We start from the raw sequence: 55,667 nt of genomic DNA on the forward strand, positions 1-55,667 counted from the left end.
GAAAACGCGAAGGTGGAAAGGACGATGCTGAACGACGGCGCCCCGGCCGCGCCTAGCGGCGCGAACGGAACCAGTCGAACCGCGACCGCGCCGCGGCGTTGCCGAGATACGCGGGCGCAATGCTTTCGAGACTCGCGGGCGTGATCCCGAGTTCCGGCGCGAGCGGCCCCGACAGCACGTTCGGCACCGACATCGACGCGAGATTGTCGCGCGTGAGTACCGGTTCGCCGGGCAGGCATTCGAACACGCTTGCCTGCAGCCGCGCAAGCGCGTCGGGCAGCCGCACGATGCGTGCCTGCCGGCCGACCAGCGTGCCGCAATAGCGCACCAGTTGCTGGAGCGTATAGACGGTCGGGCCGCCGAGTTCGTAGGTCTTGCCGTGCGCGGCCGCGAGATCGAGCGTGTTGACGAACGCGCGCACGACATCGCCGACGAACACCGGCTGGAAGCGCGCGTCGGGCATCGCGAGCGGCAGCACGGGCACCGTGCGCTGCAGGTTCGCGAACGTATTGAGGAATGAGTCGCCGGGGCCGAACACGACCGACGGGCGGAAGATCGTCAGCTCGAGCGAATCGGTCGCCGCGATCGCATGCAGCGCCGCTTCGCCGTCGCCCTTCGAGCGCTGGTACATGCTCGCGCCGTGCGAATCGGCGCCGAGCGCGCTCATGTGCAGCAGGCGCCGCACGCCGACCTCGGTGCACGCGCTCGCGAGCGCGGCCGGCAGCGCGACGTGCGCGCGCTCGAAACCGGGCCCGTACGGCGTGCCGCGGCCGCCGTGCAGCACGCCGACCAGATTGATCGCCGCGTACGCGCCGGCGACGAAGCGCGCGAGCGTGCGCGTGTCGAGCGCTTCGAGCTCGACGATCTCGACCGGCAGCATCTGCAGATGGCGCGCGTGGTCGCGCCGCCGCGTGCCGATCCGTACCTGCTTGCCGGCGTCGATCAGCGCATTGACGAGCCGGCTGCCGATGAAGCCGGTGCCGCCCAGCAGCGCAACGGTCTGACGATCCATGTTCGACACTCCTGGGCCTGTTCATGCTAATAACGGACTTGCGCTGGCCGCCAGAAGGGTCGAGCGCAAGGACTGCGACGAAGCGAATACTCGACGTATTCGCAAGGAGCATGACGCAGCGATCGGCCCTTCTGGCGGCCAGCCCCATTCATGACTTTTTCCCGGTCAGGGGAACGAGCCTTGCCGGCCGCATTGCGGCGTCGCGCGTCGCTTGTCCGGCTCGGCCAAACGGCGCTCCTTGCTTCTTGCACCGCGGCCGGCAACGCACGTTCGCAAGTCCGTTACTAGCGTGAACAGGCCCTTAAGAACACTGCCGCGTCTCGCGCGGCAGTGTGAAGATTGCGGATCAGGGCGAGATCATGCCTAGACGTTTCTTCAACGACTGCGGCTTGCCCTCGAAGAGCGCCGCGTAGTAGACGGTGTTCGACAGCACGTTCTTCACGTAGTCGCGCGTCTCGTTGAACGGAATCGTCTCTGCGAAGATCGCGCCTTCGACCGGCTGCGTCAACACCTGGCGCCACTGGCGCGGCCGGCCCGGGCCCGCGTTGTAGCCGGCGGTGGCCAGCACCGGCGAGCTGTCGAAGTTGTTGTAGATGTCCGCCAGATACCAGGTGCCGAGCTGGATGTTGGTATCGATGTCGTGCATCTGCGCGCGCGTGATCGTGCCCATGCCGAGCTTCTTCGCGACGAGCTGGGCGGTGGCCGGCATCAGCTGCATCAGGCCGCCCGCGCCCACCGACGAGCGCGCGCTCGTGATGAAGCGCGACTCCTGGCGGATCAGCCCGTACGCCCATTCGATGTCGAGGCCCGTCGACTGCGCATAGCGCTCGACGATGTTGCGATACGGCGACGGGTAGCGCAGCGTGAAGTCGTGCTCGGCCTTCGTGCGGTCGGCCGTGTTGACCGTGCGGTCGAGCAGCTCGACGCGCTTGCCGTACTCGGCGGCCGCGAGCAGCTGGCGATCGGTCATCCCGCGCAGCGGCCAGTTCCATTCGCGGTTGCCTTCGAGGCGCAGGTTCAGCGCGTAGAAGCGCTGCGCGAGCGCGAAGCCCGGAATCTTGCCCATCGCGTCGATCTCGGCGTCGCTCACCTTCGTGCGCGGCGGGACCGTCGTGCGCTGGCCGAGCTCTTCGCCGGCGAGCTGCCCGTAGAAGTTGAACTGGCCCGCGACCTGCTCGAATTCCTGGTTCGCCTGCAGCGTGTCGCCGCTCTGCTTGAGCGCGCGCGCATGCCAGTAGATCCACGCCGGATCGCTGCGCAGCGACGGCGGCATCTGCTCGATCGACCAGCGCACCATCGGCCAGTTGCCGGCGAGCAGCGCGGCGCGCGTGCGCCATTCGTAGCCCGGGTTCGACAGCGGCGCGTTCGCGGATTTCGCGTACCAGACCGACGCGAGCGGCGAGCGCTTGATCGCGCCCTGGTAACCGATCGCGCCCCATGCGATCGCCTGTTCCTGTTTCGTGAGCGAGCCGGCGACCGACGTCAGCATCCCGGCGGCCGCGTCCGGATCGTTGCGCGCCATGCGGCCGAGCGCGATCAGCGCGAGCTGGTGCGACGTCGCGTCGGGGCCGACGCCGCGCGCGAGGTACAGCGGCGGCGCGCTCGTCGCTTGGTCGAAGGCGACCGGGCGCGGGCCGAGCGCGTCGACGATCTTGCCGCCGAGCGTCGTGTAGTTCTGCTCGTACGCGAGGCGCGCCTGCTGCCACACGTCGTCGCTCGTGAACTGCTGGTTGACCGTGAGCGCGGTGATCAGGTCGACGCACGCGTCGCCGTAATTCTTCGGCTCGACGAGCAGCGCGCGCGCCGCATCGGCGACGTTCTCGCCGCGCGCCGCGCGCGATTCGAGCGCGTAGCACCTGACCTGCGTGTCATCGTCGAGCACGAAGCGCTTGTATTGATCGTCGAAGCTGCGCCAGTCGTGGCGCGCGCCGAGCACGAGCAGGTAGTCGTTGCGCAGGCGGTCGGCGATCGCCTGGCCGTCGTAGCGCTGCAGGAACGACTGCACGGGCGCGTCCGGCGCGTCGACGCGCGCGCGGCCCGTCGAATCGAACAGCTGCGGCTTGATCTGAAAATACTCGACGTAGGACGGGGCCGGATAGTTCGGGATCATCGACGCAAGCTGCGCGGCTTTCGCGGCATCGTTGCGGCGTGCGGCTTCGCGAAGCTGCACGAAGATCTGGTCATCCCCGGCGACCGTGTCGTCGCCCGGTGCGGCGCATGCGGCCGTGCCCGCGACGAGCGCGGCCGCCGAAAGCGTCAGCGCGACCGCGCGATATACTCGGAAAAGGCTGTTCGACATCGTTTTGAATGGAGCACGAATTGAGCGAAAGCATAGCACGCAACCCTGTGCCGAACCCGAAGGTTGCACTGCGCAAAACGCTGTCCGGCGCGCGTCGCGACGCCGCATCGCAGCCCGCCGCGAACGCCGCGCTCGACGCGCGGCTGCGCACGCTGCTCGACCGGCTCGCGCCGCGCACGGTCGGGTTCTACTGGCCGCTGCCGGGCGAATTCGATGCGCGCGACGCGGTGCTCGCGTGGTGCGCGGCAGGCGCCGGCCGGCGCGCCGCGCTGCCCGTGATCGGCGAGCGGCACACGCCGCTCGCGTTCCATGCGTGGGACGCGCGCACGCCGATGCGCGAAGGCCATCACCGGATTCCGGAACCGGCGGCGGGAATCGTCGTCGTGCCCGACCTGTTGCTGATTCCCTGCGTGGGATTCGATCCGCAGCGCTATCGGCTCGGCTACGGCGGCGGCTACTACGATCGCACGCTCGCCGCGTGGCCGGGCGACACGCTGCCGGTGACGGTCGGCATCGCGTATGAAGCGTGCCGCGTCGACGCGCTGCCGGCCGAAGCGCACGATCTCGCGCTGCGCTGGATCGTGACCGACGGCGCGCTCTACCCGGCCGCCGGATGACACGGCCGTCGCCGCACGCCCGTCAGCGCAACGTCGCGCGCAACACTTTCCGCAATCGTTTACAGCGACGCCGCCGCGCGCGCGGCCGTGTCGTACAGGCCCGATGCGTGGCGCAGCAACTGCGCCGCGTCGCCGATCTGCGCGTTGGTGAGCCCGCTGTCCTTCAGCGTCTCGATCAGGCAGTGCTCGCGCACCTCGCGATACTTCAGGCACAGGTCGCGGCCCGCGTCGGTCGCGAAGAAGAACACCTCCTTGCCGTTCTTCTCGCTCTTCACGTAACCGCGGGCGATCAGTTTTTTCAGCGCATAGGTCGCGACGTGCGTATCCTCGATATTGAGCACGAAGCAGATGTCGGCGAGCTTCTTCTTGCGTTCGCGATGGCTCACGTGATGCAGCAGCGACACCTCGACCGCCGTCATGTCCTTCGCGCCGGCCGCCGACATGCAGCGCACCATCCAGCGGTTGAACGCGTTGCCGGCCATGATGAGCCCGTATTCGAGCTCCGACAGCTCCGCGCTCGAATCGGAAACGAGGTGTTCGGATGACACGATCTTGGTCGGAGAACGCTTCATGGAAAGGCGGCGCAAGCAGGATGTCAGGGTGTGCCGAGTGTACGTCAGAAGCCCCGGTATACGGGCTAGGCGAAAACGCTTATTGGTAAGTTATCGATATCTTGTTGACAATGTGCGCTAACATTGCCGTCCGAACCGTGCCAGTCCGATGACGCAACCCCGCTTTTATCCGCTCGGCGATGCCGCCCTCGTCTGCGAGGTGCCGCCGCCCGCCACGCTCGATTGCCAGCGCCGCGTCTGGGCCGTTGCCGAGGCCGCGCGCGCGTGGCCCGACGTGATCGACGTCGTGCCGGGCATGAACAACCTGACCATCGTGTTCGACCCGCTCGCCGCGACGGCCGAGTCGCTCACGCCGGCGCTGCGCGACGCGTGGGAGACGGCCGACGTCGAGCACGCGGACGGCCGCGACGTCGAGATCCCGGTCGAGTACGGCGGTGCCGCCGGCCCCGATCTGGCGGCCGTCGCCGCGCACACGGGCCTGTCGGCCGACGAGGTCGTCGCGCGCCACGCGGCCGGCGAATACGTCGTGTTCTTCATCGGCTTCCAGCCGGGTTTCGCGTATCTCGGCGGCCTCGACGCATCGCTGCAAACGCCGCGCCGCGCGGCGCCGCGCCTCGAGGTGCCGGCCGGCTCGGTCGGCATCGGCGGCGCACAGACGGGCATCTACCCGGCCACGTCGCCCGGCGGCTGGCAGTTGATCGGCCGCACGTCGCACGTGCTGTTCGATCCGGCGCGGCCGCAGCCGACGCTGCTGCTGCCCGGCGACCGCGTACGCTTCACCATCGCAGGAGTCGACGCACGATGACCCAGAGCAACGCACCGGGCACCATCGAGGTGGTGCGGGCCGGCCCGCTGTCGACCGTGCAGGATCTCGGGCGCCGCGGCGCGCGCCATCTCGGTGTCGCGCAGGGCGGCGCGCTCGACGGCCTCGCGATCGAGGTCGGCAACCGGCTCGTCGGCAACCGCCCCGACGCGGCGGCCGTCGAGATCACGATCGGCCCGACTGCATTCCGCTTCACGCGCGCCACCCGCATCGCGATCACCGGCACCGAGTTCGGCGCGACGCTCGACGGCCGGCGCGTGCATTCGTGGTGGAGCCTGCCGGTCGCAGCCGGGCAGATGCTCGTGCTGCCGGCCGCGAAACGCGGGATGCGCGGCTACCTGTGCATCGCGGGCGGCATCGACGTGCTGCCGATGCTCGGCTCGCGCAGCACCGATCTCGCGTCGCGCTTCGGCGGCCTCGGCGGCCGCACGCTGCGCGACGGCGATCGGCTCCCGGTCGGCGTGCCGCCGGCCGGCGCGGGCTGCCTCGCGGCCGACGCGCCCGAATTCGGCGTGAAGGCGCCCGCGTGGTGCGCGTTCGCGCGCGTCGACGAGCCGCCGCGCCGCCACCGCCCCGCGCATGCGCATGCGCCGTGGGCGATGCCGGTGCGCGTGCTGCCGGGCCCCGACTACGCGTCGTTCGCGGCCGATTCGCAGCAGGCGTTCTGGGACGACGAATGGCTCGTCACCGCGAACAGCAACCGGATGGGCTATCGCCTCGCCGGCGCCGAGCTCGTGCGCGAGCGGCCGGTCGAGCTGCTGTCGCACGCGGTGCTGCCCGGCACGATCCAGGTGCCGCCGAACGGCCAGCCCATCGTGCTGATGCACGACGCACAGACCACCGGCGGCTACCCGAAGATCGGCACGGTGATCCGCGCCGACCTGTGGAAGCTCGCACAGGCGCGGCTCAACCTGCCGATCCGCTTCGTGCGCACGACACCCGACGCGGCGCGTGCCGCCCTCGCCGCGGAACGCGCGTATCTGCGGCAGATCGACATCGCGATCGACATGCGCGAGGAAGCGCGCCGCCGCGCCCAATCGCGCGCGGCGTGACAATGGCGGAAGCGGCACGGAAGACGCGCCACGCAATCAGTGGACGAGGAACATCATGGAAATCGATCTGAATGCCGATCTCGGCGAAGGATGCGGATCGGACGAGGCGCTGCTCGACCTCGTCACGTCGGCGAACATCGCATGCGGCTGGCACGCGGGCGGCGCCAATGCGATGCGCGACTGCGTGCGCTGGTCCGTGCAGAAAGGCGTGTCGATCGGCGCGCACCCGAGCTTTCACGATCCGGAGAATTTCGGCCGCAAGGAAATGCAGCTGCCGGCCGGCGACATCTACGCCGGCGTGCTGTATCAGCTCGGCGCGCTGTCGGCGATCGCGCAGGCCGAAGGCGGGCGCATCGCGCACGTGAAGCCGCACGGCGCGCTGTACAACCAGGCCGCGCGCGACCCGATGATCGCCGATGCGGTGGTGTCCGCGATCCACGATTTCGATCCGTCGCTCGCGGTGTTCGGGCTCGCGAACAGCGTGTTCGTCGCGGCCGCGCGGCACGCGGGGCTCGCCGCGGTGGAGGAAGTGTTCGCCGATCGCGGCTACCGCGCGGACGGCTCGCTCGTGCCGCGCAACCAGCCCGGCGCGCTGATCGACGACGAAGAAGCGGTGCTCGCGCGCACGCTCGACATGGTGCGCAACCAGCACGTGCGTGCATTAAGCGGCGAATGGGTGTCGCTGAACGCGCAGACCGTCTGCCTGCACGGCGACGGGCCGCATGCGCTGGCGTTCGCGAAGCGGATCCGCGCGGCGCTCGAGGCGGCGGGTGTCGATGTCGTGGCGCCCGGTGCGCTGCAGGCCGACGAAGGCGCGTGACGCGTATCCGTCGCGTGACACGTGCGTGGCACGCATCCGTCGCACAAAAGAAAAAAGCGCCCTCGTGGCGCTTTTACGTTGGCGCAATCGCTGCGGCTTCGCCGTCTGTCGATTCGCCCCCCGAAACCGTCTTTCGACGGTGACCGGAAAAATAGTCCGGATTAAAAAACGTCCGCCGCCGCCCGATCACTGCATTCCCCGGTCAGACGACGGAACGTTGCTTATCTGCAAGTCGGCCCGCATGCATGTGTTGTCCGACGATGATTGGCCCCGCCGTGCATGCAGACACTCCGCGGCCGGCACGCGCTTCACGTGCCGGCAACGCTAACCCCGCGCTTTATTTCTGCTACCCCGTAGAACTTATCTATTCTTTTCATTTTTTCAACTTGTGGGATGAAGAATAGATATTGGCAGAACAGGATGTCAATCGTTTCAAACGCTATTTTCCGACGATTCAAGGGTTTTCCTTATCGATTGCCGCAGCCGTGCCGGCGCATCGCGACGTGCGCTCGTTGGCAATCAAACAGGGGAAGATCGGTGCGGGCCGCCGGGCGCGATCAGTTCGCGTCGACCCGGTATCCTTGCTGGCGCAACAATTCGAGCACGCCGCGCGAGCCGCCCAGATGCAGCGCGCCGATCGCGACGAACAGCGGCCGGTTCGGCGCGGCGATTGCCGTCATCCGCGCAACGAAGCGCCGGTTGCGCTCGTACAGGATCTTGTTGTCGATCGACGCCGACAACGCCTTCGAACGCGCGAGCCGCTCGCTCTTCGCGACGGCCCACGCCGAGATCGCGTCGGCGTCGCCAATTCGCCACAGCCGGTGCAGCGCCTTGATGTCGTCCGCGTTCTGCGCGGGTGTCTGCACCATGTCCTGCGCGAGCATCTCCCGCTGCTCGGCCAGCGTCAGCCCGGTGAACGCGCGCATCTGTTCGGCGAGCGTCTCGAGCCCGATCACGCGGCCGCCCTTCTTCTTCAGGAACACGTTCTGCAGTTGCGCCTCGGTGCCGTATTCGGTCTGCAGGCCGGCCGACAGCGAATCGTAGGTCTCGACGACGAGCGCCGCGAGCCACGGCCGCATCTTGCGGATCTCGGCGAGCGCGGCCGGGTTGCCGCGCAGGCGCGCCGCGAGCCGCTGCCACAGCGGCTCGGGCAGCAGGCGCTGCAGGCACGGGTAGCGGCACACGCCGTACTTCGACACGTCGTCCTGCGATTCGAGCAGATCGTCGGGCGACAGTTCGAGCGCGAGCGTCGGCGACGCGGCGAGCGCCGCGAGGATGCGCGGCCGGAACGGCTGCGCGCTCGGGTAGTCGGACGGGTCGCCCGTGTGCAGCGTGCCGAGCACGTAGAGCGTGACCTTGCCCCTGGTCGCGACGTAGAACGGCATGCGCGCGGGCTGCACGCGCACCGCCCCGCTCGCGACCGTGCCGTTCGACACGGCAGGCGCGTGAAAGCCCGGCAGGCTCATGCCGGGCGGCGGGACTTGCGACGGATGGATCGGTGAAGTGGCCGGCGCGCGCCCTTCGGCGCGCGCGGCCTCGACGGGAACCGCAAGGCTGGCTGCCACGCACGCGCCGGCCAGCGCCGCGCCCGTCACGGTGCGCACGCTCCAGCGCCGCGCGTAGCGGTACGCGCGCATCACGCGCGCGCTGCTTGCCCCCGAACGGCGCGCGCCGGACACGCGCGCCGCCAACGCTTCAGGCATTCGCCTCCCCTACCTCCTCGGCGCGATGGCAGGCCACGCGCCGTCCGTCGACCTCGCGCAGCTGCGGCTCCTCGACGCGGCAGCGCTCGACCGCATACGGGCAGCGCTGGTGGAACGCGCAGCCCGACGGCGGATTGAGCGGCGACGGCAGTTCGCCCTGCAGCTTGATCTGCACGCGGCGGTCTTCCTCGAAGATCGCCGGCGTCGCCGACATCAGCGCGCGCGTGTACGGATGGCGCGGCCGCGCGTAGATCGTCTCCTTGTCGCCGAGCTCGGCCACGCTGCCGAAGTACATCACCATCACGTCGTCCGCGACATGCTCGACCACCGACAGGTTGTGCGAGATGAACACGTAGCTCGTCTTGAACTGCTCCTGCAGATCCATGAACAGGTTCAGGATCTGCGCCTGGATCGACACGTCGAGCGCGGACACCGGCTCGTCGGCGACGACGATCCGCGGATCGAGGATCATCGCGCGCGCGATCGCGACACGCTGCCGCTGGCCGCCCGAGAACATGTGCGGATAACGCTTCGCGTGCTCGGGCCGCAGGCCGACCGTGCGCATGATCTGCGCGATGCGCTGCGCGCGCTCGGCGGCCGTCAGGTTCGCGTTGATCTCGAGCGGCTCGGAGAGCGTCTGCTCGACGGTCTTGCGCGGGTTGAGCGACGCGAACGGGTTCTGGAACACCATCTGCACGCGGCGGCGCAGGTCGGCGACCCGGTGGCGGTCCGCGCCCGCGACGTCCTTGCCGTCGATCGACAGGTGACCCGACGTCGGCGTCTCGATCATCGTCAGCTGCCGCGCGAGCGTCGACTTCCCGCAACCGGATTCGCCGACGACGGCGAGCGTCTTGCCGCGCTTCAGCGAAAACGACACGCCGTTGAGCGCCTTCACCGTGCCCTGGCCGAACATGCCGCGCTTGACCGTGTAGTGTTTCGCGAGCTGGTCGGCGACCAGCACGACGTCGTCGTCGTGCGGCGTGGCGCGCGTTTCGTGGACTGCGTTCATCGTGCGCCTCCCGTCAGGTCGAGGTTGGAAACATGGAGCGGCTTGATGCAGCGTGCGCGCATCGCATCGTTGCCGGACACCAGCGTGTCGAGCGCCGGCCGCGCCTTGCGGCAATCGTCGACGACATACTTGCAGCGCGGCGCGAACAGGCACCCGGACGGGCGATCATCGCGGCCCGGCACCATGCCGGGCAATGCGGCAAGGCGACGCGCCCCCTTATTGTGCTCGGGAATCGCCGCGAGCAGCGCTTCGGTGTACGGATGATGCGGCGTGCGGAAGATCTCGGGCACGCTGTTGGTCTCGATGATCTCGCCCGCGTACATCACCGCGACGCGCTGCGCGACCTCCGACACCACGGCCAGGTCGTGCGAGATCAGCACGAGCGCCATCCCGCGCTCCTTCTGCAGCTTCACCAGCAGATCCATGATCTGCGCCTGGATCGTCACGTCGAGCGCGGTGGTCGGCTCGTCGGCGATCAGCAGCTTCGGGTTGCACGCGACGGCCATCGCGATCATCACGCGCTGGTTCATCCCGCCCGACATCTGGTGCGGGAACGACGCGATGCGGTTCTTCGCATCGGGAATGCCGACCTGGTCCAGCAGTTCGAGCGCGCGCCGGTGCAGCGCGTCGCCGCGCAGCCCCTCGTGCAGCTTCAGCACCTCCTTGATCTGATAGCCGACCGTATAGCTCGGGTTCAGGCTCGTCAGCGCGTCCTGGAACACCATCGCGATGTCCTTGCCGACGATCTTGCGGCGCGCCTTCGGCGACGCCTTCAGCAGGTCGACGCCGTTGAACGTGACCTCGTCGGCCGTCACCTTGCCCGGCGCGTCGATCAGGCCCATCAGCGCCATCATCGTCACGCTCTTGCCCGAGCCCGATTCGCCGACGACGCCCACCACCTCGCCCGGCGCGATCGACATGTTGATCCGGTCGACGGCGGGCAGCCCGTTGAAGTTCACCGCGAGATTGCGGATGGTCAGTAGGTTCTGGCTCATCTCATGCCATCCGTTTCAGTTTGGGATCGAGCGCGTCGCGCAGCCCGTCGCCGAGCAGGTTGATCGCGAGCACCGAAATCAGGATCGACAGGCCGGGCATCGTCACGATCCACCATGCGTTGTCGATGTAGTCGCGCGCGGACGCGAGCATCGCGCCCCACTCGGCGGTCGGCGGCTGCACGCCGAGGCCGAGGAAGCCGAGCGCGGCCGCGTCGAGGATCGCCGACGAGAAGCCCAGCGTCGCCTGCACGATCAGCGGCGCCGTGCAGTTCGGCAGCACCTGCGAGAACATCAGGCGCAGCGTGCCTGCACCGGCCACGCGCGACGCCGTCACGTATTCCTTCTGCAGTTCGCCGAGCGCCGACGCGCGCGTGAGGCGCACATAGGCCGGCAGCGCGACGATCGCGATCGCGAACATCGTGTTGGTGAGGCCCGGGCCGATGATCGCGACGACCGCGACCGCGAGCAGCAGCGACGGCAGCGCGAGCAGCACGTCCATGATGCGCATCACGGGCGTGTCGGCCCACTTCTGGAAGAACGCGGCGACGAGCCCGAGCACGATGCCGGGGATCAGCGCGAGCACGACCGACACGAAGCCGATCCAGAACGACATCCGCGCGCCGAACATCAGCCGCGAAAGAATGTCGCGGCCCGCTTCGTCGGTGCCGAGGATGAATTTCCAGTTGCCGCCGTCGAGCCACGCGGGCGGGATCTTCACGTAGTCGCGGTATTGCTCGACCGGGCTGTGCGGCGCGATCAGCGGCGCGAGCAGCGCGACCAGGATCAGCGCGAGCACGACGATGCCGGCGCCGACGGCGCCGCGGTTGCGCGAGAAGTTGGCCCAGAACTCGCGCAGCGCGAGCGCACGGCCGCCGGCCGGCGCGGATTCGCTCGGCAGGGTGTTTTGCAGATTGCTCATGGAATTACCTCGTGTGGCGGATGCGCGGATTCAGCACGCCGTACAGCAGGTCGACGACCAGGTTCACGACGATCACGAGCGTCGCGATCAGCAGGATGCCGCCCTGGACGACCGGATAGTCGCGGCGGCCGATCGCATCGATCAGCCACTTGCCGACACCGGGCCACGAAAAGAGCGTCTCGGTCAGCACGGCGCCCGCGAGCAGCGTGCCGATCTGCAGGCCGATCACGGTGACGACCGGGATCAGCGCGTTGCGCAGCGCATGCACGACGACCACGCGCACGGGCGACAGCCCCTTCGCGCGTGCGGTGCGGATGTAGTCCTCGCGCAGCACTTCGAGCATCGACGAGCGCGTCATCCGCGCGATCACCGCGAGCGGGATCGTGCCGAGCACGATCGCGGGCAGGATCAGGTGGCTGACCGCCGACTTGAACGAGCCTTCGTCCGGCGCGAGCAGCGCGTCGATCAGCATGAAGCCCGTCGGGTGCGGAAAGTCGTATTCGACGGCGATGCGCCCCGACACGGGCGTCCAGCCGAGGTACGACGAAAACACCATGATGAGGATCAGCCCCCACCAGAAGATCGGCATCGAGTAGCCGGTGAGCGCGGTGCCCATCACGCCGTGGTCGATGACCGAACCGCGCCGCAGCGCGGCGATCACGCCGGCCGGCAGGCCGATGGCGAGCGCGAACACGAGCGCACACAGCGACAGCTCGACGGTCGCCGGGAAGCGCGCGAAGAACTCGCCCGCGACACTGGTGTTGGTGATGATCGACGTGCCGAGATCGCCGTGCAGCGCACGGCCGATGTAGTGGACGTACTGCAAGGGCAGCGGCTGGTCGAGCCCGAGGCGTTTCATCGCCTCCGCGTGCATGGCGGGATCGACGCCGCGCTCGCCCATCATCACTTCGATGGGGTCGCCCGGTATCAGGTGAATCAGCGCGAACGCGAGGATGGTGATGCCGATGAAGGTCGGGATCACCATGCCCACGCGGCGCAACACGAATCGGAGCATGATGCTTCTCGTATTTTCTTGTGGGAAATGTGCGACCGGCGACGGGGGGCTTTTGGCCTCCCGCCGCCGGATGATTTCAAGCCGGTCTTCTCAAGGACGACAGCTTACGCCGGTCGTATTACTTCACGCCGACGCCGTCGAAGCGCGCATAGCCGAGCGGCTCGATGCGCATGTCGACCACGTTCTTGCGCACCGGCTGGTAGACCGTCGAGTTCGCGATCGGCGAGAACGGCAGCTGTTGCGCGAAGATCTGCTGAGCCTGCGTGTAGAGCTTCGTGCGCGCGTCCTGGCCCGTCGTCGTGCGGCCCTTCTGGACCAGCTCGTCGAACGGCTTGTAGCACCAGTGCGAGAAGTTGTTGCCCTTGATCGCCTCGCAGCCGAGCAGCGTGCCGAGCCAGTTGTCCGGATCGCCGTTGTCGCCCGTCCAGCCGATCAGCATCGTGTCCTGCTCGCCGCCGTGCGCGCGCTTGATGTACTCGCCCCACTCGTACGTGACGATCTTCGCCTTCACGCCGATCTTCGCCCAGTCGGCCTGGATCATCTCGGCCATCAGGCGGGCGTTCGGGTTGTACGCGCGCTGCACGGGCATCGCCCACAGCGTGATCTCGAAACCGTTCGCATAACCGGCCTTCGCGAGCAGCGCCTTCGCCTTCGCGGTGTCGTACGCGGCCATCTTCAGGTTCTTGTCGTACGACCATTGGGTCGGCGGCATCGGCGCGCCGGCCGCCTGGCCCGCACCCTGGTAGACGGATTCGAGGATCGCCTTCTTGTTGATCGCCATGTCGAGCGCCTGACGCACTTCGAGCTTGTCGACCGGCTTGTGCTCGACGTTGTACGCGAGATAGCCGAGGTTGAAGCCCGCCTGCGACGGCATGTCGACGTTCGAATCGGCCTTCAGCGTCGCGATGTCGGCCGGGCGCGGATAGCTCATCACCTGGCATTCGTTGCGCTTGATCTTCTGCACGCGCACGCCCGGATCCGGCGTGATCGAGAAGATCAGCTTCGACAGCTTCACTTCGCCCTTCTTCCAGTAATCAGGATTGCCGTCGAATCGGATCGTCGCGTCCTTCGTGTAGCTGCGGAAGACGAACGGGCCCGTGCCGACCGGCTTCTGGTTGATGTCGGCGGCCTTGCCGGCCTTCATCAGCTGGTCGCCGTATTCGGCCGACAGGATCGACGCGAATTCCATCGCCATGTTCTGGATGAACGGCGCGTTCGGCTCGGACAGCGTGAACTTCACGGTGTACGGATCGACCTTCTCGACCTTCGTGATCAGCTTGTCGAGGCCCATGTCGGTGAAGTACGGGAACGACACCGGATACGCCTTGCGGAACGGCTGGTTCGGGTCGAGCATGCGCTCGAACGTGAACAGCACGTCGTCCGCGTTGAATTCGCGCGTCGGCTTGAAGAAGTCGGTCGTGTGGAACTTCACGCCATGGCGCAGGTGGAACGTGTACACCTTGCCGTCGGACGACACGTCCCACTTCTCGGCGAGGCCCGGCTCGACCTTGGTGCCGCCGCGCTCGAATTCGACGAGACGGTTGTAGACGGTGAACGTGGCGGCGGTGAAATCGACGCCGGTCGTAAATTGCGCGGAATCGAAACCCGCCGGGCTGCCTTCTGAGCAGTAGACGAGCGTTTTGTTCGGGATCTGTGCGAATGCAGAGCCCGCGATGCCGAGCGATGCCGCTGCCACGCCTGCAATGGCGGTAACACGCAGGGTGTGCAACAGACGGTTGTATTCCATGTTTCCTCCAGGTCTCCAGATCGGAACCGGTCCCGCCAGGGTCCGGCGTACGCGGATATTACTTGAGCTAGCGATTTTGCAACAAGCTGGAGAAAAAACTCTTCTAGACGCGCCCGCACGGGTTTTTGCCGATGTCTTGCACGGATAAAAAATGCGAAAACGCGCGCGAGCGACAGTTCCGTTCATCCCGCGCATGTTTCGTTCGACAACTAAACAATTCGGGCGCGAATGCGAAGGTTCGGCGCGCGGTTTCCCGTGTCCGGCCGCACATCATTGCGTTTTGCGAAATGATTCGATGACAGTCTTCTTCCTGTCATGCCGTCATGCCGGCGCGTCGAGGTCGGCGCTGCGCGCGGGCACGAACGCGACCGCGACGATCGACAGCGCGAGCCCGGCCATCACATAGTAGGTCGGCGCCAGCGGCGTACCGGTCACCTTGATCAGCCACGTGACGATGAACTGCCCGAAGCCGCCGAACAGCATCACCGCGACGTTGTATGCGATCGACAGCCCGGTCGAGCGCACGTTGGCCGGGAACAACTCGGCGATCATTGCGCCGAACGGCCCGTAATAGCCTGCGAGCGTCACCGACAGCACGGCCTGCACCGCGATCAGCCGCCCGATGCTCGGCGCCGCGTCGAGCCACGCGAACAGCGGATACATCAGCACGAGCGTCAGCGCGAGCGACCACAGCGACAGCCCCTTGCGGCCGATGCGGTCCGACCACGCGCCCGCGACCGGCGACAGCACCATCAGCAGCAGGTTGCCGACGATCACCGCGTAGAACGATTCCGAGTACGGCAGCTTCAGTTGCTTCACCGCGAAGGTCGGCAGATAGCTGATCAGCACGTAGATCGTCACCGTCAGCGCGATCACCGAGCCGAGCCCGCACAGCACCTCGCGCGGATGGCGCGTGAACACTTCGCCGAGCGTCGCGCGGCGCGCGCTCTGCTGCGCATGCAGGAATGCTTCGGAATCGGCGAGATGGCGGCGGATATAGAAGCCGATCGGGCCGATCACGAGCCCGAGGACGAACGGCACGCGCCAGCCCCAGCTGTGCAGCGCGTCGTGCGACAGCCCGCGCGTGACGGCCGCGCCGACGAGCGCGCCGATCAGCAGCGCGGCCGCCTGGCTCGCCATCTGCCAGCTGCCGTAGAAACCGCGTTTCGAGAACGGCGCGGCCTCGATCAGCAGCGCCGTCGCGCTGCCGAATTCGCCGCCCGCGGAGAAGCCCTGCAGCAGGCGGCCGAGCACGATCAGGAGCGGGCCGCCGATGCCGATCGCCGCATAGGGCGGCGCGATCGCGAGCAGGAAGATGCCGAACGTCATCAGCAGGATCACGAGCGACAGCGCGGCCTTGCGGCCGGCACGGTCCGCGTACAGCCCGAATACGATGCCGCCGATCGGGCGCATGAAGAACGCGACGCCGAACGTCGCGGTGGTCAGCAGCAGCGACGAGTATTCGCTGGAGGTCGGGAAGAACAGCTCGGCGATCACGACCGTCATGAAGCCGAATACCGTGAAGTCGTACCACTCGAGCGCGTTGCCGATCACGGCGGCCACGACCGCGCGCCGGTTCAGCGCACGCTCGGGCCGGATCGTTTTCGTTGAATTCGCAATCGTCGCCATGCGTGCCTCGTCCTCGTGAATTCGCCGTGTCGGGTGGCGCGGCGCAGTGTGCCGCGGCGCGCTGGTTTGCAGCGAGTGTAGAAAGCGACGGAACCGTTTTCAAGCAATAAAAACGCCCGCCGTCTTTCGACGGCGGGCGTTTTGCGGTTTTCGCCACATTGCGGCATCGCACGATGCCGCACGGACCTCAACCCATCTTCGAGAACGCGCTGCACCAGCCCTTCGCCGACACCTGCTTGCCGGGGAACGCGCCGCACGGGCCCGAAGCCGAGCCCTTCTTGCCCTGGTACAGCATGCAGGCCGCGCAATCCTGGCCCGCTGCGTATTTCGGGTACTTCGTCTTGTCGACCTTCGTGGCATCGGCCTTGTAGCCGAGCGCCACCGCGGTCGGATCGGTTTCCGACAGCATCGGCGCATCGGCCAGCGCTTCACGCGACAGCGCCAGCGCAGACACGACGCCAACGCTCGTAATCAGGAAACTCCGACGGGATGTTTTCATGGGGGACTCGCTCCAACGTTATCGGTTTGAAAGCTGTTCTGGCGACAGCCGTTCGACAGAATAACGCTCAAGCGAATAAATGTGCGCGCCGAAATGCCGGAGATAAGGGATTTCACACGGCCCACGCGTGCGCGCTTGCGTCAACCGTATGCGGCCATGTCGCCGACACGCTGCGCGAGCGCGAGCGACGCGGTGAGCCCCGGCGACTCGATGCCGAACAGGTTCACGAGCCCGCGCACGCCGTGCTGCGCGGCGCCCTGCACGATGAAGTCGGCCGGCGGCTCGCCGGGCCCCGCGACCTTCGGCCGGATACCCGCGTATGCCGGCTGCAGCGCACCGTCGGGCAGGCCCGGCCAGAACGCTCGGATCGACGTGTAGAACGCGGGGGCGCGCGCCGGATCGACTTCGTAGCGCAGCGCATCGACCCATTCGACGTCCGGCCCGAAGCGTGCCTGCCCGGCAAGGTCGAACGTCAGGTGCACGCCGAGCCCCGCGCGGTCGGGCATCGGGTACACGAGATGCGAGAACGGCGCACGGCCCGACAGGCTGAAATAATTGCCGCGCGCGAGATAGAGCGGCGGCACCCAGTGCGGGTCGAGGCCGCGCGTGCGGCGTGCGAGCGCCTGCGCACCGAGGCCCGCGCTGTTGATCACGCAGGCGGCCTCGATCTCGGCGGGCGTGTCGCCGCCCGTGCGCACGACGAAGCGCCCGCCGCGCAGCACGTCGATCGACTCGACCGGGGATTTCAGCGCGCACACGGCGCCGTCGCGTTCCGCGGCGCCGAGCAGCGCGAGCATCAGCTGGTGGCTGTCGACGATGCCGGTGGACGGCGAGAACAGCGCTTCCACGCATTCGAGCGCGGGCTCGAGCGTCTGCGCCTCGGCGCGCGTGAGCGGCAGCAGGTCGAGCACGCCGTTTTCGGCGGCGCGCGCGGCGATCGCCTTCAACTGCTTCACCTGCGCGACGCTCGTCGCGACCAGCAGCTTGCCCGCGCGCCGGTACGGCACGTGATGCGTGTCGCAGAATTCGTACAGCAGATCGCGGCCGCGCACGCACGACATCGCCTTCAGCGAACCGCGCGGATAGTAGAGCCCCGCGTGGATCACTTCGCTGTTGCGCGAACTCGTGCCCGTGCCGATCGCGTCGGCGGCCTCGAGCACGAGTGTTTCCCGCCCGCGCGCGGCCAGTTCGCGTGCAATCGCAAGGCCGACGACGCCCGCGCCGATCACTACACAATCTATCTGCTCCATGACGTTTCGCGCTGCTAACGCGTCGAGGGGAGAGAAGAGAATTGTACGTCCCGGTTCGCAAGCCTGCCGAAAGCATGTATGCCGCGTCGCGACGACACCGCGCACGACTCGGCGCGCACACGCCGCAGCCGTGCGCGCCGCCCGTTCAGAAGCCGATCGGCCTGCGCTTCGCGGCGCCCTCGTCGGCACGGATGTCGTGCGGGCCGATTGCATCGCGGCCGTCGAGCCGCGCGGCGCCGAATGCATGCAGCAGCGCGCGGCGCATCGTGCGCGGCGGCGTCGCGGCCAGCACGTCGAGCGCGTCGTCGCCGAGCGTGTCGGGGAAGCGCCGCCCCCATGCGTGCGACGTGCGGATCTCGTCGTAGATCGTCTGCGCGATCCGGCGCGCACCGGCCGCATCGGGCGGCGCGATCTCGTACACGTTCATCCGGTTGAGCAGCGGCTCCGGAATGGCCTGCGCTTCGTTCGCGGTCGCGACCCAGATCACGTTGCCCGCATCGATCGGCACTTCCGCGAATTCGTCGACGAACGCACGCGCGGTGTCGTGCTCGAGCAACGCATACAGCGCGCCGAGCGGATCGTATTGCGCATCGCTGCCGGCCTTGTCGATCTCGTCGACCGCGATCACCGGATTCGCGTAGCTGCCGTTCACGAGCGCATCGAACACCTTGCCGGGCTTCGCGTTCTTCCATTGCGACGACGCGCCCGACAGGATCCAGCCGGCCGTCAGCGAACTCATCGGCACGTAGTGGTACGCGGTGCCGAGCAGTTGCGCGAGCGCCTTCGCGAAATGCGTCTTGCCGATGCCGGGCGGCCCGAGCAGCAGGATCGGCATCAGCTCGAGCCGGTCGTCCGTTTCGAGGCACAGCGCGACCTGCTTGCGCACGTCGTCGAGCGGCTCGGTGAAATTGGGCAACGCGTCGCCGAGCGCGTCGAACGACGGCATCCGGTTCGGCTTCACGCAAAAGCGCAGATTCCCCGTCTTGAGCATCCTTTCGTAGGTGGCGCGCAATGCGTCGCTCGCGCTCTCGTTCAGGTCGCTCAGCGCCGTCTCGACCTGCTCGAGGTCGTACACCGTGCTGAAGGACGCCACCGCCAGTTCCTGTTTCACCATCGCCGTCGTCATACCAACCTCGCTGCCGCTTGCTGTCGCACAACCATCAGACCCTTACGATTTCAGTGTAGCGGGCCCGTATCCGCGCGCAAGCAAGCAGCCGAACGAGTCTGCTGCTAACACCCGGCGCGCGCTGCACGGCTGCGCGGCGCGGCGTATGATCGTCGGTTCACCCACCCGCCTCAAGGCTTCGCCGACGGCGCCCGCGCGGCGCGTCGCGCCCCGTCCCGAAGGTATGCCGATGTCCGCCCCCACCGCTTCCCCGCGCATCGATGCCGATACGATCGGCGCCGTCGACGCGGCGCTGACGTCGCGCCGCGCGATCCGTGCGTTCCTGCCGACGCCCGTGCCGCGCGACACGCTCGAGGCGATCCTCGAAGCCGCGAGCCGCGCGCCGTCTGGCACCAACATCCAGCCGTGGCGCGTGTACGTCGCGACGGGCGCCACGCGCGATGCGCTCGCCGCCGCGCTGACCGCGGCCCACGACGATCCCGCGCGCGACGAGAAATACGTCGCCGAGTACGACTACTACCCGCGCGAATGGGTGTCGCCGTATCTCGACCGGCGCCGCAAGGTCGGCTGGGACCTGTACGGGCTGTTGAACATCGGCCGCGACGAGAAGGCGCGCATGCACGCGCAGCACGCGCGCAATTTCCGCTTCTTCGATGCGCCGGTCGCGTTGTTCTTCACGCTCGATCGCGTGATGACGTACGGCGCGTGGCTCGATTGCGGGATGTTCCTGCAAGGCGTGATGACGGCCGCGCGCGCACGCGGGCTCGATACCTGCCCGCAAGCCGCGTTCGTGCCGTTTCACCGGATCGTCGCCGAACATCTCGGCATTCCCGCCAACGAACAATTCGTCTGCGGCATGTCGCTCGGCCATGCGGACCCCGACGCGATCGAGAACCGCCTCGTCACCGAGCGCGCGCCCGTCGCCGAATTCGCGCGCTTTTTCGCTTGAAAATGCATGACGCGCACCTACCTTTCGGACAGGACCGTATTGCGCGGCGAACCTGTCGCGGTGCGTCCTGTCACATCACGATCGAAATCGATCGGGCGTAAGATGTGCGTCCGTTCCCCGCTATCCCGCGTTTCCGGAGACGTTTCATGCTGAAACACGGCCTGGCCGTCCTGCTCGCGAGCGTCGCGCTCGCCGCCCATGCGCAGAGCCCCGCACCGGCCTCCGTCGCATGGGAGATCCAGGTAGTGCGCGACGGTCAGACGATCGACACGTTCCAGCAGCGCACCACCGTGGGTCAGACCCGCACCGATACCCACCGTTATCCGTCCGCCGTGCCGGTCGGCTGCGGCAATGCCGCGCGCGTCGTGCCGACCGAGCGCTCGCGCTCGGTGACGGTCGCGCCGCTCACCGTCGACACCGGCGCGAACACGGTGTCGCTCGCGCTCGACGTGCAGGAAACGCTCGACGACGAAAACGCGACGCGCGGCGATCCGTGCGTACCCGCGTCGTCGCGGCAGATCGTCGCAAGCCACCCCGGCCTGTCGGTCGGCAGCGACGCATGGACCGACTGGACGCTCGTCGAGCAGCATCCCCACCTCGTGTACCGCGTGCGCGCGCACGTCGCGAAGGACTGAGCGTCATGTCCGCCGACGCCCTGTCCCTGCCGTTCGCCGAACCGCACGCCGCACCCGACGAAATCACCGCGGTCAGTTGGAACCTGCACAAGGGCCGCTCGCCGCTCGGCTTCACCGCGTGGAATGCGATGCGCAACTGGATGCAGTCGACGCACGCCGACGTGTATTTCCTGCAGGAAGCGATGGCGCGCCGCATGCCGCGCCCCATGCTCGCACCCGGCTTCGGCGCGCCGATGGACGACGCGGTCGACGACGTGTGGCACTGCCAGGCCACCGAGATCGCGCATGCGCTCGACTGGCAGATCGCGCTCGGGCCGAACGTGTTCAAGCCGTCGTGGCGGCACGGCAACGCGATCCTGTCGCCGCATCCGCTCGATCTCGGCGGCCGCTGGGACATCTCCGCGCACCGCTTCGAACGGCGCGGGCTGCTCGTCGCGCGCGCGACGCTCGCGGGTGCGCGCCCGGTCACGCTGCTGTGCGCGCACCTCGCGCTCACGCGCGCCGCGCGGCTGCGCCAGATGCACTGGATCGCGCACTGGATCGTGCGCAACGCGGGCGACGGCCCGCTGATGCTCGCTGGCGACTTCAACGACTGGCGCAACGATTCGGTCGCGCTGTTCGGCGAGATCGGGATGTCCGAGGTCGCGACGCTGCTCGGCGAATCGGGCCGCACGTTCCCCGCGTTCTCGCCGGCGCTCGCGCTCGACAAGATGTTCGTGCGCGGCCTGACGCCGCTCGAATGGCGCGCGCCGTCCGGCGAGGCCGCGTGGCTGTCGGACCACCTGCCGTACATCGCGCGCCTGCGCCTCGATCCGCAATAACGACCCGAGCGCCATCCGCCGCAAGCGCGGCTACCGGCGCGTGCGGCGCCCGCTCGACGCGCCGTGCGGCGTGGCGCTCGTCGGCCTCGACGCGAAATTCGCGGCCGATCGACGAAAGTTAATTGAAAGAATTCGTTGCGCCAAATCCGCGCAGCCACGCGGGTCAAGCCCGCGATCAGCGCCAACAGGGTAAAATAACCAGTTCGTCAATCGTCTGTCATCGAGAAGGCGCGTGTCCGACGCGCCGGCCGGCCGATCCGCGATCGGGCCGTCGCACTCGGTTTTTTTGCCCGTTTTTGGGCCCGTTACACGCGTTCGCCACGCGCGTCCGTTTTCAAAGCCATGAGCAAATACGACACCGCCACCGTCCAATCCGTCCACCACTGGACCGACACGCTTTTCAGCTTCACCTGCACCCGTGAGGCGAGCCTGCGCTTCAACAACGGCGAATTCACGATGGTCGGCCTCGAGGTCGACGGCAAGCCGCTCGCGCGTGCCTACTCGATCGTCAGCCCGAACTACGAAGAGCACCTCGAATTCTTCAGCATCAAGGTGCAGAACGGCCCGCTGACGTCGCGCCTGCAGCACCTGAAGGTGGGCGACACGGTGCTGATCGGCAAGAAACCGACGGGCACGCTGGTCGCCGACAACCTGCTGCCGGGCAAGACGCTGTGGATGCTGTCGACGGGCACGGGCCTCGCGCCGTTCATGTCGATCATCCGCGATCCGGACATCTACGACCGCTTCGACAAGGTGATCCTCACGCACACGTGCCGCCTGAAGGGCGAGCTCGCGTACATGGACTACATCAAGCACGACCTGCCGGGCCACGAGTACCTGGGCGACATCATCAAGGAAAAGCTCGTCTACTACCCGACGGTCACGCGCGAAGCGTTCGACAACGAAGGCCGGATCACCGACCTGATCGCGACGGGCAAGCTGTTCACGGATCTCGACGTCCCGCCGTTCTCGCCGGAAAACGACCGCGTGATGCTGTGCGGCAGCACCGCGATGCTGAAGGACACGACCGACCTGCTGAAGCAGGCCGGCCTCGTCGAAGGCAAGAACAGCGCACCGGGCCACTACGTGATCGAGCGCGCATTCGTGGACTGATCCGCCCCGAAATTTGTGCCGCATCAAAAAACCGGAGCAAAGGCTCCGGTTTTTTTTCGTCCCCACTTGGCGAATTCGTAACAAACTGGGACCATCTCATCTCAAATAGTTACATTTGGATACGTCATCGCCCGGTGCTTGGGTGTCAGTGTTTTTCCTACAACAGCTTCATTCCGATTATTCACATTTACCCTGAAATGTCCGCCCGACATGACCTTTTCGGAATTTTTGAGATATTATTCGGCGCGCGTGGTTGCCGTTCGGACAGGGGTTGAAGGGTCGGATGCAATCGTTACAAAATGTAACTTTTGTTACCTCGGCATGGGGCGATTCCCTGACGGCGACCGTGATCGAAACGGCAACCGTTCCACGCAGCCAGCCGGTGTCTGAACCGCTTTCTGACAGCAGGGAGAGTCATGGATACGTTGCTTAACGCGCCCTCAGGCGCCCACGCCCCGTTCCCGTCGCGGCAGCTCGTACAGGGCTGCGCCGCTACTCCGCCCATTGCCGAAGCCGCGTCGATACGCGACGCGTGCGCCACGCGCATCGCGGCGCTGTCCGCCCAGCTGCTTGCCGCCGACGAAGCCGCGCGCCGCCATCTGGCCGGCGAGCTGCATGACGGGCTCGGCGCCGAACTCACCGCCGCGCGTTTCGCGCTGGCAAACGTTCAAACGTGGCTGCCGGCCGATGCGCCGGACGGCTGCGTGCGCGCGCTGGAGCTCGCCCAGCAGGCGCTCGACGCCGCGACCGACGCGAATCGCCGGCTGATCGACGAACGCGACACGCCGGCGCTCGACGCAGGCATGGTCGGCGCGCTGTCGTCGTGGGTCGACAGCCATGCGACGCGCACCGGCCTGCGCACCAGCTTCGTATGCGCGGCCGACGCGCGCCTGACGCAGATCGCCGGCGCCGGCGCGCTTGCGGTGTTCCGCGTCGCGCAGGAAGCGCTGTCGAACGTCGCGAAGCACGCACGGGCGACGTCGGTCGACGTGCGGATCGTCACCGACGGCACGCATCTGTCGCTGATCGTCGCCGACGATGGCACCGGTTTCGCCCGACGCCGCCGCACCGGCTACGGCCTCGCCGGCATGCGCGCACGCTGCGAAGCGTTCGGCGGCAGCTTCGACACGGCCACGCCGGAAACCGGCCACGGCACGCGCGTCACCGCGCGCTTCGCGTGGGATTCGCTGCTCGCGATGCCCGTCGCGGCACGCCGCGCGTCGCGTTCGTGAGGTCGTCATGAGCCTGAACATCCTGCTCGTGGACGATCACGCGATCGTCCGGCAAGGGGTCCGCCAGTTGCTGATCGACCGCGGCATCGCGCGCGACGTCACCGAGGCCGAGACCGGCGGCGACGCGATGGCGGCCGTCGACCGGCAGGAATTCGACGTGATCCTGCTCGACATCTCGCTGCCGGACACGAACGGCATCGAGGTGCTCAAGCGCCTCAAGCGCAAGCTGTCGCGCACGCCGGTGCTGATGTTCTCGATGTACCGCGAGGATCAGTACGCGGTGCGCGCGCTGAAGGCCGGCGCCGCCGGCTACCTGTCGAAGACGGTCAACGCCGCGCAGATGATCGGCGCGATCCAGCAGGTCGCGGCCGGCCGCAAGTACGTGAGCCCCGCGATGGCCGAGGCGCTCGCCGAATACGTGTCGTTCGAGAACGAGCCGCTGCCGCACGAGAAGCTGTCCGACCGCGAATACCAGACGCTCTGCATGCTCGCGTCGGGCAAGCGGCTCACCGACATCGCGAACACGCTGTCGCTGTCCGTGAAGACGGTGAGCGTGTACCGGTCGCGGCTGCTCGAGAAGATGCGGCTGTCGAACAACGCGGAGCTCACGTTCTACGTGATGAGCAACCGGCTCGTCGACATGGCGCCCACGGCCGGCGCCTGATTCAACGGATTCGCCCGATACATCGGATTCGTACGATGCAACGGCGCGGCGCACGCCGCGTCGCGCTCAACCGCCGCCCGCATCAAGCGCAAGCGCTTGTTTTATCGGGCGATTCCGCGGCGCGCCGCTGCGCCGCAGCGGGCCTTGTCCGCCAAATCGGCTAAAATTGCCGGTTTTCACTCAGTCAGCGCCGCCGCGCTCGCGCGCGCTGGCAACTCATCCGCAATGTCCCTCTTCCGCAAGAAAAACGTCGATCGCATGATCGCCGGCGCGCACGCCGCCGGGCTCAAGAAAGCGCTCGGCGCGATCGACCTCACCTTCCTCGGCATCGGCGCGATCATCGGCACCGGCATCTTCGTGCTGACCGGCACCGGCGCCGTGCAGGCCGGCCCGGCACTGATGCTGTCGTTCGTGATCGCCGCGATCGCATGCGGCCTCGCGGCGCTGTCGTACGCGGAATTCGCGTCGACGATCCCCGTCGCCGGCTCGATCTACACGTATTCGTACGCGACGCTCGGCGAACTCGCCGCATGGATCATCGGCTGGGACCTGATGCTCGAGTACGGCCTCGCGGCATCGGCCGTGTCGGTCGGCTGGTCGGGCTACCTGCAGTCGCTGCTGCAGGGCTTCGGGCTGTCGCTGCCGACCGTGCTGACGGCGGCACCCGGCGCGGTGCCGGGCGTCGTCACGTGGTTCAACCTGCCCGCGTTCCTCGTGATGCTCGTGATCACGACGCTGCTGTCGATCGGCATCCGCGAGTCGACCCGCATCAACAACATCATGGTGTTCATCAAGGTGTCGGTCGTGCTGCTCGTGATCGCGGTCGGCCTGTTCCACGTGACGCCCGCGAACTGGAAGCCGTTCATGCCGCACGGCTGGAACGGCGTGTTCGGCGCTGCTGCCGTGATGTTCTTCGCGTTCATCGGCTTCGACGCGGTGTCGTCGGCGGCCGAGGAAGTGAAGAACCCGAAACGCGACCTGCCGATCGGCATCATCGCGTCGCTCGCGGTGTGCGCGGTGCTGTACGTGACGGTCGCCGCGGTCGCGACCGGCATCGTGCCGTCAGCGCAGTACGCGAACATCTCGCACCCGATCTCGTACGCGCTGCAGGCCGCCGGCGAGAACTGGGTCGCGGGCTTCATCGATCTCGGCGCCGTGCTCGGCATGCTGACCGTGATCCTCGTGATGAGCTACGGCCAGACCCGCGTGATCTTCGCGATGTCGCGCGACGGGCTGCTGCCGGCGACGCTGTCGCGCGTGCATCCGCGCTACGCGACGCCGTTCCTGACGACCTGGCTCGTCGGCCTGTTCTTCGGGCTGATCGCCGCGCTCGTGCCGCTCAACGTGCTCGCCGAGCTGATCAACATCGGCACGCTCGCGGCGTTCTCGATGGTGTCGATCGCGGTGCTCGTGCTGCGCCGCACGCACCCCGACCTGCCGCGCGCGTTCCGCTGCCCGGGCGTGCCCGTGGTGCCGATCCTCGCGGTCGCATCGTGCCTGTTCCTGATGCTGAACCTGCAGCCCGTCACGTGGGCCGCGTTCGGCATCTGGCTCGCGATCGGCCTCGTGATCTACTTCCTGTACTCGCGTCACCACTCGAAGCTCGCGCACGGTCACCACGACGCGCACTGACCTCCGCCGCTGCGCGCGCACGCCGCGCGCAGCGGTGCGACACCGCGCCGGGCCGTAACCGGCCTCGTGCGGCACGCCCCTTCCCCGCCGAATCAGCCGCCGCCGGACACGCGCCGCCGCGCCGTTCCCGCGCGCGATCGTGTCCGATCGTCGCGATCTCTTGCCCGATCCTCCGGATTTGCCCGCATGAATCGCACGCTGCCTGCACGCGCACGCCGGGCGGTTCATAATCCCGCCATCGAACGACGGCCCGGACCGGCGGGCTGCCCGGCAACAGGAAAAAGATGATGGAAAGCGTCGATCTCGATGTACTGAAATCCAGCGCGCGCTGGCTCGAAGAAGGGCGCCGCGTGCTGCTCGTGACGGTCGTGAAGACGTGGGGCTCGTCGCCGCGCCCCGAAGGCGCGATGCTCGCGGTGCGCGAGGACGGGCTCGTGGTCGGCTCCGTGTCCGGCGGCTGCATCGAGGACGACCTGATCGCCCGCGTGCACGCAAGCGGGATCGCGGCCGACGCGCGCCCGGAAGCGCTCAAGTACGGCGTGACGGCCGAGGAAGCGCACCGCTTCGGGCTGCCGTGCGGCGGCACGATCCAGCTCGTGCTCGAGCCGCTCACGCGCGACAGCGGGATTGCCGCACTGTGCGCTGAAGTCGAGGCCGGCCGCCTCGTCACGCGCACGATGACGCTCGCGACCGGCCGCGCGTCGCTGTCGCCCGCGCAGGCGGCCGACGGGCTCGCGTTCGACGGCGAACGGCTCGTGACGATCCACGGGCCGCGCTACCGGATGCTCGTGATCGGCGCGGGCCAGTTGTCGCGCTATCTGTGCCAGATCGCGGTCGGGCTCGACTACCAGGTGACGGTGTGCGATCCGCGCGAGGAATACACGGATGCGTGGGACGTGCCGGGCACGCGCGTCGTGCGCACGATGCCCGACGATACGGTGCTCGACATGAAACTCGATGCGCGTTCGGCCGTGATCGCGCTCACGCACGATCCGAAGCTCGACGATCTCGCGCTGATGGAGGCGCTGAAGACGCCCGCGTTCTACGTGGGTGCGCTCGGCTCGCGGCGCAACAACGCGGCGCGGCGCGAGCGGCTGCGCGAGTTCGACCTGAACGAAGCGGAACTGGGCCGGCTGCACGGGCCGGCCGGCATCTACATCGGCAGCCGGACGCCGCCGGAAATCGCGATCTCGATCCTCGCCGAGATCACCGCCGCGAAGAACAACGTGTCGCTGCCGACGATCCTGCAGGTCGAGGGCGCAAAGGCCGCGCGAGAAATCGCGGCGAACAGCGGCGCGGCCTGCGGCCTCTGATCCACACTGGCGAGCCGCTTCGGCCGCGCCGGATGCGCGGACGAAGCGGCTCGTGCCGATCAGGTCAGGCCGGCCGCGAGCGCCGCGGCGACCGAACCCACCACCAGCACGACGCCGACCGTGCGGCGCTTGTTCAGCTCGGTCCACAGCAGCACGCCCGTCAGCGACAGCAGGATCAGCGAGCCCGCGATCGTATCCATCAGCAGCACCCAGCCGAGGTTCATCCCGACGCCGCGATGCAGGTTGTTCAGCGTCGTCAGGAACGTGTTGTCCGTGCGCTTCACCGACACGTAGCCATTGCCGACCCAGTATTCGGCCTGCAGGTTCCGGTGCGGGCCGTACAGGCCGAACTGCCAGTGCTCGGGCTGCATCACGCGCTGGTCGCCCCATGCGACGGCTTGCGCGGGATCCTTGCGGATGCGGCCGGGCCGGCCGTCGAAATGCAGTTCCTGCTGCAGCCATTTCGTCATCGCGGCGGGCGTCTTCGGCACCGGATCGGGCAGCGCGATCTGCATCTGCTCGACCTGCGGCTCGCCGGTCGAAATCTTCAGCGGCGGCGCGCGGTGGTTCAGCACCACGCCCGTCACGCCGAACAGCAGCCCGAGCACCGCGCCCCACAGCCCGACCCAGCCGTGCACCTTGCGCAGCCACTTGATGAAGGTCGCGCGACGCGAGCGCTGGCGGCGCGCGGCCAGTTCGTCGTCGGTCAGCGGGCGGGCCGCCGGATGCAGCACGGTGACGCCCGCGCGCGGCATACCCGCCTTGGGAGAGTCGATCGTTTCGGGCGCGTTCACGCGAAAGTATCCATTCGTTCAAAACAACGGGCGGCGCGCAGAGATCGCGCGCCGCCCGGGCAACATGAAAATGAGAATGGATATCATTACATAAATCGAATTCCGGCTCAATCGGCCCGGCTACGCAACGGCGTGCTCGACGAGCGAAAAAATGCCGACGAAGCGCGCATGTTGCATCGAAATATCGCTCGATAGGCGACAGATGCCGGCAGAATAACCCCGCAAGGCCGAGACAGCGTTTCGCAAGAAGCGGCGCGATGGCGCGCCGTTCAGCGCAGCGGCGGCAGCGGAAAGCGCGGCGCAGCGGCGTCCGGCCCGGGTTCGGTGCGATCGAGCGCGTACAGCCACGCGAGCAGGTCCGCGACGGCCTGGTAGAGCTGCGGCGGAATCCGGTCGTCGAGGTCGACCTGCATCAGCAGCGACACCATCTCCGGCGCGGTATGCACATACAGCCCCGCATCGTGCGCGCGCGCGACGATCATCTCCGCGAGCACGCCGTAGCCCTTCGCGACCACGCGCGGCGCCGCATCGCCGCCTTTCGGGTCGTAGACGAGCGCGGCCGCGCGCTTGCGGGACGACATGCTCATTGCGGCACCTCGTCGTTGTCGCCCGGTACGCGCGTGTCCGGCCCGCCGGCCGCACCGCGCGCATACGCGGCGGCCGCCGCCTGTGCTGCAAACAGGTCGAAGCCGTCCGGCCCGTCGTCGACCGCGCGGATCGACAGCCCGCCCACCCGCAGCCCCGATCCCTCGAGCCGCTGCCGCAACGCGGCCTCATGCCGCGTGAGGCGGTCGGCGCCCGTCTGGTTCGCACGCAGCCGCGCGACGAGCTGCGCGCCGTTCAGCACCAGCTCCGCGTCGACCGTACCGAGCGACGGCAACGTCAGCGTCAGGCGCGTGCGCCATGCAATGCCGTCGCCCGCGTCGTCGCCGCCGCGCGGTGCGCGGCTGCCCGGATCGTCGGGTTCGATCGTCCAGTCGAGCCGCGCGCCGGGCCACGCCTCGCCGGTCCAGCGGAACTGGTCGGTCGCGAGCGCGTCGAGCTGTTGCCTGACGAGCGGCACGGCGGCCGGGTGCACGGGAGCGAGCGGCTGCGCCTGCGGGTCGGACGACGCGGCGGCCAGCCCGGCACGCGCCGGCGTCCAGCGCGGGTCGGCGTGCGCGCCGAGCGGATCGGCGGTATCGGGCGGCAACGACGCGCCCTGCCGGGCGGCCGCCGGCAACGCCTGCGCGGAGTCGCGAGCGGGTGCGCCGCCCTGGGCCGGTGCGCCCGCCTGCGCAGTCGCCCGCGCGGTCGCCGGCAGCGGCGGGCGCTGCGCGAGCAGCTCGTCGAGCACGTCGGTCGAGCCGGGCTGCGCGGCATCCGGGGCGGCCGGCGCAAGCGCGGCCGTCAGGCGCGCCTGCGGCTCGCGCATCAGCGCCGCGAGCGGACGCTGGCCGGCCAGCCACTGCGCCAGATGGGATTCGTAGAAGAGGCCGCTCTCGCTCACGGCTTGGGCGAGCGCCGCACGCAACGCCGCGACCGGCAGCGGCGCAGCCGTTTCGCGCGCCGCCGCGGCGGACGACGCCGCAGCGGAAGAAGGCGTGGAAGACACCGCCGGATCGGACGCGGCCGGCGCACGCGCCGGTACGGCTGTATCGGTCAGCAGCACGGCGGGATCGGCCAGCAGCGGTGCGCGCCCGGCGATCGCGGGCGTCGCGTCGCCGCCCGCGCGCGAGATCGCGTCGAGCACGCGCCCGACGTCGGACAGCGCGGTCTGCGTGGAGGCTTGCGGCGCGGCGGGCGGGCCGCCTGCCGGAGGCGAGGACGACGCGCCGGTGCCCGGCGTGCCGACCTGCGAGGTCGCGCCGCCGCCGGCGGGCGCCGACACGGTGCCGGTCAGCAGGCTGTCGAGGCGGCTCGCCAGCAGCGCGGCCGCAACGGAATCGATACCGGTCATGATCGGAGCCTGCTCACCTCAGCCACATCGTTGCGAATCCGGGAGCGGCACGCCGGTGCCGCCCGCGGGAACGGCGCGCGTGCCGCGTGCGGTAACGGGCATGAGCGCCGCGCGCCCGTCTCCCCGAAAAGCGGGCCCTACCCGCGCGCGCGGTAGAGATCGGTCAATACCTTGGTCGAGCGCCGCGCCTCGAACAGCGCGGACAGCCGCGCGACGTCCGGGCTCGCGAGATCGCGGATCGCGGCGTCGTCGGCCAGGATGCGGCGAATCAGGTCCAGCTTGCGGCCGAGATCCGATTCGTCGAGCGCGACGCCCGGATCGGCTTCCTTCAGCCCGTCGACGAGCTGCATGAATTCGGCCTGCAACCCCGGCAACGCGGCCCAGTCCGCGTCGCGCGCGGCGCACAGCATCCGGCCCGACACGGCTGCGAGCGCCTCGTAACGTTCGAAGTATTCGGCCTTGAGATTCATCGTGCTGCTTCCACTGCCTGTTGCGCGGCCATCCGCGCGACTTCCGGGGCGATGCCCGTCCATGCTTCCTCGAGCGTTGCGAGCAGCCCGTCGACCTCGACCAGCATCGCGTCGCTTGCCTGTGCGTTCGCTTCCAGCAGGCGCCGGCCGATATACGCATACAGCGCGTCGAGCCGGCCCGCGATCTCGCCGCCCGCGTCGCGGTTCAGCGACGCCTGCAGGCCGCTCTCGACGATCCGGATCGCCTTGCCGATCGCTTCGCCGCGCGCGGACACGTTGCCCTGCTGCAGATGCATGCGCGCCAGCGCGATCGCCTGCCGCGCGCCCTGGTACAGCATCGCGATCAGCCGGTGCGGGGAGGCGCCCATCACCCCTGTCTCGACGCCGACACGCGCGTATGCACTGGCTCCAGCGTGTCCTGGGGAAAACATGCGCATCTCCTTGTCATGCCTTGGCTATACGGGAGCCGCCGCCGTGCATCGCACGACGCGGCCTTCTCCGGAGTTATCGGAAGGGAATTGAAAAGCTTTAGGCGCGCGGGGCCGCCGCCGGGCGCGGGATGCCGGCCCGCCGGCCCCGTCCGGCAAGGGCGGAGGGCCGTCGCCGGGATGCCCATCCTCGGATGGCCGTCCCCGGATGCCCGTCGCCGGACGGCCGTCCCCAGATGCCCGTCGCCGGATGGCCGCCCCCGGATGCCCGCCCCCGGATGGCCGTCCCGTCACACCGACATCTGCATGATGTCGTTGTAAGCGCTCACCAACTTGTTGCGAACCTGAAGCCCGAACTGGAAGCCGACGTTCGCTTTCTGCATGTCGACCATCACGTCGTTCAGCGACACGTTCGGCGCGCCGACCTCGAACGCCTGCGCCTCGCCGAGCGCGTGCTGCTGGTCGCCGCTGATCTTGTCGAGCGACGCCTTCATCGCGCTCGCGAACGTGCCGGCCGTCGCCGCGCCCGAGCCGGCAAGCGCCGCCGTCGGGCTCGCGACGCCGCCCGACGCCTGCGCGGCCATCGACTGCATCTGTTGCAACACCGAACCGATTCCGCTGACGTTCGCAGTCATGCTGTCCCCAGACCATAAGAGAAAAGACCCGGACGCACCGGGCGTTTCCGTCGGCGCCGCACCACGCGCACCATGCCGGATCGCGAAAAAGGATAGCAGCGCGCCGCGCGGCAAAGCCGAGAAAGTACGGGGGAAACCCCGCTCTTTTCGGTCGATCGGAGTACGGCCCGGATCACGATAATCGCATCGTGTCATTGTCCGCCCGCTCGCCCGAGCGAGCTCAGTCGTCCCGCTCCGGAGAAACTCGACGCATGGATTCGCAGGCCAACTCGCTGATCAACCCCGACGCCCGCGCGGGCCTCGCCAGCCCGGCGCCCGGCGCCGCCGCGGCCGCCGCGTTGCCGGGCGCGGGCGTCGCCGGCGCGGACTTCGGGCTCGGCGGCTTCGCGGAGCGCATTCCCGGCATCTCGCGGATGAAGGGCAACCCGAAGCTGCCGTTCCTGATCGCCGCCGCGCTCGCGATCGCCGCGATTACCGCGCTCGTGCTGTGGAGCCGGACGCCCGACTACCGAGTGCTGTACAGCAACCTGTCGGACCGCGACGGCGGCGCGATCATCACCGCGCTCCAGCAGGCAAACGTTCCCTACAAGTTCGCCGATGCCGGCGGCGCGATCCTCGTGCCGTCGAGCCAGGTACATGAAACGCGCCTGAAGCTCGCCGCGATGGGCCTGCCGAAGGGCGGCTCGGTCGGCTTCGAGCTGATGGACAACCAGAAATTCGGCATCAGCCAGTTCGCCGAACAGATCAACTACCAGCGCGCGCTCGAAGGCGAACTGCAGCGCACCATCGAATCGATCAACGCCGTGCGCGGCGCGCGCGTGCATCTCGCGATCCCGAAACCGTCGGTATTCGTGCGCGACAAGGAAGCGCCGAGCGCGTCGGTGTTCGTCGACCTCTACCCGGGTCGCGTGCTCGACGAGGGCCAGGTCCAGGCGATCACGCGGATGGTGTCGTCCGGCGTGCCCGACATGCCCGCGAAGAACGTGACGATCGTCGACCAGGACGGCAACCTGCTGACCCAGTCGGCATCGGCGTCCGGCCTCGACGCGAGCCAGCTCAAGTACGTGCAGCAGGTCGAGCACAACACGCAGAAGCGCATCGACGCGATACTCGCGCCGATCTTCGGCGCCGGCAATGCGCGCTCGCAGGTCAGCGCGGACCTCGATTTCTCGAAGATCGAACAGACGTCGGAAAGCTACGGCCCGAACGGCGTGCCGCAGCAGGCCGCGATCCGCAGCCAGCAGACCAGCAGCGCAACCGAACTCGCGCAGGGCGGCGCGTCGGGCGTGCCTGGCGCGCTGTCGAACACGCCGCCGCAGCCGGCTTCCGCGCCGATCGTCACCGGCAACGGCCAGAACGCGCCGCAGACGACGCCGGTCAGCGACCGCAAGGACCAGACGACCAACTACGAGCTCGACAAGACGATCCGCCATCTCGAACAGCCGATGGGCAGCGTGAAGCGGCTGTCGGTCGCGGTCGTCGTCAACTACCAGCCGGTCGCCGACGCGAAGGGCCACGTGACGATGCAGCCGCTGCCGCCCGCGAAGCTCGCGCAGGTCGAGCAGCTCGTGAAGGACGCGATGGGCTACGACGAGAAGCGCGGCGACTCGGTGAACGTCGTGAACAGCGCGTTCTCGACCGCGAGCGATCCGTACGCCGACCTGCCGTGGTGGCGCCAGCCCGACATGATCGCGATGGCGAAGGAAGCCGCGAAGTGGCTCGGCATCGCGGCGGCCGCGGCGGCGCTCTACTTCATGTTCGTGCGCCCGGCCATGCGCCGCGCGTTCCCGCCGCCCGAGCCGGCCGCGCCGGCGCTCGCGGCGCCGGAAGATCCGGTCGTGCTCGACGGCCTGCCGGCGCCGGTCAAGGCCGACGACGAGCCCGATCCGCTGCTGCTCGGCTTCGAATCCGAGAAGAACCGCTACGAACGCAACCTCGACTACGCGCGCACGATCGCCCGCCAGGATCCGAAGATCGTCGCCACCGTCGTGAAGAACTGGGTGTCCGATGAACGCTGAAGGCTTGACCAAGAGCGCGCTGCTGCTGATGTCGATCGGCGAGGAAGAGGCCGCTGAGGTATTCAAGTTCCTCGCGCCGCGCGAGGTGCAGAAGATCGGCGCCGCGATGGCCGCGCTGAAGAACGTCACGCGCGAGCAGGTCGAGAGCGTGCTGCAGGACTTCGTGAAGGAAGCCGAGGAGCACACCGCGCTGTCGCTCGATTCGAGCGATTACATCCGCTCGGTGCTGACCAAGGCGCTCGGCGAGGACAAGGCCGGCGTGCTGATCGACCGCATCCTGCAGGGCAGCGACACGAGCGGCATCGAGGGCCTGAAGTGGATGGACTCGGGCGCGGTGGCCGAACTGATCAAGAACGAGCATCCGCAGATCATCGCGACGATCCTCGTGCACCTCGACCGCGACCAGGCGTCCGAGATCGCGTCGTGCTTCACCGAGCGGCTGCGCAACGACGTGCTGCTGCGGATCGCGACGCTCGACGGCATCCAGCCGGCCGCGCTGCGCGAGCTCGACGACGTGCTGACCGGCCTGCTGTCCGGCAGCGACAACCTGAAGCGCAGCCCGATGGGCGGCATCCGCACCGCGGCCGAGATCCTGAACTTCATGACGAGCGTGCATGAGGAAGGCGTGCTCGAAAGCGTGCGCCAGTACGACGCCGATCTCGCGCAGAAGATCATCGACCAGATGTTCGTGTTCGAGAACCTGCTCGACCTCGAGGATCGCGCGATCCAGATGGTGCTGAAGGAAGTCGAATCGGAAACGCTGATCATCGCGCTGAAGGGCGCGCCGCCCGCGCTGCGCCAGAAGTTCCTCGCGAACATGTCGCAGCGCGCGGCCGAACTGCTCGCCGAGGATCTCGACGCGCGCGGCCCGGTGCGCGTGTCCGATGTCGAGACGCAGCAGCGCCGCATCCTGCAGATCGTGCGCAACCTCGCCGAGAGCGGCCAGATCGCGATCGGCGGCAAGGCGGAAGACGCGTATGTCTGATTCGGCGAGCGATCGCGCGGGCACCCTCACCGCCTACCAGCGGTGGGAGATGGCGTCGTTCGACCCGCCGCCGCCCCCGCCGCCGCCCGACGACGCGGCAGCGGCCGCCGCCGCGCTCGCCGAGGAACTGCAGCGCGTGCGCGATGCCGCGCACGCCGAAGGCCATGCGGCCGGCCACGTCGAAGGCCAGGCGCTCGGCTACCGGGCCGGTTTCGAACAGGGCCGCGAACAGGGCTTCGAGGCCGGCCAGGCCGATGCGCGCGAACAGGCCGCGCAGCTCGCGGCGCTCGCCGCGTCGTTCCGCGAGGCCGTGTCGAGCGCCGAGCACGACCTTGCCTCCGACATCGCGCAACTCGCGCTCGATATCGCGCAGCAGGTCGTGCGCCAGCACGTGAAGCACGACCCGGCCGCGCTCGTCGCGGCCGTGCGCGACGTGCTCGCGGCCGAACCCGCGCTGTCCGGCGCGCCGCATCTCGCGGTGAATCCGGCCGACCTGCCCGTCGTCGAAGCCTATCTGCAGGACGATCTCGATACGCTCGGCTGGAACGTGCGCACCGATGCGTCGATCGAGCGCGGCGGCTGCCGCGCGCACGCCGCGACCGGCGAGGTCGACGCGACGCTGCCCACGCGCTGGCAGCGCGTCGCCGCCGCGATCGGCAAGGTGAGCACGTGGTGACGCGGTCGCCCGAATCGCTCGCGCATGACGGCATGACGCCGCTCGAGCGCGAACTCGCGCTCGCGTCGTTCGGCCCCGCCGGCGCGCACGACACCGCACACGACACGAAACCGCATGCGACCGCTTCAACGGCCGCCGCACCCGACGCCGCACCCGACGCCGCGCCGCGCGCGCCGCACAATCCGCATCTCGCGCACTGGCGCACGCACCTGAACGGGCTCGCGGCGCGCAGCCACCGCGCGCTGCCGCTGCGGCCGTGCGGGCGCCTCACGCGCGCGGCGGGCCTCGTGCTCGAGGCGATCGGGCTGCGCCTGTCGGTCGGCGCCGAATGCACGATCGAATTGCCGCCCGGCAGCACGCTGCCGCACGCGGAAGCGGAAGTCGTCGGCTTTGCCGGCGACCGCCTGTTCCTGATGCCGACTACCGACGTTGCCGGCGTGCTGCCCGGCGCGCGCGTGTGGCCGCTCGAAAGCGCGCCCGTCGCCGATCCGCTCGCGGGCGCGAAGCGGCTGCCGGTCGGCTGGGAGATGCTCGGGCGCGTCGTCGACGCGTCGGGCCGCCCGCTCGATGGCCTCGGCCCGCTCGCATCGAAGGTCGATGCGCCGCTGTCGGCGCCGTCGATCAACCCGCTCGAACGCGAACCGATCCACCACGTGCTCGACGTCGGCGTGCGCGCGATCAACGCGCTGCTCACCGTCGGCCGCGGGCAGCGAATGGGCCTGTTCGCGGGCTCCGGCGTCGGCAAGTCGGTGCTGCTCGGCACGATGGCGCGCTATACGAGCGCGGAAGTGATCGTGATCGGGCTGATCGGCGAACGCGGCCGCGAAGTGAAGGAATTCATCGAACAGATCCTCGGCGAGGACGGGCTCGCGCGCTCGGTCGTCGTTGCGGCGCCGGCCGACGTGTCGCCGCTGCTGCGGATGCAGGGCGCGGCCTACGCGACGTCGCTCGCCGAATATTTCCGCGACCAGGGCAAGCACGTGCTGCTGCTGATGGATTCGCTGACGCGCTACGCGATGGCGCAGCGCGAGATCGCGCTGGCGATCGGCGAGCCGCCCGCGACCAAGGGCTATCCGCCGTCGGTGTTCGCGAAGCTGCCCGCGCTCGTCGAACGCACCGGCAACGGGCCGGAGGGCGGCGGCTCGATCACCGCGTTCTACACGGTGCTGACCGAAGGCGACGACCAGCAGGACCCGATCGCCGATTCGGCGCGCGCGATCCTCGACGGCCACATCGTGCTGTCGCGCACGCTCGCCGAGGCCGGCCACTATCCGGCAATCGACATCGAGGCGTCGATCAGCCGCGCGATGACCGCGCTGATCGACGAAACGCATCTCGACCACGTGCGGCAGTTCAAGCAGATGCTGTCGCGCTACCAGCGCAATCGCGACCTGATCGCGGTCGGCGCGTACGCACCCGGACGCGACGCGCAGCTCGACCGCGCGATCGCGCTCTATCCGCGCATCGAGGCGTTCCTGCAGCAGGGCTTTCGCGAATGCGCGCCGTTCGCGTCGAGCCTCGCTGGGCTCGATGCGCTGTTCGACGCTTACGGAGGCTGATCAAGATGGCTCACGGCTTTCCCCTTCAACTGCTGCTCGACCGCGCGCAGGAGGACCTCGACACGGCCGCGAAGCAGCTCGGCACCGCGCAGCGCGACCGCACCGCGGCTACCGAGCAGCTCGATGCGCTGCTGCGCTATCGCGACGAATACCACGCGCGCTTCGCGCAATCCGCGCAGCACGGGATGCCGGCCGGCAACTGGCGCAATTTCCAGGCGTTCATCGACACGCTCGACGCCGCGATCGCGCAGCAGCGCAACGTGCTGGCCGCGGCCGAAGTCCGCATCGACGAGGCACGCCCGAACTGGCAACAGAAGAAACGCACCGTCGGCTCGTATGAAATCCTGCAGGCGCGCGGCGTCGCGCAGGAAGCGCGGCTCGACGCCCGGCGCGAACAGCGCGACGCCGACGAACACGCCGCGAAGATCCTGCGCATGCGGGCCGACGCGGCCCGCTCGTCGTAACCGACCACCGCATTCGAACGAGAGAACCGCCATGCCTCCCCTGCCCCTGCTCGGCGCGCTGATCGACACCGCCGGCGCCGCACTCAAGGCCGCCCGCGGCGCGGGTTCGTCCGGCACCGCCGCCGGCAACGACGCCGCGACCGCCACGGCCGCCGTGCCGTTCGCGCAGACGCTGAAGCAAAGCGTCGCCACGCGGCGCGACGCGGCGAATCCCGCCACGCCGGATGCTTCGACGACGCAGGCTTCGTCGAAGCCGGCTGCCGGCACGAAGCCGTCCGGCACCGACGACGATCAATCGACCGACGCCGCGAACGCCACCACCAACCCCGACGCCGGCGCGCTCGCGGCCGCCGCGGCCGTGCAGGCACAACTGCAGGCGCGCACGGACAATGCGACGCCGGCCGATGCCGCCGCTATCGCTACGGCTACCGCTACCGCCGCCGCCACTACCGTGCAAAAGACGGCCGTGTCCGGCCAGCCCGATGCGACGGCCGCGCTGGCGGACCACGCGGCCGGGGATGCGGCCGCCCAGCCGGCCACGCCGGCGTCGAGCCGCGACGCGCTGCAAGCGGCGCTCGCCAAGCTGACCGGCGGCTCGGGCGCGATCGCGACGCCCGCAAGCGGCACGACGGCTTCGACATCGGTAGCGGCATCGTCTGCCTCTTCTGCATCGACCGCCGCCGCACCGCTGACGCCGAAGGTGCCGACGTTCGACCGCACGCTCGCCGACGCGAAAGGGGCGCTCGCCACGCAGCAGACGCCGACGCAGGCCACCGCGCAGGCGCTGCAGGCCGACGCGAACGCGCAGACCGGCGCGCAGCATGCGCTCGCGGCCGCCAGCGACGCAACGGACCCGGCCGCCAGCGCGACGCTCGCGGCCGGTGCATCGGCTGCGGCCGCGGCGCAGGCGAACCTGCAGTTGTCGCCGGCGGCGAGCGCGATCGCCGCCGCCAACACGCACGTGCTCGCGCCGCACGTCGGCACCGCCGACTGGACGGACGCGCTGAGCCAGAAGGTCGTGTTCCTGTCGAACGCGCACCAGCAGAGCGCCGAGCTGACGCTCAACCCGCCCGATCTCGGGCCGCTGCAGGTGGTGCTGCGCGTCGCGGACAACCACGCGCACGCGCTGTTCGTGTCGCAGCATGCGCAGGTGCGCGACGCGGTCGAAGCCGCGCTGCCGAAGCTGCGCGAAGCGATGGAAGCGGGCGGGCTCGGGCTCGGCAGCGCGACCGTCAGCGACGGCGGCTTCGCATCGCAGCAGCAGAACCCGCAACAGACCTTCGCCGGCGGCCAGTCGCCGCGCCGCGGGCACGGCGGATCGTCAGCCGTCGATGCACCCGCCGACGCTGCGCAATCCGCACCGGCCGCCGCGAGCGTGAGCCGCGCCGGCCTCGTCGATACGTTTGCATAGGGCCTGTTCCCGCTAATAACGGGCTTGCGCCGGCCGCCGCCCGGTGCGCGCCGCTCAGCGGCCGTGCACCGCCGCGGCCGCCTCGCCGCGCGGCACGCCGCCCCTGCGCGCCGCGACGATGAAGTCCGCCGCGCGTTCGCCGATCATCACCGACGGCGCATTCGTGTTCCCGCCGACCAGCGTCGGCATCACCGACGCATCCACCACGCGCAACCCTTCGACGCCGCGCACGCGCAGTTGCGGATCGACGACCGCGCGCGCATCGGAGCCCATCCGGCACGTGCCGACCGGGTGATAGATCGTGTCGGCATGCGCGACGATCGTCGCGCGCAGCTCCGCTTCGCTCTGGTCCGCCCGCGTGTACAGCTCGCGCCCGCCCTGCGATGCGAGCGGCGCCTGCGACAGGATGCGGCGCATCGCCTGCGTGCCGCGCACGAGCAGGTCGAGATCGCGCGTATCGCTGAAGAAACGCGGATCGATCAGCGGCGCGTCGCGCGCATCGCCGCTCGCGAGCGCCACCGTGCCGCGGCTGAACGGCCGCAGCGCGCATACGTGCAGCGAATAGCCGAAGCCCCAGTGCATCTTGCGGTTGTGGTCGTCGACGAGCGCCGTGCAAAAATGCAGCTGCAGGTCGGGACGCTCGAGCGACGGATCGCTCTTGATGAAGCCGCCGGCCTCCGCGACATTGCTCGTCATCATCCCCGTGCGGCTCGAGAAATAGCGCGCGAGTGCGGGTGTCATCTTCGCGATCCCGCGCAGGCACACGCCGACCAGTTCAGACGAATTCACGCGCGTGTTGATGATGAAGTCGATGTGGTCGATCAGGTTCGTGCCGACATCCGGCGCATCCTGCACGACCGCGATCCCGTGCCGGCGCAATTGCTCGGCCGGGCCGATCCCCGAGCACATCAGCAGTTGCGGCGAATTGAACGCACCGGCCGACAGGATCACTTCCGCGCGCGCGCCGAGCGTCTCGACGCGGCCGTTGCGCGATATCGCGACGCCGACCGCGCGCTTGCCGTCAAAGCCGACGCGCAGCACCGTCGCGTCGGTGATCACGTGCAGGTTCGGCCGGTTGCGGCCATAGATGTAAGCACGCGCGACGCTGCAGCGCGAACCGTCGCGGTGCGTGACCTGGTAGAAGCCGACGCCTTCCTGCGTCGCGCCGTTGAAGTCGTCGTTCAGCGGATAGCCGGCCGCGTGCGCGGCCTGGATGAATCGTTCGGAGAACGGATTGCGAAAGCGCAGATCCGACACCGACAGCGGGCCGTCCGCACCGTGCCACGCATCGGCGCCGCGCTCGTTGCCTTCCGCGCGGCGGAAATACGGCAGCACGTCCTGCCAGCCCCAGCCCGTTGCGCCGAGCTGCGCCCACTCGTCGTAGTCGCCCGGGTGGCCGCGCGTATAGATCATCGCGTTGATCGCGCTCGAGCCGCCCATCCCGCGCCCGCGTGGCTGGTAGCCGCGCCGCCCGCCGAGGCCCGGCTGCGGCACCGTCTCGTAGCCGTAGTTCGTGCCGAGCTTGAACGGCACCAGCGCCGCGATGCCGACCGGCATGTTGACGAGCAGGTTGCGCTCCGTATGCGAGCCGGCGTCGATCAGCGCGATCGTCGCGTCGGGGCAGGCATCGGCGAGACGGCCTGCCAGGCTCGAGCCGCCCGAACCGCCGCCGACGATGATGTAGTCGTATTGCATGTCACGTCTCCGTCGTGTCATGGAAGGCGCCCGGCACCGCCGCGCGACCGCGTCCCCTCTTGTAGTGTTCGGGCATTGTAGGAATGGCCGACATGCGCGCGGCGCGCGGATTCAAGAGCGATTCCTCTAAACGCCCGCGTGAACTAAATTTAAGATGTATCGATTCGCTTCGCGCGACGCGCCGGCCACGAGAAGCCGATCCGTCGCGAAACGGGAGAGACGACGATGCAGCGCCAGGTTCTGCAGGCCGCGTGCCGACCGGGTTGCCCGGATGCGACGCGCGCGGCCCGCATTTCATTTCAAACGACTGCCCGCGCGGGGACCTGCAGCGACATGCGCGCGGCCGATCGAAATCGAACGGCACGCGTGGTCGCCGACCGTTTGGACGGCTGTCCGCCGCGGCGGCGCGATGCGCTGCGACCCGCATTGGCGTGCGCGTTGCACTGCCCCGCTTCGCTGCACCGGCAAGCGCTCGCGCTGCAGCGTCGCGCGCCCGGCAGCAGGCGTATCGCGCGGCGCGCGAACACGCCGCGGCGCGGTTTTCGGATGCGGATACCGTCGCGCGGATGCGACGCCCGCCCCACGCTGCAACCGGTTTTCGAGCATGCGTCGCATCGGGCCCCGCGCCGCGCGACGCTCACCACCCCGATCCGCGTCGCCGCGCTCGCCGAGCGCTCGCGTGCGGCGTGACGGCTGGCCGACAAGCCAGGCCCAACTGGAGGAGACAACATGAAGAACGACCTGCCCGAACTGGCCCCGCAAGCACTGCCGTCGGCCGACGCGCTGACGTCGCTGCTGCGCGACCAGCGCGCGGCCTACCTGCGCGCACCGTATCCGGCATGGGAAACGCGTGTGCAGCACCTGCGCGCGCTGCGCACGATGCTGATCGACAACGCGGACGCGCTCGCCGAAGCGATCAGCGCCGATTTCGGCCATCGCGCGAAGCAGGAAGTGCTGCTGTCGGAAATCTGGATGGCGAAGGAAGAGATCGACGACGCGCTCAAGCACGGCAAGCGCTGGATGAAGCCGATCCGCAAGCCGATGAACAAGTGGCTGCGCCCAGCGCGCGCGAAGGTGATTCCGCAGCCGCTCGGCGTGGTCGGCATCGTCGTGCCATGGAACTACCCGGTGCTGCTCGCGGCCGGCCCGCTGATCTGCGCGCTCGCGGCGGGCAACCGCGCGATCGTCAAGATGTCCGAACTGACGCCGCGCACGTCGGCGCTGTTCGAGCAATTGATCGCGAAGACCTTCACGCGCGACCACGTCGCGGTCGTGAACGGCGATGCGGAGGTCGGCGCCGCGTTCAGCGGGCTGCCGTTCGATCATCTGCTGTTCACCGGCTCGACGCAGGTCGGCCGCCATGTGATGCGCGCGGCCGCCGACAACCTCACGCCCGTCACGCTCGAACTCGGCGGCAAGTCGCCGGCGATCGTCGGACCGAATGCACGCTTCGACGCGGCCGTCGACGCGATCGTCGCGGGCAAGACGCTGAACGCGGGCCAGACCTGCATCGCGCCCGACTACGTGTTGCTGCCGCGCGGCATGGAAGCCGCGTTCATCGAGCGGGCGCGAGCACGATTCGCGAAGATGTATCCCGACCTGTCGGCCAACGGCGACTACACGACGATCGTGTCGCCGCGCCATTACGCGCGGCTGCAGCAACTCGCGAGCGATGCGCAGGCGGCCGGCGCGCAACTGCACCCGCTGTCCGACGCGCAGTCCGACCCGGCGTCGCGCCGCTTCGTGCCGTGCGCGATCACGCAGGTGCCGGCCGCGTCGCAACTGATGCAGGAGGAAATATTCGGGCCGCTGCTGCCGCTCGTGCCGTACGAGCGGCTCGACGAGGCGATCGCATACGTGAATGCGCGCCCGCGTCCGCTCGCGCTCTATCTGTTCGACGAGGACGGCGGCACGATCGACCGCGTGATGCACGAAACGATCTCGGGTGGCGTGTCGGTCAACGAAACGCTGATGCACATTGCGTGCGGCAGCCTGCCGTTCGGCGGCGTCGGCGCGAGCGGCATGGGCGCGTACCACGGCTACGACGGCTTCGTGACGTTCTCGAAGATGAAGCCCGTGCTCACGCAGGCGCGCCTGAACGCGCGCAACCTGCTCGCGCCGCCGTACGGCAAGCGGTTCGCCGCGCTGATCAAGCTGATGCTGAAGTTCTGAACCGGACGGGCCGCGCACATCGCGCCGCGGCCCGCATACGCCTGCCGCGCGGTGCCGGTGCCGCGCGCGCCGTCACACGGGCCAGAGCGGCCCTTCCTGCATCGCGCCGATCTGCTCGCGCAGTTCGAGCACACGCGCTTCCCAGTAACGATGCGTGTTGAACCACGGAAACGCGGCCGGGAACGCGGGATCGTCCCAGCGCCGTGCGAGCCATGCCGCGTAGTGGATCAGCCGCAGCGTGCGCAGCGCTTCGACGAGATGCAGCTCGCGCGGCTCGAATTCGCAGAAATCCTCGTAGCCTGCCAGCAGGTCCGCCAGCGCGCGCGACGCACCTTCGCGATCGCCCGGCAGCAGCAGCCACAGATCCTGGATCGCGGGCGCCATCCGGCTGTCGTCGAAATCGACGAAATGCGGGCCGCCATCGGTCCACAGCACGTTGCTCGGATGACAGTCGCCGTGCGTGCGCAGCAGGCGAATCTCGCCCGCACGTTCGAACGCGGCCTCGACACCTTCGAGCGCGAGCGCGACCGCCGTCTCGTACGCGGGTCTTACGTCATCCGGAATGAAATCGTGCGAGAGCAGGTAATCGCGCGGCTCAAGGCCGAACGTCTTGATGTCGAGCACGGGACGCGCGACATACGGCTGCGTCGCGCCGACCGCGTGAATCCGGCCGATGAAGCGGCCGAGCCATTCGAGCGTGTCGCTGCGGTCGAGATCGGGTGCGCGGCCGCCGCGCCGCTCGAAGATCGAGAAACGAAAGCCGTCGAACGCATGCAGCGTGCGGCCGTCGAACGTGCGTGCAGGCACCGCCGGAATCTCGCGCTCGGCGAGTTCGGCGACGAACGCGTGCTCTTCGAGGATCGCATCGTCCGACCAGCGCGCCGGGCGGTAGAACTTCGCGACGACCGGCGGGCCGTCTTCGATGCCGACCTGGTAGACGCGGTTTTCGTAGCTGTTGAGGGCGAGCAGGCGCCCGTCGGTGCGCAGGCCGGCCGGCATCAGCACGCTGTCGAGCGCGTCGAGCACGCACTCGGGCGTGAGGCCGGCGAACGGCGGGCTGGCAGGAGAAGCGGGAGCGGAAGTGGCGTCTGTCATGCCCCGCATTGTGCCGCCAGCCGGGCCGAAAGACGAGCGTCCGGTGCGGTATGCGCTTAGTGGAGCGCCGCGCCGGCCGGCAGCACGGATTCGCCGGTGTCGATCAGATCCTCGAGAAAGAACGGCTCGGTGTTGAGTTCTTTCGACTCACCCGGCACGCCCGCGTACCAGGTCACCATGGCCATGTCGCCCAGGATGCGCTGGACGATGCCGCGCGCGCCCTTCGGCACCGCGATATGGGTAGTGCAGACAATCGACCCGACATGCATGATGGTTCCCCACTCTTGAATCTTGAAACCCGGCCCGCTGGCGAGCCGGCAAATGCGCGATCCGCGCCGCTCTCGACGGAGCGTTGCGCGTAATCCCATTGTTCACGGTTTATCGAAGCGCGAAAAGAAGAAGAAGCGGGCGAAGTGCCGCGAATTCGTCGAATGTCTCCAATCAACCACTGCGCCGCGCGTGCGCTTGCACGGGCGGATACCCCCATCATACCCTGTCGAATGTGACTGCCCGCCGAATCCGCCCGGCGCCGCGGCGCGCACGCGATCGACGCAATGCGCACATCGTTTGCCGCGTGCCGGGCCGCCAGGAGATTTCGCGTGACCGAGCCTGCCGGAACCGCGCCGCTTGCCTCGCACGCTACAGCCTCCTTCCCCCGTCCCGAACACGGCTCGCGCAGCCACCGCGCACAAGCATCGCGCGGCATCGCTGCAACGCGTCTTTCACCATGCGGGGCCGCCGACAGTTGTTGCGCCGGATGCCGACCTTGCAGTACCTTTGACGTTCATTCGCGTTCAACCGCATTCCGACACGATGCATCCGCTCACGTCCGCCCTCGCAAAATCCCGGCCGCAGTTCGACGCGCGGCCGCAGGCGTGCGCGCATCCGTCGGTCCTCCCGCCTCCTGTCGCACCGCCGCTCGTCGGCGCCGCGCCGCCCCCTCCGGCGGCACGCGCCGGCTGACCAGCCGGCTTCCGTTTCGTCTTTCATTCGCCCGTCGGCTTCGTTCGTGCGTCGTGACGCACGGCTCCCTGCTGCACGCGCGGATGGAACGTTCCGATCCGTTCGACAGGTGGATTCACATGGTTTCGTTCAAACGCGCGCTTGCCGCGCATGGAGCGACGTCGCTCTTCGTGCTGCTGTGGAGCAGCGGCGCGATCTTCGCTGAACTCGGTCTGCGTCACGCATCCGCGTTCGTCTTTCTCACCGCGCGTTTCGCGCTCGCGTCGCTCGTGCTGCTCGCACTGGCCTTCATGCGCAAACGCTGGCTGCCGCCGCACAGCGAGCGGCGCATGGCCGCGCTGACCGGCTTGCTGATGATGGGCGGCTATTCGATCTTCTACCTGCTCGCGCTCGAGCGCGGGATCGCGCCGGGCGTGCTCGCAACGATCCTCGGCGTGCAGCCGATCCTCACGCTGGCGATCGTCGAGCGACACTGGCAGCCCGTACGCGTCGCGGGGCTCGCGCTGTCGCTGGCCGGTCTCGCGCTCGTCGTATGCCGCGGCGTGGGCGATGCCGGCCTGCCGCTCGCGGGCATCGCGTGCGCGCTCACGGCGCTCGTCGCACTGACCGTCGGCTCGCTGCTGCAAAAACGCGTACGCGCGGCACCCGCCGACGTGCTGCCGCTGCAGAATGCGATCGGTCTCGCGCTGTGCGTGGCGATCGTGCCGTTCCGGCCGATTTCGTTCGACCTGAGCTGGGCGTTCGTCGTGCCGCTCCTGTGGCTCGGCATCGTGATTTCGGTGATCGCGCAACTGCTGTTCTACCGGTTGATGCAGCGCGGCGATCTCGTCAACGTGACGAGCCTGTTCTATCTCGTGCCCGTCGTCACCACGGTGATGGATGCCGTATGGCTCGGCAACCGGCCCGAACCGCTCGCGCTCGCCGGTATGGGTGCGATCATCGCGGGGCTCGCGCTCGTGTTCCGCGCGCCGGCCGCACGCACGCGACCCGACCGCACGTAAGCGGACAGGCCGCCGCGCCCGCAAGTGCGGCGGCCTGTATCGGACACATACGACAATTCCGCGGAAATCGAAAGGAACGGGAAAGATGCGTGCAAGGCGTTCGTCGAACTTGCGGGAAAAATGCGCGACTCGCTGGGCTTTCCGCTGATTTTTAATGGTTCGGATAGCGAAAACATCGCCGGGTTGCCTATACTCGAATTGACCGCCCCGCTCGCAATCGGGTCGGACCAATACTAGAAATACCCGGCATGGGGCCGAAGCAAGCGCTGAAGCGCTCACTCCGGCCGACACTGGAGACACGCATGACGACCTATTTCACGATCGGCGACTTCATCCTGTTGATCCCGATGGCGCTGGCCGGAGCGCTATTTCTCGGCGCGGTACCGTGCGCAACCGAATTCCGCCACAACCTGATGCGCGTGCTGGGCGTCATCCTCGGCGTCGGCGTCGCGGTATTGCTGGTCGAAGGTCTGCCTGCGCTGCTCTAGCGGCGTATCCGTGCCTGACGCGCATCGTTGCGCCGCAACGATGCGACGTGCTGTCTGCAAGACGGTGATACTGGCATGCAATGTTTCGCATGCCGTATCGACTGCCGGTCAGATCGCCTGATCGGTGGACGGTTTTTCCCACAGATTGATGCCGCCTTCCGTCGCGTAACGATCGATCTCCGCGAGTTCTTCCGCCGAGAATTCGAGGTTCTTCAGCGCGCCGACGTTTTCACGCACCTGCTCGGCACGGCTCGCGCCGATCAGCGCGGACGTCACGCGGCCATTGCGCAGCACCCACGCAAGCGCCATCTGCGCGAGGCTCTGGCCGCGCCGTTCGGCGATCGCGTTGAGCTTGCGCACATGCTCGAGGTTGTCCGCGCTCAGGTGATCCTGCTTCAGCGAACCGCCGCCCGGCTTGTTCACGCGCGCGTCGGCCGGCACGCCGTTCAGGTACTTCGACGTGAGCAGCCCCTGCGCGAGCGGCGTGAACGCGATGCTGCCCGCGCCGACGTCGTCCAGCGCGCCGAGCAGGTCGCTCTCGATCCAGCGGTTCAGCATGTTGTACGAAGGCTGGTGGATCAGCAGCGGCACCTTGTACTGCGCGAGCAACTCGGCCATCTCGCGCGTCTTCGCCGCCGAATACGACGAAATGCCGATGTAGAGCGCCTTGCCCTGCTGCACGGCCGACGCGAGCGCGCCCGCCGTTTCCTCGAGCGGCGTGTGCGCGTCGAAGCGGTGCGAATAGAAGATGTCGACGTAGTCGAGCCCCATCCGCTGCAGGCTCTGGTCGAGACTCGCGAGCACGTACTTGCGAGACCCGCCGCCGCTGCCATACGGCCCCGGCCACATGTCCCAGCCGGCTTTCGTCGAGATCAGCAGTTCGTCGCGATACGGCAGGAAATCCTCCTTCAGCAGCCGGCCGAAGTTGGTTTCGGCGCTGCCGTACGGCGGCCCGTAGTTGTTCGCGAGATCGAAGTGGTTGATGCCGAGGTCGAACGCGGTGCGCAGGATCTCGCGCTGCGTCGAGATCGGCGTCGAGTCGCCGAAGTTGTGCCACAGGCCGAGCGACAGCGCGGGCAGTTTGAGCCCGGATTTGCCGCAGGTGCGGTATTGCATGTCCACATAACGTTCGGAAGCTGCTTCATAGGCCATGAGTATTTCCCGTCAGGACGTCGGAGGGAGGGGCGCGCGCCGGCCGCGCACAAGGCGCGACGGCGGCGAAGAAAACGCTCGACGGCTATGGTAACGAAGGCGGCCGATGCGCGCACGGCGATGGACGCGACCGCGGTCGTCGCCTACACTGCGGCGTCTCGAATCACCGTTTCAGCGAGGTTGGTATGTCCCGCGTCATCTCGGTTGCGCTGCTCGTCGGCGGCGTCGTGCTGCTGTATTTCGGCGGCCAGTCGTTCCATTCGATCAACGACAACATGTCGCGCCTCTTCACCGGCTCGCCCGCCACGAAGACGATCCTGCTGATCGTGGGCGGCGCCGTCGCTTCGTTCGTCGGCCTGATCGGCCTCGCGATGCCGGGCGGCAAGCGCTGATCGCGCAGCCGCGCGAACGGCCCGCGTCACCCTGATCGGGCCGCGCAAAACGAAACAGGCAGCCAGGCCGCCCGTTGCTTCATTCGCCCGCGATGCGCCGCATCGCGTGATCGTCGCGGCCTCGCCGCGCCGACCGGTCCGCACCTAGAACTGCACTTCCGGCTTCGCCGCCGAGCGCGTGCCGGGCACCGGCCGGTTGCTCGCGCCGTGGTACGTGTACACGAGCGAGAACTTCACCTGGTCGGAACGGTTCTGCCCGGCCGAATGCAGTGTGTTGCTGTGGAAAAACACGACGTCGCCCGCCTGGAGCGACGGGCACGTGGCCGCGTCGATCATCTTCCGGTTCTCCGGCAGGTCGCTGCGGAAGAACTTCGCATCGTCGAACGCTTCAGGCCCGAATTCGGCCGTATGCGAACCCGGCACGAGCCACAACGCACCGTTCTCGTTCGTTTCCGGCCCCAGCGCGAGCCATACCGACACCATGTCCGAACGCTCGAACGCCCAGTAGCGGAAGTCTCGATGCCAGCCCGTCAGGCTGCCGTACGCGGGGTGCTTCGTCATCATGCAGTTGTGATGCGCGCGCGACAGCACGGGCTCTTCGCCGAAGTACTCGCGCATCCACGCGCCGATTTCGGGTGCGACCGCGCGCTCGGCAAATGCCGGATCGCGCGAGTACGCATCGAGCAGCCGCCGCACCGTGTGCCCGCCCGGCGCATGCTTCGACTCGGGTGCGCCCGGGTAGCGCAGGTCCGCCTCGAACTCGATCGGCTCGGCAGCCTCCTGCAACTGCCGCTCTGCAATCCGCTTGAGCGCCGCGCATTGCTGCTCGCCGACGAGGCCACGCGCGACGACGAACCCGCGTTCGCGCAATTCCGCGACTTGCGCGCGGATCGATTCCGACTGCAATGGAGACGACATGGGATGCCAGACGTTTATTGTGTGAATGTGACGATTGTAAATCGGCGCCGGATGCCGCGAACAGCGCCATTGTCGTACGCAGGGGCATGCCAATCGCCGATTTGATCTGGCGCAAGGGAACTGTGCGGCACGGCGCTGGCCTCACCGACAGGCGGTATGCGGCACACGCCTTGCGGCACAAGGGTTTATCGCGACTTTTGCCCGTCATGAATCCCCTGTAGCCTGTCGCGGCCTGTCAATTCTGGCGGGCGCGGCACGCAGCGGCTTTCGATATGATCCGTTGCGTCATCCGAGGCCGTTCATACCAGTGCGCTCTTCAAGGGCGCCATCCATACAAGCGAAGCATCGTTCACATGCCATTCCGTCTGACTTCCCGTCTCAACCGCGCTGCGAAGCGCGTCGCGCCGTCCGCTCCTGCCCGCCCGCTGCGCCATCACCGCGCACGCACGCAGGCGCTGGCCGAGCGCGCGCCCGCGCACGGCCGGCTCGACGGCATCCGCGCGTGGTTCCACGCGTTTTTCTCGATGATGAGCGCGCAAACGTTCGCACGCCGTGCCGGCCTGCGCTCGCTGCTGCAGAAGCCGTCGTCGCTGCGCGCGCTCGCGCTGCGCCGCGCGCTCGGCCCGCAACGCCGCGTCAACCGGCCGCGCCGCCTCGCGGCCAGCAATGGCTGGTTCGGGTTCGGCGCGCGCTGAAGCAGCGCCGGCGGGCACTGCCCGCCATGATCGCCGCCGTTGCGCCGGCGATCGGAATCCATAAAAAAACCCCGGCAATGCCGGGGTTTTTCGTTTCGGGCGAACGACGCTTACGCGACGCGTGCCGTCGGCTCCACGCCGGCCGCTTCGGCCAGCGCGAGCGCCTTGTCGGTCGCTTCCCACGAGAATTCCGGCTCTTCGCGGCCGAAGTGGCCGTAAGCAGCGGTCTTCTCGTAGATCGGGCGCAGCAGGTCGAGCATCTTGATGATGCCCTTCGGACGCAGGTCGAAGTGCTCGCGCACGAGCTTCGTGATCACCGCATCCGACACGCGGCCCGTGCCGAACGTGTTGACCATCACCGAGGTCGGCTCGGCAACGCCGATCGCGTACGACACCTGGATCAGCGCGCGCGACGCGAGGCCGGCGGCGACGATGTTCTTCGCGACGTAGCGGCCTGCATACGCAGCCGAACGGTCGACCTTCGACGGATCCTTGCCCGAGAACGCGCCGCCGCCGTGCGGTGCGGCACCGCCGTACGTATCGACGATGATCTTGCGGCCCGTCAGGCCGCAGTCGCCCTGCGGGCCGCCGATCACGAACCGGCCGGTCGGGTTCACGAGGAACTTGATGTCGCCCTTGATCAGGTCGGCCGGCAGCGTCGGCTTGATGATTTCCTCGATCACGGCTTCGCGCAGCGCGGGCAGCTCGATGTCCGGTGCGTGCTGCGTCGACAGCACGACGGTGTCGATCGAATCGGGCTTGCCGTCGACGTAGCGGACCGTCACCTGCGACTTCGCGTCCGGGCGCAGCCACTGCAGGCGGCCGTCGCGGCGCAGGCTGGCCTGGCGCTCGACGAGACGGTGCGACAGGTAGATCGGCAGCGGCATCAGTTCCGGCGTTTCGTCGCACGCGTAGCCGAACATCAGGCCTTGGTCGCCCGCGCCTTGGTCGAGGTTGTCGTCGTGGGCACGATCGACGCCCTGGGCGATGTCCGGCGACTGCTTGTCGTACGCGACGAGCACCGCGCAACCCTTGTAGTCGATGCCGTAGTCGGTGTTGTCGTAGCCGATGCGCTTGATCGTGTCGCGCGCGATCTGGATGTAATCGATGTTGGCCGTCGTGGTGATTTCACCGGCCAGCACGACGAGACCCGTGTTGCACAGCGTTTCCGCCGCAACACGCGAATATTTGTCCTGCTCGAGGATGGCGTCGAGAATCGCGTCCGAGATTTGGTCCGCGACTTTGTCCGGATGGCCTTCGGAGACGGATTCGGACGTGAAGAGATAATCGTTTGCCACTTTTTCAGGCTCCTGTGTGGTTACGGTTGGTTTCACGTAGCCAGCTTCGTTGGGCCTGAAGCGGCGACGCTTTAGCGGATTACCAGGACCGGGCAGCGCGCTTCGCGCCAGCCGGCTTCGCCCCGCAAGTTGTCAGTTAACTCGGCGAAGCCCGTATTATAGCGGCTTTCCTGAATTGTCACAGAGCGCCGCCCGTGCTGTTTCTTCCGCTGTCTTACCACCCTGCTCGCAACGCGCCGGCCATCCGGCCCCACGGAGGTGCCGCATGCTAGGCCGCCTCGGCACGCATCTCGCCATCGGCTTCCTGAAGCTGCTCGCCCTGTTGCCGTACGGCCTGACCGCGCGGCTCGGCGACGGTCTCGGCTGGCTGCTGTACCAGATCCCCAGCCGGCGAAAACGCATCGTACACACCAACCTGAAACTCTGCTTCCCGGACTGGAGCGACGAACGGCGCGAGGAAGTGGCCGGCCTGCATTTCCGCCATGCGATCCGCAGCTACGTCGAGCGCAGCGTGCAATGGTTCGGCTCCGCGAAGAAGCTCGAGAAGCTGATCCAGGTCGACAGCGCGGTCGACCTCACCGATCCCGACCTGCCGCCGACGCTGTTCCTCGGCCTGCACTTCGTCGGCATCGAAGCCGGTTCGATCTGGCTCAACCGGTCGCTGCAGCGCCGCTGCGGGTCGCTTTACCAGCCGTTCTCGAACACGGTGCTCGAGGAAGAAGCGAAGAAGGCGCGCGGGCGCTTCGACGCCGAGATGGTCGGCCGCGCGGACAGCGCGCGCGTCGTGCTGCGCTGGCTGCGCGACCGCAAGCCCGTGATGCTCGGCGCCGACATGGACTACGGGCTGCGCAACTCGACGTTCGTTCCGTTCTTCGGCGTGCCGGCCTGCACGCTGACGGCCGTCGGCCGGCTCGCGAAGACGGGCCGCGCGCAGGTCGTGCCGTTCATCGGCGAGGTGCTGCCGAACTACAAGGGCTACCGGCTGAAGGTATTCAAGCCGTGGGATCGGTATCCGACCGGCGACGACGATCTCGACGCGCGGCGGATGAACGAATTCCTCGAGGAACAGATCCCGCTGATGCCCGAGCAGTACTACTGGGTCCACAAGCGCTTCAAGACGCGCCCGCCCGGCGAACCGAGCCTGTACTGACCCTGCCGGGCGAAACCCGCGGGCGCGCCGTCATGCGCGCGCCTGCGCCCTCGCTCTCGCCACCTTCGGCGCGCCTGCCGGATACCGCGCCCTTTCCGCCCGCGCAACAGACGCCCCCCCCGCCCGCGCGGGACGCCCCTGTCGGCTGCATGTATCATTTACGGCTGAGATCAGCACGACGAACGAGGCCGCCCGGCATGGCGGCAGGCCGTTCGCGTCGTGCTGGCCGCCTTGTTCGCCATGGAATCCCGGACCCAGTGAAACTCTCGTTCACCAAGATGCACGGCGCGGGCAACGACTTCGTCGTGCTCGACGGCTACTCGCGCGCGTTGCCGCCGCTCACCGAAGCGCAGGTGCGCGCGCTCGCCAACCGGCACTTCGGCATCGGCGCCGACCAGTTGCTGCTCGTCGAAAAACCGACCGTCGAAGGCGCGGATTTCAAGTACCGGATCTTCAACTGCGACGGCGGCGAAGTCGAACACTGCGGCAACGGCGCGCGCTGCTTCGTGAAATTCGTCAGCGACCGCGGCCTGACCGACCAGCGCAGCGTGCGCGTGCAGGTCATGAAGGGCCTGATCACGCTGACGCTGCAGGACAACGGCGAAGTCGTCGTCGACATGGGTGCGCCCGTGTTCGCGCCGGCACAGGTGCCGTTCGATACGGCCGGTCCGGGCGCGTCGGGCCTCGTCGGTCGCACGGAGGGCCGCGACACGCTGTGGCCGCTCGACGTCGGCGGCGCGACGCGCTGGATTTCGACGGTGTCGATGGGCAATCCGCATGCGGTGCAGGTCGTCGACGATGTCGAAGCGTATCCCGTGCTGGAAGAAGGCCCGCTGATCGAGCGCCACGCGCGCTTCCCGCAGCGCGTGAACGCCGGCTTCATGCAGATCGTGTCGCGCAATGAAGTGAAGCTGCGCGTGTACGAACGCGGCGCGGGCGAGACGCTCGCGTGCGGCACGGGTGCGTGCGCGGCGGTCGCGGCCGGCATCCGGCGCGGCCTGCTCGATTCGCCGGTGACCGTGCACACGCACGGCGGCACGCTGACGATCGGCTGGGACGGTGCGCGCGACGAAACCGCCGCGCTGATGATGGCCGGGCCCGCCACGACCGTGTTCGAAGGCGAGATCGACCTGAACGCCTGACCCTGCAACGTCCTTGATAATTGAACGCTCCAGCCACATGAACGATCGCGAAGTCGCCGACTACCTGCTCGCCAATCCCGAATTCTTCGCGCAGCACGCCGAACTGCTCGCGACGATCCGTCTCGCGAACCCGCACGGCAAGGCCGCGATCTCGCTGCAGGAGCGGCAGATGGAGATGCTGCGCGACAAGAACAAGCATCTCGAGCGCCGCCTCGCGGAGCTCGTGCGGTACGGCCACGAGAACGACAGCCTGTCCGCGAAGTTCAGCCGCTGGACCGCGCGCGTGATCGCGGAACGCGATCCGTACGCGTTGCCGCGCACGATCGCCGACGGCATCGCCGACGTGTTCGACGTGCCGCAAACCGCGCTGCGCGTGTGGGACGTCGCCGACACCTACGCGCAGGCCGACTTCGCGCGCCAGGTCGGCGAGGAAGTGCGCCTGTTCACGAACGGCCTGTCGACGCCGTACTGCGGCGCGAACACGGGCTTCGAGGCCGCGCAGTGGCTCGCGCCCGCGGTAGCCGCCCCGGCCGCGAATGCGGCGGAAGGCGCTGAAGCCGCGCCGGCCGGCGACGGCTCGGCCGCATCGGTCGCACTGCTCGCACTGCGCGCGCCGCTCGCCGGCGCCGACGCGCCCGCGTTCGGCCTGCTGGTGCTCGGTTCGCCCGATCCGCGCCGCTTCCACGACGGGATGGCCACCGACTTCCTCGCGCAGATCGCGACGCTCGCGAGCGCGGCGCTCACGCGCCTGCTGCCGCACTGACCTCGCACGCGATGACAGACGATCCGGTCGCCGCCTACCTGTCGAACCTGAAGCACGTCAGGCAGCTGTCGGAACATACGCTGCGCGCGTACACGCACGAACTCGACGAACTGAAGAAGCTCGCGGCCGGCCGACCGCTCGACACGCTGACGGCCGTCGACATGCGCGGCGCGGTCGCGCGCGCGCATGCGGGCGGGCTGTCCGCGCGCTCGATCTCGCACCGCCTGTCGGCATGGCGCGCGTTCTACCGCTGGCTCGCGCAGCGCATCGAGATGCCCGCGAACCCGGTTGCCGCGGTGCGCGCGCCGAAGCGCCCGAAAACGCTGCCGAAGGCGCTGTCGGTCGACGACGCGTCGGCGTTGATGGATGCGCCGCTCGCCGGCACGACCGAGAGCATCCGCGATCACGCGATCCTCGAGCTGTTCTACTCGTCGGGGCTGCGCCTGGCCGAGCTGATCGGGCTCGACGTCATGTACACGCAGGCCGACGGCTACCGCTCGGCCGGCTGGCTCGATCTCGCCGAGGCCGAGGTCACCGTGCGCGGCAAGGGCAACAAGGAGCGCAAGGTGCCGGTCGGCCGCAAGGCGATCGATGCGCTGAACGCGTGGCTCGCGGTGCGCGGCGAATTCGTGAAGCACGACCCGCATCCGCTGTTCGTGTCGGTGCGCGGCAACCGGATGTCGCCCGGCGTCGTGCGCGAGCGCGTGAAGCGCGCGGCGCTCGCCGCGGGCATTCCCGCCAACGTCCATCCGCACGTGCTGCGCCACTCGTTCGCGACGCACGTGCTGCAGTCGAGCGGCGACCTGCGCGCGGTGCAGGAGCTGCTCGGCCACGCGAGCGTCGCCGCGACGCAGGTCTATACGTCGCTCGACTTCCAGCATCTCGCGAAGATTTACGACAGCGCGCATCCGCGCGCGAAGAAGCGCGACTGACGCGCGTCCCGTGTTACCCGCCGCGTGCGGCGACCGGCAACGGTCGGCTTCGGGCGCGGCCCATTTCGATCCCATCATGCAAACCGTCACACTCAAGCCGTCCAAGGAAAAATCGCTGCTGCGCCGCCATCCCTGGATCTACGCCAATGCGATCGACCGCGTCGACGGCAAGCCCGCGCCCGGCGCAACCGTGATCGTGCGCACGCACGACGGCCGCTTCCTCGCGCGCGGCGCGTACAGCCCGCAGTCGCAGATCCGCGTGCGCGTGTGGAGCTTCGACGAGAACGAGCCGATCGACCACGCGTTCTTCAAGCGCCGCGTGCAGCGCGCGGTCGCGCACCGCACGACGATGGTGTCCGGCACGGGTGCGGTGCGGCTCGTGTTCGGCGAGGCCGACGGACTGCCGGGGCTGATCGTCGATTACTACGTCGCGGACACCGCGGAAGCCGGCGCGACGCCGCGCGGCCAGCTCGTCTGCCAGTTCATGGCCGCCGGCGTCGAAGCGTGGAAGGACGCGATCGTCGCGGCGCTCACCGGCGCGACCGGCTGCCCGAACGTGTACGAGCGCTCGGACGTGTCGATCCGCGACAAGGAAGGGCTCGAACAGACGACCGGCGTGCTGGCAGGAGACGCGCCGCCCGCGACGCTGATCGCGAACGAAAACGGCGTGCGCTATCACGTCGACGTGCCGAACGGCCACAAGACGGGCTTCTACGTCGACCAGCGCGACAACCGCGCGCTCGTCGCGCAGTACGCGGCCGGCCGCGACGTGCTGAACTGCTTCTGCTACACGGGCGGCTTCTCGCTCGCGGCGCTCAAGGGCGGCGCGAAACGCGTCGTGTCGATCGACTCGTCGGGCGATGCGCTCGCGCTCGCGCAGCAGAACGTCGTCGCCAACGGCTTCGATGCCGAACGCGCGACCTGGCTGGACGCCGACGCATTCAAGACGCTGCGCCGCCTCGTCGACGAAGGCGAACGTTTCGACC

54 protein-coding genes (1 of these 54 running past the window's edge) are annotated in these 55,667 nt (G+C 68.5%); 29 read left to right on the forward strand and 25 right to left on the reverse strand.

The features are described 5' to 3' along the window. Window positions 1-52 precede the first annotated feature (52 nt). Together FPJ27_RS34775 and FPJ27_RS34780 are read right to left on the reverse strand one after the other, a co-directional pair. Window positions 53-1,012 (reverse strand): complex I NDUFA9 subunit family protein, encoded by a 960-nt coding sequence (locus tag FPJ27_RS34775; RefSeq protein ID WP_204424958.1) that lies wholly within the window; start codon window positions 1,010-1,012, stop codon window positions 53-55. Between the two features lie 346 nt (window positions 1,013-1,358). Beyond that, window positions 1,359-3,311: a lytic transglycosylase domain-containing protein gene (locus FPJ27_RS34780; RefSeq protein WP_072437550.1), complete on the reverse strand. Its 1,953-nt coding sequence runs from the start codon at window positions 3,309-3,311 to the stop codon at window positions 1,359-1,361. An 8-nt stretch (window positions 3,312-3,319) separates the two neighbouring features. Between FPJ27_RS34780 and FPJ27_RS34785 the strand changes: the two genes are divergently transcribed. After that, window positions 3,320-3,928 carry a 5-formyltetrahydrofolate cyclo-ligase gene (locus FPJ27_RS34785; protein WP_204424960.1) on the forward strand — a complete coding sequence of 203 codons (609 nt, stop codon included), beginning with the start codon at window positions 3,320-3,322 and terminating at the stop codon, window positions 3,926-3,928. 59 nt (window positions 3,929-3,987) lie between these two features. Here the strand turns inward: FPJ27_RS34785 and FPJ27_RS34790 are convergent, their stop codons facing one another. After that, window positions 3,988-4,500 carry a winged helix DNA-binding protein gene (locus FPJ27_RS34790; RefSeq protein ID WP_072437552.1) on the reverse strand — a complete coding sequence of 171 codons (513 nt, stop codon included), beginning with the start codon at window positions 4,498-4,500 and terminating at the stop codon, window positions 3,988-3,990. A 148-nt stretch (window positions 4,501-4,648) separates the two neighbouring features. On the opposite strand from FPJ27_RS34790, the gene pxpB reads away from it, so the two are divergent. From pxpB to pxpA, 3 genes are read left to right on the forward strand one after another with little or no spacing between them, the layout of a single operon-like run. Beyond that, window positions 4,649-5,305, forward strand: coding sequence for a 5-oxoprolinase subunit PxpB (gene pxpB / locus FPJ27_RS34795; RefSeq protein WP_204424970.1), 657 nt, complete (start codon window positions 4,649-4,651; stop codon window positions 5,303-5,305). Continuing rightward, the gene (locus tag FPJ27_RS34800) at window positions 5,302-6,375 is read left to right on the forward strand and encodes a biotin-dependent carboxyltransferase family protein (protein WP_204424972.1); all 1,074 of its coding nucleotides are present in this window, start codon (window positions 5,302-5,304) and stop codon (window positions 6,373-6,375) included. Before pxpB ends, FPJ27_RS34800 begins: the two co-directional genes overlap by 4 nt. Window positions 6,376-6,430: 55 nt before the next feature. After that, window positions 6,431-7,195, forward strand: coding sequence for a 5-oxoprolinase subunit PxpA (gene pxpA, locus FPJ27_RS34805; protein ID WP_204424974.1), 765 nt, complete (start codon window positions 6,431-6,433; stop codon window positions 7,193-7,195). Between the two features lie 557 nt (window positions 7,196-7,752). Here pxpA and FPJ27_RS34810 read toward each other — a convergent pair. From FPJ27_RS34810 to FPJ27_RS34855, 10 genes are all read right to left on the reverse strand, one after another. Next, window positions 7,753-8,898, reverse strand: a complete 1,146-nt coding sequence (locus FPJ27_RS34810; protein WP_034179284.1) for a TraB/GumN family protein — start codon at window positions 8,896-8,898, stop codon at window positions 7,753-7,755. Further along, entirely contained in the window at window positions 8,891-9,907 is a 1,017-nt protein-coding gene (locus tag FPJ27_RS34815; protein ID WP_034179285.1) for a peptide ABC transporter ATP-binding protein, read from the reverse strand. Before FPJ27_RS34815 ends, FPJ27_RS34810 begins: the two co-directional genes overlap by 8 nt. After that, complete coding sequence (locus FPJ27_RS34820) at window positions 9,904-10,902, reverse strand: ABC transporter ATP-binding protein (protein WP_072437555.1); 999 nt, start codon at window positions 10,900-10,902, stop codon at window positions 9,904-9,906. The genes FPJ27_RS34815 and FPJ27_RS34820 overlap by 4 nt, the downstream gene beginning before the upstream one ends. A gap of 1 nt (window position 10,903) precedes the next feature. Then, window positions 10,904-11,821, reverse strand: a complete 918-nt coding sequence (locus FPJ27_RS34825; RefSeq protein WP_072437556.1) for an ABC transporter permease subunit — start codon at window positions 11,819-11,821, stop codon at window positions 10,904-10,906. Between the two features lie 4 nt (window positions 11,822-11,825). Then, a complete protein-coding gene (locus FPJ27_RS34830; RefSeq protein ID WP_072437557.1) occupies window positions 11,826-12,836 on the reverse strand; it encodes an ABC transporter permease subunit in 1,011 nt (336 codons plus the stop codon). 118 nt (window positions 12,837-12,954) lie between these two features. Next, window positions 12,955-14,583: an ABC transporter substrate-binding protein gene (locus FPJ27_RS34835; protein WP_072437558.1), complete on the reverse strand. Its 1,629-nt coding sequence runs from the start codon at window positions 14,581-14,583 to the stop codon at window positions 12,955-12,957. A 321-nt stretch (window positions 14,584-14,904) separates the two neighbouring features. Beyond that, window positions 14,905-16,212, reverse strand: a complete 1,308-nt coding sequence (locus tag FPJ27_RS34840) for an MFS transporter (protein ID WP_072437559.1) — start codon at window positions 16,210-16,212, stop codon at window positions 14,905-14,907. Window positions 16,213-16,399: 187 nt separating this feature from the next. Then, window positions 16,400-16,711 carry a high-potential iron-sulfur protein gene (locus FPJ27_RS34845; protein ID WP_048248305.1) on the reverse strand — a complete coding sequence of 104 codons (312 nt, stop codon included), beginning with the start codon at window positions 16,709-16,711 and terminating at the stop codon, window positions 16,400-16,402. Between the two features lie 140 nt (window positions 16,712-16,851). Then, a complete protein-coding gene (locus tag FPJ27_RS34850) occupies window positions 16,852-17,961 on the reverse strand; it encodes an NAD(P)/FAD-dependent oxidoreductase (protein WP_204424976.1) in 1,110 nt (369 codons plus the stop codon). A 145-nt stretch (window positions 17,962-18,106) separates the two neighbouring features. Beyond that, window positions 18,107-19,087, reverse strand: a complete 981-nt coding sequence (locus FPJ27_RS34855) for an AAA family ATPase (protein WP_034179292.1) — start codon at window positions 19,085-19,087, stop codon at window positions 18,107-18,109. Between the two features lie 229 nt (window positions 19,088-19,316). On the opposite strand from FPJ27_RS34855, the gene FPJ27_RS34860 reads away from it, so the two are divergent. From FPJ27_RS34860 to FPJ27_RS34900, 8 genes are all read left to right on the forward strand, one after another. Continuing rightward, on the forward strand, window positions 19,317-20,036 hold the full coding sequence (locus FPJ27_RS34860; RefSeq protein WP_204424978.1) for a nitroreductase: 720 nt from the start codon (window positions 19,317-19,319) through the stop codon (window positions 20,034-20,036). A 146-nt stretch (window positions 20,037-20,182) separates the two neighbouring features. Then, on the forward strand, window positions 20,183-20,671 hold the full coding sequence (locus FPJ27_RS34865) for a hypothetical protein (RefSeq protein ID WP_204424980.1): 489 nt from the start codon (window positions 20,183-20,185) through the stop codon (window positions 20,669-20,671). A 5-nt stretch (window positions 20,672-20,676) separates the two neighbouring features. After that, the gene (locus tag FPJ27_RS34870; RefSeq protein ID WP_072437566.1) at window positions 20,677-21,492 is read left to right on the forward strand and encodes an endonuclease/exonuclease/phosphatase family protein; all 816 of its coding nucleotides are present in this window, start codon (window positions 20,677-20,679) and stop codon (window positions 21,490-21,492) included. Window positions 21,493-21,834: 342 nt separating this feature from the next. Next, window positions 21,835-22,605: a ferredoxin--NADP reductase gene (locus tag FPJ27_RS34880; protein ID WP_034179295.1), complete on the forward strand. Its 771-nt coding sequence runs from the start codon at window positions 21,835-21,837 to the stop codon at window positions 22,603-22,605. Between the two features lie 416 nt (window positions 22,606-23,021). Beyond that, a complete protein-coding gene (rqpS, locus tag FPJ27_RS34885; protein WP_204424988.1) occupies window positions 23,022-23,837 on the forward strand; it encodes a quorum system sensor histidine kinase RqpS in 816 nt (271 codons plus the stop codon). Between the two features lie 7 nt (window positions 23,838-23,844). Further along, window positions 23,845-24,501, forward strand: coding sequence for a response regulator transcription factor RqpR (gene rqpR / locus FPJ27_RS34890; protein ID WP_072437568.1), 657 nt, complete (start codon window positions 23,845-23,847; stop codon window positions 24,499-24,501). 225 nt (window positions 24,502-24,726) lie between these two features. Then, window positions 24,727-26,133 (forward strand): amino acid permease, encoded by a 1,407-nt coding sequence (locus tag FPJ27_RS34895; RefSeq protein WP_072437569.1) that lies wholly within the window; start codon window positions 24,727-24,729, stop codon window positions 26,131-26,133. A 287-nt stretch (window positions 26,134-26,420) separates the two neighbouring features. Then, window positions 26,421-27,446 carry an XdhC family protein gene (locus FPJ27_RS34900; RefSeq protein ID WP_034179299.1) on the forward strand — a complete coding sequence of 342 codons (1,026 nt, stop codon included), beginning with the start codon at window positions 26,421-26,423 and terminating at the stop codon, window positions 27,444-27,446. 59 nt (window positions 27,447-27,505) lie between these two features. Here FPJ27_RS34900 and FPJ27_RS34905 read toward each other — a convergent pair whose 3' ends face one another. The 6 genes from FPJ27_RS34905 to fliE form a co-directional block, all read right to left on the reverse strand. Next, window positions 27,506-28,240 carry a PepSY-associated TM helix domain-containing protein gene (locus FPJ27_RS34905; RefSeq protein WP_072437570.1) on the reverse strand — a complete coding sequence of 245 codons (735 nt, stop codon included), beginning with the start codon at window positions 28,238-28,240 and terminating at the stop codon, window positions 27,506-27,508. 269 nt (window positions 28,241-28,509) lie between these two features. Then, window positions 28,510-28,827: an EscU/YscU/HrcU family type III secretion system export apparatus switch protein gene (locus FPJ27_RS34910; protein ID WP_034179301.1), complete on the reverse strand. Its 318-nt coding sequence runs from the start codon at window positions 28,825-28,827 to the stop codon at window positions 28,510-28,512. Further along, the gene (locus FPJ27_RS34915) at window positions 28,824-30,179 is read right to left on the reverse strand and encodes a flagellar hook-length control protein FliK (RefSeq protein WP_204424990.1); all 1,356 of its coding nucleotides are present in this window, start codon (window positions 30,177-30,179) and stop codon (window positions 28,824-28,826) included. Before FPJ27_RS34915 ends, FPJ27_RS34910 begins: the two co-directional genes overlap by 4 nt. A 137-nt stretch (window positions 30,180-30,316) precedes the next feature. Continuing rightward, complete coding sequence (locus FPJ27_RS34920) at window positions 30,317-30,649, reverse strand: flagellar protein FliT (protein ID WP_072437572.1); 333 nt, start codon at window positions 30,647-30,649, stop codon at window positions 30,317-30,319. Further along, window positions 30,646-31,080: a flagellar export chaperone FliS gene (gene fliS, locus FPJ27_RS34925; RefSeq protein ID WP_034179304.1), complete on the reverse strand. Its 435-nt coding sequence runs from the start codon at window positions 31,078-31,080 to the stop codon at window positions 30,646-30,648. Before fliS ends, FPJ27_RS34920 begins: the two co-directional genes overlap by 4 nt. Before the next feature lie 287 nt (window positions 31,081-31,367). Further along, window positions 31,368-31,712, reverse strand: coding sequence for a flagellar hook-basal body complex protein FliE (gene fliE, locus FPJ27_RS34930; protein ID WP_034179305.1), 345 nt, complete (start codon window positions 31,710-31,712; stop codon window positions 31,368-31,370). A gap of 251 nt (window positions 31,713-31,963) precedes the next feature. Here fliE and fliF point away from each other — a divergent pair, with 251 nt between their 5' ends. From fliF to FPJ27_RS34960, 6 genes are read left to right on the forward strand one after another with little or no spacing between them, the layout of a single operon-like run. Beyond that, window positions 31,964-33,730 (forward strand): flagellar basal-body MS-ring/collar protein FliF, encoded by a 1,767-nt coding sequence (fliF, locus tag FPJ27_RS34935; protein ID WP_204424992.1) that lies wholly within the window; start codon window positions 31,964-31,966, stop codon window positions 33,728-33,730. After that, complete coding sequence (fliG, locus tag FPJ27_RS34940) at window positions 33,720-34,715, forward strand: flagellar motor switch protein FliG (protein WP_175963322.1); 996 nt, start codon at window positions 33,720-33,722, stop codon at window positions 34,713-34,715. The genes fliF and fliG overlap by 11 nt, the downstream gene beginning before the upstream one ends. Further along, window positions 34,708-35,391 (forward strand): flagellar assembly protein FliH, encoded by a 684-nt coding sequence (gene fliH / locus FPJ27_RS34945; RefSeq protein WP_072437576.1) that lies wholly within the window; start codon window positions 34,708-34,710, stop codon window positions 35,389-35,391. Before fliG ends, fliH begins: the two co-directional genes overlap by 8 nt. Beyond that, window positions 35,385-36,950, forward strand: coding sequence for a flagellar protein export ATPase FliI (gene fliI / locus FPJ27_RS34950; RefSeq protein WP_204424994.1), 1,566 nt, complete (start codon window positions 35,385-35,387; stop codon window positions 36,948-36,950). The genes fliH and fliI overlap by 7 nt, the downstream gene beginning before the upstream one ends. A gap of 5 nt (window positions 36,951-36,955) precedes the next feature. Next, complete coding sequence (gene fliJ / locus FPJ27_RS34955) at window positions 36,956-37,414, forward strand: flagellar export protein FliJ (protein ID WP_072437578.1); 459 nt, start codon at window positions 36,956-36,958, stop codon at window positions 37,412-37,414. A 31-nt stretch (window positions 37,415-37,445) separates the two neighbouring features. Beyond that, complete coding sequence (locus FPJ27_RS34960; protein ID WP_204424996.1) at window positions 37,446-38,825, forward strand: flagellar hook-length control protein FliK; 1,380 nt, start codon at window positions 37,446-37,448, stop codon at window positions 38,823-38,825. A 54-nt stretch (window positions 38,826-38,879) separates the two neighbouring features. Here FPJ27_RS34960 and FPJ27_RS34965 read toward each other — a convergent pair whose 3' ends face one another. After that, a complete protein-coding gene (locus FPJ27_RS34965; RefSeq protein ID WP_204424998.1) occupies window positions 38,880-40,520 on the reverse strand; it encodes a GMC family oxidoreductase N-terminal domain-containing protein in 1,641 nt (546 codons plus the stop codon). 333 nt (window positions 40,521-40,853) lie between these two features. On the opposite strand from FPJ27_RS34965, the gene FPJ27_RS34970 reads away from it, so the two are divergent. Next, a complete protein-coding gene (locus FPJ27_RS34970) occupies window positions 40,854-41,210 on the forward strand; it encodes a hypothetical protein (protein ID WP_204425000.1) in 357 nt (118 codons plus the stop codon). 39 nt (window positions 41,211-41,249) lie between these two features. Beyond that, window positions 41,250-42,692, forward strand: coding sequence for a coniferyl aldehyde dehydrogenase (locus FPJ27_RS34975; RefSeq protein ID WP_204425002.1), 1,443 nt, complete (start codon window positions 41,250-41,252; stop codon window positions 42,690-42,692). A gap of 72 nt (window positions 42,693-42,764) precedes the next feature. On the opposite strand, the gene FPJ27_RS34980 is transcribed toward FPJ27_RS34975, so the two are convergent. Together FPJ27_RS34980 and FPJ27_RS34985 are read right to left on the reverse strand one after the other, a co-directional pair. Continuing rightward, window positions 42,765-43,787 (reverse strand): serine/threonine protein kinase, encoded by a 1,023-nt coding sequence (locus tag FPJ27_RS34980; protein WP_083533980.1) that lies wholly within the window; start codon window positions 43,785-43,787, stop codon window positions 42,765-42,767. A gap of 56 nt (window positions 43,788-43,843) precedes the next feature. Next, complete coding sequence (locus FPJ27_RS34985) at window positions 43,844-44,056, reverse strand: hypothetical protein (RefSeq protein ID WP_004198969.1); 213 nt, start codon at window positions 44,054-44,056, stop codon at window positions 43,844-43,846. An 813-nt stretch (window positions 44,057-44,869) separates the two neighbouring features. Here FPJ27_RS34985 and FPJ27_RS34990 point away from each other — a divergent pair. Then, the gene (locus FPJ27_RS34990; RefSeq protein WP_204425004.1) at window positions 44,870-45,751 is read left to right on the forward strand and encodes a DMT family transporter; all 882 of its coding nucleotides are present in this window, start codon (window positions 44,870-44,872) and stop codon (window positions 45,749-45,751) included. A 302-nt stretch (window positions 45,752-46,053) separates the two neighbouring features. Continuing rightward, window positions 46,054-46,239 carry a hypothetical protein gene (locus FPJ27_RS34995; RefSeq protein WP_072437673.1) on the forward strand — a complete coding sequence of 62 codons (186 nt, stop codon included), beginning with the start codon at window positions 46,054-46,056 and terminating at the stop codon, window positions 46,237-46,239. Between the two features lie 108 nt (window positions 46,240-46,347). Here the strand turns inward: FPJ27_RS34995 and mgrA are convergent, their stop codons facing one another. Beyond that, complete coding sequence (mgrA, locus tag FPJ27_RS35000; RefSeq protein WP_204425006.1) at window positions 46,348-47,391, reverse strand: L-glyceraldehyde 3-phosphate reductase; 1,044 nt, start codon at window positions 47,389-47,391, stop codon at window positions 46,348-46,350. A gap of 185 nt (window positions 47,392-47,576) precedes the next feature. On the opposite strand from mgrA, the gene FPJ27_RS35005 reads away from it, so the two are divergent. Further along, on the forward strand, window positions 47,577-47,783 hold the full coding sequence (locus FPJ27_RS35005; RefSeq protein ID WP_034179318.1) for a DUF3185 family protein: 207 nt from the start codon (window positions 47,577-47,579) through the stop codon (window positions 47,781-47,783). A gap of 144 nt (window positions 47,784-47,927) precedes the next feature. Here FPJ27_RS35005 and FPJ27_RS35010 read toward each other — a convergent pair whose 3' ends face one another. Further along, on the reverse strand, window positions 47,928-48,701 hold the full coding sequence (locus FPJ27_RS35010) for a phytanoyl-CoA dioxygenase family protein (protein ID WP_034179319.1): 774 nt from the start codon (window positions 48,699-48,701) through the stop codon (window positions 47,928-47,930). Window positions 48,702-49,054: 353 nt separating this feature from the next. On the opposite strand from FPJ27_RS35010, the gene FPJ27_RS35015 reads away from it, so the two are divergent. Continuing rightward, window positions 49,055-49,396, forward strand: a complete 342-nt coding sequence (locus FPJ27_RS35015; RefSeq protein ID WP_072437584.1) for a hypothetical protein — start codon at window positions 49,055-49,057, stop codon at window positions 49,394-49,396. Between the two features lie 110 nt (window positions 49,397-49,506). On the opposite strand, the gene metK is transcribed toward FPJ27_RS35015, so the two are convergent. After that, on the reverse strand, window positions 49,507-50,694 hold the full coding sequence (gene metK / locus FPJ27_RS35020) for a methionine adenosyltransferase (protein WP_006482984.1): 1,188 nt from the start codon (window positions 50,692-50,694) through the stop codon (window positions 49,507-49,509). Window positions 50,695-50,959: 265 nt separating this feature from the next. Here metK and lpxL point away from each other — a divergent pair, with 265 nt between their 5' ends. The 5 genes from lpxL to FPJ27_RS35045 all read left to right on the forward strand — a co-directional run. Then, window positions 50,960-51,844 carry a lauroyl acyltransferase LpxL gene (gene lpxL / locus FPJ27_RS35025; RefSeq protein ID WP_072437585.1) on the forward strand — a complete coding sequence of 295 codons (885 nt, stop codon included), beginning with the start codon at window positions 50,960-50,962 and terminating at the stop codon, window positions 51,842-51,844. 197 nt (window positions 51,845-52,041) lie between these two features. Continuing rightward, on the forward strand, window positions 52,042-52,986 hold the full coding sequence (gene dapF, locus FPJ27_RS35030; protein WP_204425009.1) for a diaminopimelate epimerase: 945 nt from the start codon (window positions 52,042-52,044) through the stop codon (window positions 52,984-52,986). A 37-nt stretch (window positions 52,987-53,023) separates the two neighbouring features. After that, window positions 53,024-53,749, forward strand: coding sequence for a DUF484 family protein (locus FPJ27_RS35035; protein WP_204425011.1), 726 nt, complete (start codon window positions 53,024-53,026; stop codon window positions 53,747-53,749). 11 nt (window positions 53,750-53,760) lie between these two features. Beyond that, window positions 53,761-54,681, forward strand: coding sequence for a tyrosine recombinase XerC (gene xerC, locus FPJ27_RS35040; protein WP_072437588.1), 921 nt, complete (start codon window positions 53,761-53,763; stop codon window positions 54,679-54,681). A 76-nt stretch (window positions 54,682-54,757) separates the two neighbouring features. Further along, window positions 54,758-55,667, forward strand: partial view of a class I SAM-dependent rRNA methyltransferase gene (locus tag FPJ27_RS35045; RefSeq protein WP_072437589.1) — the 5' portion only. 305 nt of this gene lie beyond the right edge of the window; the window shows 910 of its 1,215 coding nt (coding positions 1-910); its start codon is at window positions 54,758-54,760; its stop codon lies beyond the right edge, outside the window.

It is taken from the genome of Burkholderia sp. MS455, from assembly GCF_016899445.1.
GTDB lineage: Bacteria > Pseudomonadota > Gammaproteobacteria > Burkholderiales > Burkholderiaceae > Burkholderia > Burkholderia pyrrocinia_C.

What these genes read in the sequence shown, in the direction of transcription:
- FPJ27_RS34870 (WP_072437566.1), top strand. Translation starts at nt 20,677, where the DNA reads ATGTCCGCCGACGCCCTGTCCCTGCCGTTCGCCGAACCGCACGCCGCA.
- FPJ27_RS34920 (WP_072437572.1), bottom strand. Translation starts at nt 30,649, where the DNA reads ATGAATCTCAAGGCCGAATACTTCGAACGTTACGAGGCGCTCGCAGCC.
- FPJ27_RS34960 (WP_204424996.1), top strand. Translation starts at nt 37,446, where the DNA reads ATGCCTCCCCTGCCCCTGCTCGGCGCGCTGATCGACACCGCCGGCGCC.
- FPJ27_RS35010 (WP_034179319.1), bottom strand. Translation starts at nt 48,701, where the DNA reads ATGTCGTCTCCATTGCAGTCGGAATCGATCCGCGCGCAAGTCGCGGAA.
- pxpB (WP_204424970.1), top strand. Translation starts at nt 4,649, where the DNA reads ATGACGCAACCCCGCTTTTATCCGCTCGGCGATGCCGCCCTCGTCTGC.
- fliG (WP_175963322.1), top strand. Translation starts at nt 33,720, where the DNA reads ATGAACGCTGAAGGCTTGACCAAGAGCGCGCTGCTGCTGATGTCGATC.
- FPJ27_RS34915 (WP_204424990.1), bottom strand. Translation starts at nt 30,179, where the DNA reads ATGACCGGTATCGATTCCGTTGCGGCCGCGCTGCTGGCGAGCCGCCTC.
- FPJ27_RS34980 (WP_083533980.1), bottom strand. Translation starts at nt 43,787, where the DNA reads ATGACAGACGCCACTTCCGCTCCCGCTTCTCCTGCCAGCCCGCCGTTC.
- mgrA (WP_204425006.1), bottom strand. Translation starts at nt 47,391, where the DNA reads ATGGCCTATGAAGCAGCTTCCGAACGTTATGTGGACATGCAATACCGC.
- FPJ27_RS34995 (WP_072437673.1), top strand. Translation starts at nt 46,054, where the DNA reads ATGACGACCTATTTCACGATCGGCGACTTCATCCTGTTGATCCCGATG.
- FPJ27_RS34785 (WP_204424960.1), top strand. Translation starts at nt 3,320, where the DNA reads ATGGAGCACGAATTGAGCGAAAGCATAGCACGCAACCCTGTGCCGAAC.
- rqpR (WP_072437568.1), top strand. Translation starts at nt 23,845, where the DNA reads ATGAGCCTGAACATCCTGCTCGTGGACGATCACGCGATCGTCCGGCAA.
- FPJ27_RS34800 (WP_204424972.1), top strand. Translation starts at nt 5,302, where the DNA reads ATGACCCAGAGCAACGCACCGGGCACCATCGAGGTGGTGCGGGCCGGC.
- FPJ27_RS34990 (WP_204425004.1), top strand. Translation starts at nt 44,870, where the DNA reads ATGGTTTCGTTCAAACGCGCGCTTGCCGCGCATGGAGCGACGTCGCTC.
- FPJ27_RS34810 (WP_034179284.1), bottom strand. Translation starts at nt 8,898, where the DNA reads ATGCCTGAAGCGTTGGCGGCGCGCGTGTCCGGCGCGCGCCGTTCGGGG.
- FPJ27_RS34855 (WP_034179292.1), bottom strand. Translation starts at nt 19,087, where the DNA reads ATGACGACGGCGATGGTGAAACAGGAACTGGCGGTGGCGTCCTTCAGC.
- FPJ27_RS34900 (WP_034179299.1), top strand. Translation starts at nt 26,421, where the DNA reads ATGGAAAGCGTCGATCTCGATGTACTGAAATCCAGCGCGCGCTGGCTC.
- FPJ27_RS34985 (WP_004198969.1), bottom strand. Translation starts at nt 44,056, where the DNA reads ATGCATGTCGGGTCGATTGTCTGCACTACCCATATCGCGGTGCCGAAG.
- fliS (WP_034179304.1), bottom strand. Translation starts at nt 31,080, where the DNA reads ATGTTTTCCCCAGGACACGCTGGAGCCAGTGCATACGCGCGTGTCGGC.
- FPJ27_RS34850 (WP_204424976.1), bottom strand. Translation starts at nt 17,961, where the DNA reads ATGGAGCAGATAGATTGTGTAGTGATCGGCGCGGGCGTCGTCGGCCTT.
- fliH (WP_072437576.1), top strand. Translation starts at nt 34,708, where the DNA reads ATGTCTGATTCGGCGAGCGATCGCGCGGGCACCCTCACCGCCTACCAG.
- FPJ27_RS34780 (WP_072437550.1), bottom strand. Translation starts at nt 3,311, where the DNA reads ATGTCGAACAGCCTTTTCCGAGTATATCGCGCGGTCGCGCTGACGCTT.
- FPJ27_RS35035 (WP_204425011.1), top strand. Translation starts at nt 53,024, where the DNA reads ATGAACGATCGCGAAGTCGCCGACTACCTGCTCGCCAATCCCGAATTC.
- fliF (WP_204424992.1), top strand. Translation starts at nt 31,964, where the DNA reads ATGGATTCGCAGGCCAACTCGCTGATCAACCCCGACGCCCGCGCGGGC.
- FPJ27_RS34820 (WP_072437555.1), bottom strand. Translation starts at nt 10,902, where the DNA reads ATGAGCCAGAACCTACTGACCATCCGCAATCTCGCGGTGAACTTCAAC.
- FPJ27_RS34790 (WP_072437552.1), bottom strand. Translation starts at nt 4,500, where the DNA reads ATGAAGCGTTCTCCGACCAAGATCGTGTCATCCGAACACCTCGTTTCC.
- fliE (WP_034179305.1), bottom strand. Translation starts at nt 31,712, where the DNA reads ATGACTGCGAACGTCAGCGGAATCGGTTCGGTGTTGCAACAGATGCAG.
- FPJ27_RS34845 (WP_048248305.1), bottom strand. Translation starts at nt 16,711, where the DNA reads ATGAAAACATCCCGTCGGAGTTTCCTGATTACGAGCGTTGGCGTCGTG.
- FPJ27_RS35005 (WP_034179318.1), top strand. Translation starts at nt 47,577, where the DNA reads ATGTCCCGCGTCATCTCGGTTGCGCTGCTCGTCGGCGGCGTCGTGCTG.
- FPJ27_RS34815 (WP_034179285.1), bottom strand. Translation starts at nt 9,907, where the DNA reads ATGAACGCAGTCCACGAAACGCGCGCCACGCCGCACGACGACGACGTC.
- xerC (WP_072437588.1), top strand. Translation starts at nt 53,761, where the DNA reads ATGACAGACGATCCGGTCGCCGCCTACCTGTCGAACCTGAAGCACGTC.
- FPJ27_RS34965 (WP_204424998.1), bottom strand. Translation starts at nt 40,520, where the DNA reads ATGCAATACGACTACATCATCGTCGGCGGCGGTTCGGGCGGCTCGAGC.
- FPJ27_RS34880 (WP_034179295.1), top strand. Translation starts at nt 21,835, where the DNA reads ATGAGCAAATACGACACCGCCACCGTCCAATCCGTCCACCACTGGACC.
- FPJ27_RS34825 (WP_072437556.1), bottom strand. Translation starts at nt 11,821, where the DNA reads ATGAGCAATCTGCAAAACACCCTGCCGAGCGAATCCGCGCCGGCCGGC.
- dapF (WP_204425009.1), top strand. Translation starts at nt 52,042, where the DNA reads ATGGCGGCAGGCCGTTCGCGTCGTGCTGGCCGCCTTGTTCGCCATGGA.
- FPJ27_RS34970 (WP_204425000.1), top strand. Translation starts at nt 40,854, where the DNA reads ATGCGCGCGGCCGATCGAAATCGAACGGCACGCGTGGTCGCCGACCGT.
- FPJ27_RS34865 (WP_204424980.1), top strand. Translation starts at nt 20,183, where the DNA reads ATGCTGAAACACGGCCTGGCCGTCCTGCTCGCGAGCGTCGCGCTCGCC.
- FPJ27_RS34830 (WP_072437557.1), bottom strand. Translation starts at nt 12,836, where the DNA reads ATGCTCCGATTCGTGTTGCGCCGCGTGGGCATGGTGATCCCGACCTTC.
- fliJ (WP_072437578.1), top strand. Translation starts at nt 36,956, where the DNA reads ATGGCTCACGGCTTTCCCCTTCAACTGCTGCTCGACCGCGCGCAGGAG.
- FPJ27_RS34975 (WP_204425002.1), top strand. Translation starts at nt 41,250, where the DNA reads ATGAAGAACGACCTGCCCGAACTGGCCCCGCAAGCACTGCCGTCGGCC.
- lpxL (WP_072437585.1), top strand. Translation starts at nt 50,960, where the DNA reads ATGCTAGGCCGCCTCGGCACGCATCTCGCCATCGGCTTCCTGAAGCTG.
- FPJ27_RS34775 (WP_204424958.1), bottom strand. Translation starts at nt 1,012, where the DNA reads ATGGATCGTCAGACCGTTGCGCTGCTGGGCGGCACCGGCTTCATCGGC.
- rqpS (WP_204424988.1), top strand. Translation starts at nt 23,022, where the DNA reads ATGGATACGTTGCTTAACGCGCCCTCAGGCGCCCACGCCCCGTTCCCG.
- FPJ27_RS34835 (WP_072437558.1), bottom strand. Translation starts at nt 14,583, where the DNA reads ATGGAATACAACCGTCTGTTGCACACCCTGCGTGTTACCGCCATTGCA.
- FPJ27_RS35015 (WP_072437584.1), top strand. Translation starts at nt 49,055, where the DNA reads ATGCCATTCCGTCTGACTTCCCGTCTCAACCGCGCTGCGAAGCGCGTC.
- FPJ27_RS34910 (WP_034179301.1), bottom strand. Translation starts at nt 28,827, where the DNA reads ATGAGCATGTCGTCCCGCAAGCGCGCGGCCGCGCTCGTCTACGACCCG.
- FPJ27_RS34840 (WP_072437559.1), bottom strand. Translation starts at nt 16,212, where the DNA reads ATGGCGACGATTGCGAATTCAACGAAAACGATCCGGCCCGAGCGTGCG.
- pxpA (WP_204424974.1), top strand. Translation starts at nt 6,431, where the DNA reads ATGGAAATCGATCTGAATGCCGATCTCGGCGAAGGATGCGGATCGGAC.
- FPJ27_RS34895 (WP_072437569.1), top strand. Translation starts at nt 24,727, where the DNA reads ATGTCCCTCTTCCGCAAGAAAAACGTCGATCGCATGATCGCCGGCGCG.
- FPJ27_RS34860 (WP_204424978.1), top strand. Translation starts at nt 19,317, where the DNA reads ATGTCCGCCCCCACCGCTTCCCCGCGCATCGATGCCGATACGATCGGC.